Origin of the sequence: Mammaliicoccus sp. J-M41 (assembly GCF_022385935.1) — a bacterium.
Classification (GTDB): Bacteria; Bacillota; Bacilli; order Staphylococcales; family Staphylococcaceae; genus Mammaliicoccus; species Mammaliicoccus sciuri_A.
Genome location: NZ_JAJNIR010000021.1, coordinates 1 through 44,600 on the forward strand (window position 1 = coordinate 1; position 44,600 = coordinate 44,600).

Consider the following 44,600-nt stretch of genomic DNA (forward strand, 5'->3'; position numbering starts at 1 on the left):
AATGATAGAGTACATAGATCCTTTTACTGGGGAAGAAACTCGAAAGAAGAAAAAATAAAACAACCCTTTTAAGGGTTGCTGGGAAAGTAGTACATTTGGCTGATCTTCTCAGTGCCCTTTTAGGGCTGGTCAGTAATAGAGGCTTATAGCCGCAGAACAAACCACCCGTTAAACGGGTGGTTTTGATTTGGACGGGTGCATTGTGAACACTTCTGGTCGAACTTGTTTATAACGGGTGCGTTGTGAACACTTCTCGCCAAACTTGCTCATAACAGGTGCGTTGTGAACACTTCTCGCCAAACTTGTTCATAACGCGTTTGTTAGTTACAAAACTTAGACGAATTGTTAATAAGGACCGTCTTAGTTACAAAACTCGGCCGAAGTGTTAATATGGACCGACTTAGTTACAAAAATCAGCCAAACTGTTACTATGGACCGCCTTAATTACAAAACTCCTGAGATTTGTAACTAAGGAACACAGTATTTGCACTTCTTGCCAAAACTGCTTATAACAGCAGTCCATTATGACAATTTCAATACTCCACTCACACAGAAAAGACTCGAAACATTTGTCTCGAGTCTTCTTTATTACTATTTTTCTTCTTGTTTATCTAATTTTTCATCTAATGCTTTGATTGAAAGTGACTTATCTGTATCTTGGTACTTATATACGATATAGTACTTTCCTTCTGTTTTAAGTTCGTTATAGAAATCTGCTATTATACGTGCATTACTTTGTGCCCATTTGATATCTGTTGCGTATTGATGTACGCCAGGTTTCTCTGGGTTCCATCTCATACTATATAAGGTATTTTGTTCTGGGTTTGATAAATAATGATCATGTATAAATTTCGCGCCACCTGATATGGCTTTTTGAGGTGTATCCCAGCCTCTTTTTTTAGCGTAATTTGCGCCTGTTCCGATAGGATCACTGTCTAATGCGCCGACACCATAAAAGTTATAATACTTTTTACCATCAGATTCTTCTTTAGATTTCGTTACTTTCCCTTTGTCGGTTAACATGACACCATTTGCTAATTCACTTTTGTTATTACCTGTTTCTAATATGGCGTGAGATATTAAATACACTTCATTAACATGCTCTTTCTTAGCAGCATTTAAAAATTCTGTTGTATAATCTTCAAGTACTTCTTGTTTTCTTAACATATGATGAATTCGTTTTTCTTCAATTCCTTGATACTCTGATAAGTTCAAGAATTGATATACTTGTTTTTTATCATTTAAGATTTTTTCTACATCCATCACTTCATATATTTCGCTTCGTGTTGCATTTTTCCAATTGCCTGACTCTGTTGCTACTTGCATTTTCGTATCATTTTTATATTGTTTATTTACCGCTTTACTTAAAGTTAATGGAACTTCTACATTATCTTCTTGTTTATCTACTTCATAAAATTTCAAATGATCTGAAATCAAATAATAAAACAGGCCAACAATAACTAACAAGACTATTGATAATATGACTAAATTTTTAATGGTTTCTAGCCTGGCATTCTTCATCGTTTCACCTCTGTGTTTGTAAACCACCATCAATCATAATTTATTACCTATTTTTTACAATTGCATTAAAGTTTACTCTTTATATTCTATAGGATAAGGGCTTATTATTCAAAAATAAGAATGTTACGTTTTAATTACTATTATATTTCAACAAAAAAAGCAAACATGCTTTGAAAGTATGTTTGCTTATTTATAAGTTGAATAATTCATAAATATAAATGACATTGCCGCTGATCTATTCTTATAGTTATACTGGCTTAAATTGATTGTACCCTCTTCTTCGCCATTTCTATAATTCATAAATCTGTTTACGTTGTTAATCATTACAAAATCTGCGTTATCTCTTATCGTATTCAAGTCATTATTTCTTGCAAAAAAGTGTTCTAAATTTAGATGTTCGTAATCCATATGATGAGCCTCCTAATCTTTGCCCCAATAAAACATATGTCCATATATATAACCAAATATACACGTTTGAAGCGAAAATGTAAATCATTTCAATCTATGTTTTTATAAGATATTTTCGAGAAAAAGTCTTTATTTTTTCAAAATAATCTCATAAATTATGTTCTATTTTAAAGTTTGTCCGTTTTTTTAATATTTAACTGATTTTTAAAGTGTTTCTATATTATTTACAATGCGTTTATCCGGAAATAAACGTGTGCATGCTCACCAAAGAGGACAACATGAAACAACACAAATTTGAACATTATTATAAGCAATATAAAAATATGATTCATTATTTACTGCATCGATATCATATCCAATACGGTTACGAAGATTATTATCAACTGTTATTAATTAAACTATGGACTGAAATTGAGCGATACGATTTTTCAAAGACCGCTTCACTAGATAAATATTTATATACGAAATTAAAGTATTATCTCATTGACTGCATCAGAAAGCAAAGTAAAGATTCAAAACGTGTTTCACCCACTTCTAATCATGAAATGTTAGATCAAAGCTTCATTGAATCTCATCAATTTGAAACATTTAGTATGTTAGAGATTTTATCTCAAGATGAACTCATGTGGTTAACGCTAACATTACAAGGATTCTCAACCCAAGAAATTGCGATATATTTAAATAAAAGTGAATCGTCCATTAAGTATTATCGCAAAAATGCGCGTCGTAAATTGAAATCACATTTTTTATTTTAATTACAATTAAATCTTCAAAAATTACAATATTTTTCCCGAAATTTAAGTAACATGTTATATAGGGAGGTGTATCAAATGACTTTAATCAACCCTAATATGACATTACTGAAATACGCAGATGATTCAGCTTATAGATTCCAAATCGAATATTTAGATAAATCAACCATTTATACTAATCATTCAATCCCCTATCTTATTAATGACGCACTAAAAATTGAAGGTGCTAGTTTAAAATCAAGAGAACATTACGCCAAATACGTCTTAAATATTTCTAAACTGCTTCCCATTCTTATCTATGCCACTGAAGATTTCGTATTATTTCCAACAAGCGCTAAATCTAACTACAATTATATGTTGATTAACAGTAAACACATTGTTCATATCGACGCATACAAACATTACACTAAATTGTTATTAATTAATCAGCATACGAAAGTCATCTATCATGAATATCCTATAATCAGTATGAAACTCGGTGAATCATTAAGACTCATTCAGTTTCAAAAGCATCATCTTAACAGACAAAATCTACCCTCAAATATATAAAAGTCGTTACGCACTAATTGCGTAACGACTTTTTTGTTATTCTATATTAACTTACTACTTACGCCTGATAACAATGCTTGGTATGCACTATTAAAGAATGTCAGCAATACTTCATCTCTTCTAATAATACTTTCCAAATCTTCTTCATAAATTAAAAAGCTTCCATCTTTACCATTATATTCAGCATATGATGGTTCTACTTGTTTCAAGTTGATTTTATCTTGCTTAAACGGATTAATCTTAATAATATAATAAGGAGACTCTCTATATTTATCTCCAAAGTAATAACAAAGTGATACGGTATACTCATCATTACCTTCTACATAAAAAATAGATGTTACATCAAATTTATCCCAGAACAAACCTGTTTTGACATCTTTAATATTTCTTGAATGTAAAAATTGATAATGATCATATTGAGCTTGCTGCATTAATCTTAGTGCATGATATGCAGTCTTTGGATTAAAGATTCGTTCTTTGTCATCTTCATCTAGCGTTTTTTCATATGGAATATTATACGGTTTCGTATTGATAGTGATATCAATGCCGTTATCATGTAATGTATCAAATACAAAGTGATAATATTCTTGAATTGTAAGTCCAGATTTGACGATCATAGATTCTTCTTTTTCATCTATTTTAACGATTAATAACTGATCGATTAAATCTAAGTTAATTTCAAATGTATGATTGTCCTTTTTTAATACGCCTGTAGATAGCCCAACTTGATTGACAGTTAACATGACGTGCTTATATAACGGTTCAGGTGTATTCACAGCTAAACAACATTTCCCCATAATTTGAACAATATATCTTATTGTTGCACGTGTATCACGCCATTCATCAAAATATAACAAGCTCATCTACAACACCCCCTAGTTAGTAATCTATGAAAATTCTTTAAATCTTCTAGCGATTAATAAACGCCTTGTAAAGAATGCATTTACCCATTTGATACCTTTATAACCTATAAAAAATAACACAATACCAATGACAAGGTATAAGGCTTGTAATGTTAATGCTTCACCAATTGGTTTTGTGAAATATAAAGTAAATGTCCCTAATATCAACAAAGCAGCTGTTATTAAAATGCCCGCCATTAAGACATTTCCAAATAATAAACCACCTAACGTGATTACTTTATACAAACTACTTGGTGGTGTTGCTTTATCTATAATTTCATTTTCTACAAATTCATTCACAAATTTACTTGGTTTACCATATTCATCGATTAAATTTTTATCTGCATGATGGTTTAATTTCTCATCCACTATATGTTTTTCTTTTTTATTGATAAACCAAAGCTTTTTATAAACAATGGATTTATATTGTTCGTTATTCATTACACACCTCTAAAATTCATTAATATTTTAATTATAACATTAATCAAACTATACGTTGATTATTTTTCAAAATTGCTATTTTGAAGGAGTGAAAAGGATGTTTAAGTTTAATATCAACTTTATTTCACATGAAAATAAATGGATCTATCATAATGAAGACGCATCGATCATCTACGTCACAAATGGTAATATTAATATTTTTTATCATACATCGAACTACATGATGACATTGAATAAAGGATTTTTGTGCATTGTACCATTTGATGAATATAGCTTTATTTATGCAGTTAATGGTCAAATATGTATACTTAATATTAATAAATTAATGGTATATACATTGGCTTCAAATATTTATGAATACTTCTTACTCAAAAATTTTTACCCCATTATTCAGTCTTTCAAATTTGATAAAGTATGTGACCACTTAAATACGCTTAATATTCTTGCACCTTTTCATAAAGAACAATTAACAACGACCGTTTCTACGAGTATCATTGCGTTATTAGATGATATTAAACAGCCACCCTATTGTGAAATTCCTACTAACGATACCTATGTAAGTCATTCCCACCATAATTATTATAGAAATCGCCATTTGTTTGAAGCTACTGTTGCACTTATTTTCAATACAAATCAAACTATTTCAGATATAGCGTTAGAATATGGCTTTTATGACCAAGCTCATTTTACAAAAGTCTTTAAAAATCATAGAAACATGACGCCGCTTCATTTTAGAAAAAGATACAATGTATATTCACATTACAAATAGCGATTGATAATCTCTTCAGCCTCTATATTCTTTGCTAAAATATTTAATGAATCAAAATTCAAATCTTCTGTAATATCATGCGTTATAACGATTACGTCCATACCAGCATCTATTGCAGCTTGTGCACCATTTGTTGTGTCCTCAATTGCTAAACACTTTTCAGGTTCAACTTTAAGATCATGTGCTACTTGAATGTATAATTCTGGATTCGGTTTAACAAACGCAACATCTTCTCGCCCTTTAATAACATCGACATATTTATCTAATTCTAATCTTTGTACATTAGGCATAATATGCGCTTTATAACTACTAGTTGCGATACCCATTTTCTTTTGATTTTGAGTACCATATTCTATTAAATCTTTAACTACTGGTTTAATCGGTAAAGATTTCGTACCTTCATAATGATCTTCAAACATCTCTTCTAAAGCCTGTTTTGAACCTAAAGCATTTAATATTTTATCATTTAATGCTTCTGATACTGATCCGATAGAAGCTTTATATTCATCTAAACTTATCTTTTCATTATTCTTTTGTTCAATATGTTTATTTAAAGTGTTAAATAAATTAATTTCTGTATCTATTATCGTACCGTCAAAATCAAATATGATTGCATCGTACATGTTCATACACTCCATTCTAAAAAAATAAGAGACTAGGACTATTCTTAATCCCGATCTCTTATTATGATTATAAATCTTCTGATTTAAGTGTCAATTCTAAACGATCGATAATGTTCTCTAATTGAATTAAACTGAGTGATTTTTCCTGTGCAATACGTTCTCTATTTGTTGCTAAATATTGCACGATATCATGTAATGGGATAATTGAGCCTTTTTGTGTCCCATTCTCTTCAATGATAAATAAGCCATCTGACTCATTTAAGTTTAATTCATCTTGTTTAGCTTTAGATAAATCATTCTTAAAATATACTGAACCATGAGGAAAATCTTGATGCTTTCTTTCTTCTAAAGCAATGACTGCATCATGTATATTCACTTGATTTAATCCATTGTAAAATTGATTAATAATTTGAGTGCGATTATCGTGATCGTCGAATAATTTTAGGTTTGTTAACATAGTCATTCACCTCATCCCGTTGCTTATATTTTAACATCTTAAACTGAATATTTAGAGTATTTTATTATTACATTTTCAAGTCATTTATTACATATATTTTTCGGTCTTCACGAAAGCGTCAAAAATTGCGTCGTTTCCATATTGTAATTAATTTCAAAAAATAATAATGTTAAATAGAAGTTATACATTATTTGAAATAGAGGTTGAGTACATGAACAAAAGTTTTAATCCATTGAGACGGTTACATTTTTATGCGGCTTTCTTTATCACACCTTTATTATTGACACTCTCACTTACTGGTATTGGTTATTTATTTTATACAAATGTAGAAAATAATATTTACCACGATGAATTTTTTAAAGATAGCGCTACAAAGGGTCATCAATCACTAGATGATGCTATTCAAGAAATTAGAGATGTATATAAAGGATACGACATTCAAAAAATTAGTATTATGAATGAGCCATACAATAACAGAGTTACAATCGGGAATGAAGAGGGTGATTCACGCTATATTTTCTTGGATGAACATAACCAAAGAGTTGCAAATCAAAACGCTAAATATACATATTCCAACGTATTAAGAGAAGCACATAGTTCTTTATTTGTTGGTGGTAGTTTTGTAAATTATTTAGTTGAGCTAGCAGCATGTTGGACAATTTTTATGATTATATCAGGTATTTATTTAACTTTTAAATCAAAAGCATTGAAACCAACAAAAAAGAAATCATCATTCTTATTTAATAGACGATTACACGCGATTATAGGACTTGTTATTGCAATTCCTATATTTATAATCGTATTAACTGGTTTACCGTGGTCAGCACTTATGGGTAAACAAATTAACCAATTTGCTGAGGATCATCCAAAGCTTGGCTATACAGCATTACAAGCTAACCCACCAGAATCAGAAGATAATGAATTACCCTGGGCAACTCGTACTAAGGAGAAACCTTCATCTAAAAAAGATCCACATGCCGCACATCACGGTTCTATGAGTAATGTGATTGGTGCAGATGGACAACAAAGTTTAGAAAATATTATCGCAAATGCTGAAGAAAATGGCATTAAAAAGCCATTCTCTATCGTTTACCCTTCTGATGAAAAAGGTGTATTCACTGTTTCGAAAAGTAGTAATACAGGTGTTACAGGACTAGACGTTGCACCAAAAGAAGAAACAACAGCATATTTCGATCAATACTCAGGTAAACTATTAGATAAAGTAGATTATGATGATTATGGTATTATCGGTAAATGGTTCAGTTTCGGTATACCTTTACATGAAGGTCATCTATTTGGAACTGCAAATAAAATCATTAACCTATTAGTTTGTTTAGCCTTTATTGGTGGTATTACATTTGGTTTCTTATCATGGATGAAACGAAAGAAATCAAACTCATTTAGCGCACCAATAAGAACTAGTAATCAAATTCCAATTGGACTCATTGTATTCTTAGTTATACTAGGAATCGCAATGCCATTATTCGGATTATCACTTATTCCAGTTGCTATTATTGAATTCTTCTTATGGAGACGACATAATAGATTAAATACAGTGTAAATAAAAAGCATATCACGCATCTAAAATTAAATTCAGATGCGTGATATGCTTATTTCTATACAAATATTTAAATGCATTCATATATTCATTAAACTTAGCTATTAGCCTCATCATAATCATTACAAACTGCTTCAAGTAAGTGTCTTAAATCATGATCATCCATATCATCTGGAACTCTAACTTTTATAAGATGATTTTTATCAGTAATAACATGAAAATAATGATGGTCATTCTCATATCCTTTTCCTAGTATTTGCATGAATAACATCCCCTTAGATATATATCAAACACTCATATACTAATAGTATCATACTTATTTAATTTATTTTAATATTTGAATTTCATAATAAATTGTTTACAAGTTAGGCTCAGGATGTACATAAGATGAATAAGCGCCTGCTTCTTTTAATTGATGTTCAACTAAATCACATATATCATGTGCTTCATCTAATGTTAAATCTTTATCTACAATGATCGTTACATCAAGAAAGACACTATTACCATGATAACGCCCTTTTATAGATGGAACGTCTAATACGCCCTCTATATTTTCAATTTCTTCTATATAATTATTTAAATCTTTTTCATGAAAACCATCACTCAAAGTGAATATTGATTCTTTAAAAATCGTAAAACCAGTATAAACAATAATAAAGCCAAGAATAACAGCAAGAATAATATCAATTATAGGTAGACCAAACTGTGTAAATATAAGGCCAATACCAGTACCGATGCTGACTAACGCATCAGACAAATTATCTTTTGCTGCTGATTTAAGTGATGTACTTTTAGTCTTAATCGCTAACTTCCAATTAAATAAATATACTAAAATCATAATAATACCACTTATAAAACTAACCCATATTGTTAGTGTGCTAGGTTCACTATAATTACCTTGAACTAACTTAGGAATGTTGCTAGAAATAACTTCTATCCCGACAAACATAATGATAAAAGATACAATTAAAGTTGTAATATTTTCAGTCTTCATATGTCCATAAGGATGATTTTTATCTGCAGGTTTGACTGAAATCTTCAACCCTATCAGTACTGCCACAGAAACAAATATATCTGTTAAGTTGTTTAAACTATCCGCTTTTAATGCAGCTGAATTATAAGTTGTCCCTACTACATATTTCAAAATAGAAAGGATAATATAAGTAACCAAACTTATATATGCGCCACGTTGTGCAATTCTCAAATTATTTGCCATTTCCAACACTCCGATTTTTTCACTGAAATATGATTATATAACAAAATTTGAGACAAGTTAATGAATTAGTTATCGTAAAATAATATAAATTATTTCGCATATTTATGTTTTAGGCATGCCTATATTTCAAGTACATATTCTCTTATAATATAGTATTTATATATCTAAAAATTTTTAATATATGCTCTTATGATATTTGTTACTATAAGCTCTCTTAATTACACTTCCTCCTACTTTTGTTACTTCTAAAAATCATTTTATTTACAAAACTAAAAAACCCAACAAAGTTAACTAACTTTGTTGGGTTCGATGATCTTCATTCTTATAAAATACTTAATCCGCTAGCCTTAATATCTTTAGCAAATCCTTGAACTGTATCTACAGATAGTTCATTAATATCTCTTCCGATGTTTGGTACTTTTGCTACTACATCTTTTGGACATGTAATGATATCTACGCCAATTTCGTCTGCTTGAATAACATTAAATAATTCACGGCAACTTGCCCATAATAATTTAACGCCTTCTTTACTATGACAAACTTTTTCTGATTCTTTCATTAATGGTAGTGGATCTACACCTGTATCAGCAATTCTACCTGCGAATACTGAAACATAAGTTTCAACACCTGGTTTAATTGCTTCTACTATGTCTTTAACTTGTTCAATTGTATAAACAGCAGTGACGTTAACTTTAACATCACTTTCTGATAATTTTTTAATTAAAGGAATCATTGATTCACCTTGTGTATTTACAACAGGAATTTTAACAAATACGTTTTCACCGTATTGTTTTAAGATTTCTGCTTCTTTAGCCATTGTTTCTATATCATCTGCAAATACTTCAAATGAAATTGAAGCATCTGGTATTGCTTTAACGACATCTTCAGCAAATGTTTTATAATCCGTTACACCTGCTTTTTTCATTAAACTTGGATTTGTTGTAAAACCATCAACTTCTTTATTCTGATAGGCTTGTTTCATTTCTTCAATGTCTGCACCATCAGCAAAAACTTGTACTTTAAGATTACTCATGAATTTCATTCCTTTCTACATGTTGTGCATTTATCGTACCATAATTTGCAATCGCTTACTAAATTATTTGTTTAAAACGACAATATCCAAGTTATTTTAAATGTATTTTGAGGTGCTTTATGGCATAATAAGAATAAATATAAATCAAATAATATTTTTTAAGTAATATAAATATAAATTGCTTAGGTGGTGTATTTTGATGGCTGATAATATAGAAACAATAAAGCATTTCAAACTATATACGACCGGTTCGTTTTTAGGTGATGAAGCAGTCATCAATAATAGTCCTACGAGCCGAGTTGAACGGTACTATATTTTTTCCTACTATTTAGAAATTAATGATTTCAAAATACTCATAAATACAGGCTTTTCCGAACATGTGAAACCAAGCACTGATTTAAAAACTTTAAAATTATTTCGTAGACAAGACTATAAAGTGTACGAAACGTTGCCAAGTCAATTGTTGAAAGATCATATACATCCAGATGAGATCGATTATTGTATCATTACCAATTTTTCAAGTCATCATCTCGGTTATTTAAATGCGTTTAAAAATGCGACTATCATAACTTCAAGTGAAGCTTATCATGATTTTATTACACAACAAGTTTCCAACAACAATAACCTTCAATTAAGCTTTCATGTTATGCCAGATAACTTTAAAGAGCGCATTGAATTTGTAGAAGATTTTGTACAAACAGAACACCCTATTTTGGGTAAAGGATATAAAGTCTTCAATCAAGATGCCTTAGTTAGCTTTGATTTGCCAGGAGCCATGCCAGGTCAATTTGGCTTAATGATGACATTCTCTAATTTAAAGATTTTTATGTGTAGCGATGCCGCATGGTGCCGTTCAAATATTCAAAAGAATGACCTTCCTACTAAAAGATTGTTGCGCAAAGCATACAACGGCGAACTTTTCATTGAAACCCATTTAAAACTTATTGATTTAAAAGAAAATGCGAATACCTCTCTTTTCATCATTCCTAGTCATTGTAAAAAAATGGACGACTTTGAAGAAGTAATGGAATTATTAGATGCAATAAAATAATTTATATGATAACATAAACGATTATACGGAATTTTTGGAGGGCATCATGGATAAAGCTAAACGCTATTTTTATATATCAATTATACTTATTATTATTAGTTTATTTTTAAGTGCACAAAACCCACTTTTAGAAACGATGTTTGGATCTTTAGTGTCACTCGTACTAATAAGTAGTATATTAAACGGTATTTTATTATTAATCGCTGTCTTTACAACTGATAAGTCAATTAAATATCAAACTGATAAACACACAACTCTTTCAAAATTGAATAAACTATTACCAATCGTTTTATTCATCGTCATTTTATATCATATTGTCGTTATAATAAGATTTTTCGGAATAATTTAAGGGAAACATTATGTTTCCTTTTTTTAATGAGGAGGTTTATTAAATGGTATATTTAGCAATATTTTTAGGTGGTGCTATAGGTGGAGGGTTAAGATATTTAGTTTCCTTAATGATCACTAATGACGCATTCCCGTTCTCCACATTAACCGTTAACGTAATCGGAGCACTTTTAATGGGTATATTCTCTACATATTTCATTAACTATTTCAAATCACATCCAAATATTAAAAAATTAATAACAACAGGCTTCTTAGGTGCTTTAACAACATATTCATCTTTAAGTTTAGAAACAGTCGAGCTACTAGAACGTGGACATATATTCCTTGCAGGCACGTATTTACTCGTTAGTTTACTTCTCGGTTTCATATTTATTGCAATAGGTTATAGGAAAGGAACTGACCAAGCATGACGTTATTATATATTATGATAAGTTCAGGTATAGGTGCTCTTTGCAGAAATTTTGTGAATGAATTCTTCACTAAACTGTATACAAATCACTTCCCAGTAGCTACTTTAACTGTTAACGTAATCGGAAGCCTTATAATTGGATTTGCTGCACAATATTTAAATGATGATAGTTTTTCATATGCAATTATTGCAATAGGCTTTTGCGGAGGATTTACAACATTCTCTACTCACTTTTTAGAAATTTATGAACGATACTTGTTAAAATCATATAAAATGATGACTATTTATATCGTATCTACAGTCATACTATCAATCGGAGCATGTTATTTAGGTTATCACTTATAAAGCCTCTTACGTAAAAGGTTCATTTATATGTATGACAAAATAAAAAGGACTGATAAGAATAAATTTTTCTTATCAGTCCTTTTGTGTTTATTATTGACCAGTAAAGACTTCTGGGTCTGGTCCGATTCTTTCGTCTTTATTTAAAGCATTTAATCTTGAAAGTTGATCTTCTGATAACTCAAAATCAAATACGTTTAAGTTTTCTTCGATTCTTGATGGTGTTACTGATTTAGGAATAACAACAATATTTTCATCAATATTCCATCTTATAATAACTTGAGCTGGTGTTTTACCTAACTCATTTGCAACTTCTTTTACAACTTCGTCTTCTAATATTTGTCCATTCATTAAAGGAGACCATGATTGTGCAACAATTTTTTGTGCTTCTAAATAAGTTCTTAATTCTTTTTGAGTTAAGTATGGATGACATTCTATTTGATTAATAACTGGTTTAATAGAAGCTTCTTGTAATAATGATTCTAAATGATGTACGTGGAAGTTACTTACACCAATATTTTTAATTTTGCCTTCATTGTATAAGTCTTCCATAGCTTTCCATGTTTCTGTGATAAGGTCTTTATCTTGGCCAGGCCAATGAATTAAATATAGATCTACATAATCTAAACCTAATCTTTCTAAAGATGCTTCATATGCTGATTGAACATTCTCTCTACCATAATCTGTCATCCAAAGTTTAGTTGTAATAAATAGATCTTCTCTATTTAATCCTGTTTCTTCTAATCCTTCTTTGATACCTTGTCCAACTTTTTCTTCGTTGTGATAAGTTTGAGCTGTATCTATATGTCTATAACCACTTATAATAGCATGTTTAACTGCTTCTCTACATTCATCATTATTTTCTACTCTGAATGTTCCTAACCCTAAAGCTGGTATAGAATTGCCATTGTAAAACTCAATTATTTTCTGTGTCATTTTACTGCCTCCTAATTTTAGACGATACTTAAATTAAAATTGAAACAACTTTAGTTTCTAAATATGGTTCAATACCTTCTGAACCACCTTCTCTACCAAATCCACTTTCCTTCATTCCACCAAATGGAATATGAGCTGCACTTGGTCCGCCATCGTTCCAACCAATTACACCATAATCTAAGTTCTCATACAACTTTATACCATTACTATAGTTTTCAGTAAAGAAATATGCTGCCAAACCAAATGGTGTATCGTTTGCTTTTATAATAACTTCATCTAAATCTTTATAAGTTTGAATTGGTGCTACCGGTCCAAACGTTTCTTCTACCATGATTTTCATATCGTCTGAAACGTCAGATAGAACAGTTGGTGTAATAAAATAACCACCATCTTTATAACTATCTCCTCCAGTAATCACACGAGCACCTTTACTCGTTGCATCTTCAATATGAGATTTAACTTTTTCAAAACCATCTGCATTAATAACAGGACCTATATCTGTTGATTCATCCTGACCATCGCCTACTTTTAATTTACTAACTTCTGCTCTAAGTGCATCTTCAAATGCGTCTTTAATAGATTCGTGTACGTATATTCTATTTGCACATACACATGTTTGTCCTGCATTTCTAAATTTAGAAGCAATTGTTCCTTGAACTGCTTTATCTAAATCTGCATCCTCATGAACAATCAATGGTGCATGGCCGCCTAATTCAAGTGTTACTTTCTTCAATGTCGAACTAGATTGTTCCATTAACTGTTTACCTACAGGTGTTGAACCTGTATAAGTAATTTTTGAAATTAAAGGATGTTTTGTAAAAATTGCACCGACGTCTTTTCCTGAACCATTTACATATTGGATAACACTTTGATCAAATCCTGCTTCATGTGCAAGATCAACTAATTTCATAGTTGTAAGAGGTGTATCTTGTGCTGGCTTACATATAAACGTACATCCTGCTGCTAATGCTGGTGCTGCTTTTCTAGTCATCATAGCTGCTGGGAAGTTCCATGGTGTTATACTCGCTACAACGCCTACAGGTGCACGTGTAACGATAAGTCGTTTGTTATCAACATGTTCTGGAATGGTTCTTCCATAAGTACGTTTTGCTTCTTCAGCAAACCATAATATATAATCTGTCGCATATTTAACTTCACCTAAAGCTTCTTTTAATGGTTTTCCACTTTCTTTTGTCATAATTAAAGCAATTTCTTCTTTATTTTCAAGAATCAATTCATACCATTTATATAACAATGCACTACGTTCATGAGCTGGTTTCTTTTTGTATGTTTGAAAAGCATCATGTGCCTGTTCAATCTTGTTGTTAATATCTTCTTCCGTATTGTTCTTAATCGTTTCGATTACTTCACCAGTTGCAGGATTTTTAACTTCAAAATTTTCTTTTACCATACTTATAACCACCTTTTTTAGTATAAAAATAGCGCTACATAAAATGCAGCGCTTAGTTATTACGGGTTAAACTTTTCAATTTCATCCATAATTCTCTCAAGGTCTTCCACACTATATTGGAATCTACCATGGAATACAAATTTATTAAAGAAATGTTGAAGTTGTTTTTCACCAACTAACACTTTAATGTTAGGGTCTTGTGAATAATTACTGATAGTTGCTTCACTTACTTCATTTGGATGGAAGTAAATAATTGGTGTCGGTGTATATTTAAGTTCTAACTGTCTTTGTAATTCTTCAGTTGTATTATCAACTTCTTTAACTTCATCAGTATATGAATGGAATGCTGCAGTTTTATTATTTGATTGTTTTTCAAGTAATAACGTTTGTTCTTTGTTTGGGTTTAAATCCAATGTTTCAAAGACTTGTCCTAATACTGGAAAATCACTAAACTGCTGTTCAGTAATACCGTGATAGATATGACCACTTACTAAATTAGAGTCAATTACGTATATACCCGTTCTTGTTAAGACTAAATGATCAATTTGTCGAACTTTACCTAATGGATCTTTAGGTAAGAAGATATTTGCCATAATATGCATATCTTCAGGTCTAATTCTACGTTCATTAACAAGTTGGTCTCTCAACTCTAACAAATGTCTATCAGTTATATATTCCCCTTCATTCTTAGAAAATAACTTTAATGAGTCAATTTCTCTTTCTTTTTGTGAAATTGCTTCTTGATGAGTTTCTTCTTGTTTCGTTAGAACCTTTTTATTTTCAACTCTTTCATGATCTAACTTTTCTTTATGTTCAGATTTAAGCGTCTCATTTTCTTTTTTATGAGCTTCTTGAATCTTATTCAAAGATTTTTGTTTCTGCTTTAATGAAACAAAGAATAATATAATAAATAGTATCGCAATAACGATCGCTGCGATTAATCCATAATGAATCGGTTCTAATTGACTCATAATTGTAGATCGCTCCCTTTCATATGTATTAATTCCATTATAGTAAAAATTACAAATAAATTCAGTATATATCATGAAATATATTGATTATATAACGTAATTTCTTATACTTCATACATTTGAGTAGTTAAACCACACTTTAATAGTAAATATTTTATAAAAATTCAGTTCATTATGAACAACTTGACTTAAATTTGTTTGTAACGGGTGCGTTGTGAACACTTTCGCCCAAACTTGTTCATAACGAGTGCCTTAATTACAAAAGTCAGCTCAAGTGTTACTAAGTATAGCCTTAGCTACAAAACTCGCCTGAAATGTTACTATGGGCAGCCTTAGTTACAAAACTCGCCTGAAGTGTTACTATGGACCTCCTTAATTACAAAAGTCGGCTGAAATGTTACTATGGACGCCCTTAATTACAAAACTACTCAGAAGTGTAATTATCGGTACCAGTATTTGCACTTCTAACCAAAACTGCTAATAACGACCCCAGTATTTGCACTTTCACCCTAAACTGCTAATAACAACCTCAGTATTTGCACTTCTAGCCTAAACTGCAAATAACACCCCCAGTATTTGCACTTCTTACCAAAACTGCTAATAACGACCCAACTTCCACCTAACCTAAAATAAAAACTCTGCATAAATCCCGTAAGATTATATACAGAGCTTCATCATTTATTTTAATAAGTCTTTTAGTAAATCTACTTTATCTAATTGTTCCCATGGTAATTGAACATCTGTTCTACCGAAGTGACCGTATGCTGCTGTTTTTTTGTAGATTGGTTGTCTTAAGTTTAACATTTGAATAATACCTGCTGGTCTTAAATCAAATACTTCTCTTATTTTTTCTACTAATACAGTTTCTTCTACTTTACCTGTACCAAAAGTATCTATTGAAATGGATACTGGTTGTGCTACACCGATTGCATATGCTAATTGGACTTCACATTTATCTGCTAATCCACTTGCTACTATATTCTTAGCAACATATCTTGCAGCGTATGCTCCTGATCTATCTACTTTAGTAGGATCTTTACCACTGAAACATCCTCCGCCATGTCTTGCATAACCACCGTAAGTATCTACGATGATTTTTCTACCTGTTAATCCAGCATCTCCTTGTGGTCCGCCAATTACAAATCTACCTGTTGGATTAATAAAGAATTTAGTTTCTTCATCTAATAATTCTTTAGGTACGATTGGATAAATAACATGATCTTTAATATCTTGTTGAATTTTTTCTAATTCAATTTTTTCATGATGTTGTGAAGAAATAACGATTGTATCTACTCTTACTGGTTTATCATTTTCGTCATATTCAACTGTTACTTGTGTCTTACCATCTGGACGTAAATATTCTAAAGTACCGTCTTTACGTACATCTGTTAATCTCTTCGCAAGTTGATGAGCTAAATAACCTGGTAAAGGCATGTATGTTTCAGTTTCATTTGTAGCAAAACCAAACATAAGACCTTGGTCACCTGCACCAATTGATTCTATTTCTCTATCTGATAAATCATCTCTATCTTCTAATGCGCAATCTACACCTTGTGCGATATCTGGTGATTGTTCATCAATAGCAGTTAAAATCGCCATCGTTTGGAAATCATAACCGTACTTCGCTCTTGTGTATCCTATATCTTTTACTGTTTGTCTAACTACTTTAGGGATATCTACATAAGTTGAAGTAGAAATTTCACCTGCAATTAAAGCCATACCAGTTGTTACTGTTGTTTCACAAGCGACTCTTGCTTTAGGATCCCCTTTTAATAATTCATCCAAAATAGCATCGGAAATTTGGTCCGCAATTTTATCTGGATGCCCTTCTGTTACTGATTCTGATGTGAAGAGTCTTCTATTCTTTGACATAAAAAATCTCCTTTAAATAAAGTTGTACGGTCTCTTCCTCAGCGCAAATAAAAAGTGCCTTCTCTCAATAAAGATATAGAGAGAAGGCACACTCGTCCATTCGCTCTTATCGTTCAGACAATATTGGTCTGCAAACGGTTTGGCACCTTTCTTTCATTAGAAAGAGGTTGCTGGGTTTCATTGGGTCCATGTCCCTCCACCACTCAGGATAAGAGAATCCGTCAGAAATGATAATACTAAAGTTTTCATAATATGTCAATGGAACGAAACACATTCAAATTTCTAAAAAAATTTTATAACAAATTTACTCATTAGTATAGACTATATATTTTAATGTGTTATACTAATTCCATGAAAATGCTTACAACATTAATATTAGACATGGGGGTCGTCATTTATGGCAATACAGTCAATTACCGAATCAATCGAACTTTCAAACCTTTTAAAGAAGGACACTACACTACAACAACTTTCTAGAACTGAATTGTACAATCACATTCTAGAAGCAGGAGAAGGCGTATTAACAGAATCTGGTGCAATCAGAATGGAAACTGGTAAATACACAGGTCGCTCTCCTAAAGACAAATTTATCGTTAAAGAGGAAGATACTGAACAAGATATTGATTGGGGAACAATCAACCAACCTATCTCAGAAAGTAACTTTTTAAATTTATATGATCAAGTTATTGACTACTTAAACCAAAAATCACAACTTTATGTCTTTAATGGATATGCAGGTGCAGATGAATCATCACGTTTAGATTTACGTGTTATTAATGAGTTACCTTGGCACAACTTATTTGCACAGAATATGTTTATCCGCCCAGAAACTAAAGAAGAAGCACTTAATATCAGCCCTAATTTCACTGTTATTAGTGCACCAGGATTTAAAGCTGATCCAGAAAAAGACGGCACAAATTCTGAAACATTCATTATTACTTCGTTCAAACACCGTGTCATATTAATTGGTGGTACTGAATACGCTGGTGAAATGAAAAAAGGTATATTCTCAGTCATGAACTATTTATTACCTAAAAAAGGCATTATGAGTATGCACTGTTCAGCAAACGTAGGTTATAACAAAGATGTAGCTTTATTCTTTGGTCTATCTGGTACAGGTAAAACAACTTTATCTGCAGATCCTAATAGAAAATTAATCGGTGACGATGAACATGGTTGGAACGAAAATGGTGTCTTCAATATTGAAGGTGGTTGCTACGCTAAAACAGTAAGTCTTAGCCGTGAAAAAGAACCACAAATTTACGATGCTATCCGTTATGGAACAGTTTTAGAAAATGTTACCGTAAATCCTAATGGATCAGTTGATTATGACGACACTTCATTAACTGAAAATACAAGAGCTGCATACCCAATTGATTTTATCGATAATATTATTACACCATCAATAGCTGGTCACCCAAATACTATTATCTTCTTAACTGCAGATGCATTTGGCGTATTACCACCTATTTCTAAATTAGATAAATCACAAGCTATGTACCATTTCTTAAGTGGATTCACTTCTAAGTTAGCAGGTACAGAAAGAGGCGTAACAAGTCCTCAACCAGTATTCTCAACATGTTTCGGTTCACCTTTCTTACCATTACATGCAACTGAATACGCTGAATTACTTGGTAAACTAATCGATGAACACAATGTAGATGTTTATCTTGTAAACACTGGTTGGACTGGTGGCGAATACGGTGTAGGTTCAAGAATGGACTTGAAGCATACACGTTCAATGATTCGTCGTGCAATTAGTGGAGAAATTAAGAATTCAGAATTTGTTAAAGATGAAATCTTTGGTCTTAATATTCCGAAACATGTACCAGGTGTACCTTCAGAAATATTATATCCACGTAATACTTGGGTATCTTCTGACGCATATGACGAAAAAGCAAAATTACTTGCTATGAACTTTAAAGAAAACTTCAGTAAATTCGGTGAGTCTTCTGAGCATATTCAAGAAGAAGGCGGATTTACGTATAATCGCTTATAAAATATTAAAAGAGCTAGGGCCTTATTGGTCCAAGCTCTTTTCACATTTATACATCCATTCTTTAATTTGTAACAATGTTTGCTTTTCTATTTCTGGTCTTAAAACATGGCCTTCTCCACTTAAATAGATTGTTTGATGATCTACCGCTTCTTGCTTTAAATGTTCTTCTAGATGATATGCCATATTAATATTAACTTGCTTATCTTCATCACCATGAACGATTAATATAGGCGGACTATCTTTATGAATAGATTGCAATGCATTTCTACGTGCATATGCTTCAAATTGTTTTTTAGGATGTCCGACCATTCTTTTTAACATCCCTCTTAGATCAATTCGTTCTTCATACATCATCAATAAATCTGAAACGCCACCCCATATAATGTAACTCGTCGCTTTCACTTTTTGATACGTAAGTAAGCCTTGAATACCACCTCTAGAGAATCCAATCATATGAACAGGAACGTTTGGGTAATGTGACTTTAATATTTCGATACCTTTTATAACATCATGTAGGTCATCACCACAAAATTCATCTCTACCTTCACTACCGTTACTACCTCTGTAATAAGGTGCAAAGACAAGTGTATGCTTATCTTTAAATTGCGCCATACGACCTGGTCTCACTCTACCTACTTGTCCTTTTCCACCACGTAAATATACAACGATGCGATTAACACGTTCATTTGGTGTCATCAACATGCCTCTAACTTTCAATTCATCCACTTCATATATCACTTCTTCAGTTAGATGATGATTAAAGAAAACTGGCATTTTTTTCTTACTGTAGAAATCCAAGTTTATACATCCTTTCAACGCACTTTAATATTGCTGTATCTTTTAATAGAAAACTCTTCTCTTCTTCAGGTATATCATTGATTTCTTTAGCAATAACGGGTCCATAAGTTTCGAAATACGCTTTATTGCTATCCATTGACTCAACTTCAATAAAATAGACATCTTTATTAAATGGGATTGTATCATGTACAGTATACGAAGCAATAAACGTTATATTTTTAGCGACCGCACCCGTTTCTTCATATAATTCACGCTGAACAGCCTCTTTATTCGTTTCATTTGGTTCAACTTTCCCACCAGGAAATTCAATACCTCTTATCTTATGATGCGTTAACACATATTCATTATTAAAAATAGGAATACCTAGAACATGTTTCGCATTTTGTTGATCTGTTGGACATTTATAAGCTAAATCAACATCCAATCCATTTGGATCTTTGTAGCGCATGATACACGACCTCTTTCTTCAATTATGATAAACTGTATATACATATTATTAGGAAGGTAGAAGATATTGAAAAAGTTAACCTTAACGACCTTAGTATTAACAATTACTCTTATTCTAGCAAGTTGTAGTCCAGAAGGTCAAAATAAATTTGATGATAGTAGCGATGCTATCGAAGCTTTTCAAAAAAATATTAAAAAAGTAGATTCACATTCGATTAAATCTAGTAACGAAACAACAGTTGATTTTCAAGATAAAAAAACAACGCTTAAACAACTGTCACATGGCCGAACAAACCACCATGATAAACTTGCATTTAATGTCGAACAAGAAAGTAATACAAAACAATTTCCAGTGCATAATAAAAGTGTTTGGATTGATTCAAACGAAATCAAATCCTCACCTAAATCTAAGTATTTAAATTATCATGCAAAGAATGCCGAAATAGATTATTATCAAAAAATTGGACAAGATTGGTTCGATTTAACGACTTTTAATCAAAGTTTACTTAAACCTATTGAAGACGATGTCACTTTAGAAAACGATACCCTTTCATATGAAGGTACAGGTAAAGTTATGGAATATCTCTATCAACTAGGATTTAGCCAATCACCTCTGGCAGATCAAGCGTCATTAAGCAATATTAACGACTTAAAAATTAAAAGTGGTAAGTTTAAGCTTACATTCCAAAAAGACAAAACATTACCAAAAACGCTAACCTTTAACATTAAAGCAACTGGAAAAATTAAAAATGAAACGATTAACATTCATATGAAACAGACAACAGATTTCTATAAATTCAATTCTACTGATGTTAAACCATACCAGAACTTAACGAAAAACAATTATAAATAGGAGCATTGCTATGAAAAAAGTATTTATTAAATTAATACGCCTTTATCAACGATATATATCGCCACTGACACCACCAACATGCAGGTTCCAACCAACATGTTCTAACTATGCTGTTGAAGCTATTTCAGAGTATGGGGTTATAAAAGGGACTTGGTTAGGTACGAAACGCATCTTAAAATGCCACCCATTTCATCCAGGTGGCTACGATCCTGTTCCACCTAAAAAAGATAAATTAACAAAATAAAAGGCATATGCGCTAAAAATTTAGCACATATGCCTTTTATTTTGTTAATTTATCTTTATCAACTATCGGTCGTACATATTTAATTTGATGACCATTAGTCTTTGCGCTATCAACAACGAAATCTTCCGTGAAGTAATAATCACTTGGCGTCACATCACTCGGATATGAACTGTGCTGTGCCAAGTAAGCTGTAAAGTAACTACTAAGTCCAAATTCATACATTCCACCTATGACATATTTAAGTCGATGTTCGTGACAATATTCAATAATTTCAAGTGCTTTATCTATCCCTCCAACACGTGAAGTTTTAATCACAACACCATCGATAAGATGTTGCTGATTAAATTGAATAATTCCCTCTAAATTTAGAGCACTTTCATCAATAAATACTGGTAACTCGAGCGTATTAACATGCTCAATATAGTCCTCATATTTAGAAAATGGCTGCTCAATATATATAAATTGTTCATCTTTAAATGTATTTAATAAAGAAACATGTTCATGATTTAACACGCCATTTGCATCAATCGCTCTTTGTATTTGCGGATAATATTCTGTTAAAAATTCTATATCTTGATTAACTTCGTCATGCCATTTTAATTTAATTCTCGTTGGTAATTCACCTTTATATTGCTTGAAATATTGTTCAATATTTTGATTAATTGTTGCACCATATGCTACTTCAATCGGCTTTAACTCATGGAATTTCTGAAAGAATATCATAGACATAACGCTACGTGCATTCGGATATTCATTGAGTTCATCTATTAATTCACAACATAATGGATAGCTATTAAAATCAACAAATTCATGTTTTTCGAACCATTTTATTAAAGTTTCTTCAACTTTATTTATTGTCTCGAAATGATACCAGTCACTATTAAACGCATTGCATTCACCATAATATGTAGACCCATTCATGTCTTGCCATTCTACAATTAATGCTTCTCGTTCATTTAATTCTACTAAAGGTGTTCGTATTGGTACTCTGAAAGGTGCTTTGAATCTATAGTAATGCAAACTATTTTTTCTCATTCATGACCCACGCCTTTACTTTATATCTTGAAAGTTTACCTGTTGAAGTTCTTGGAATTTCATTTATTTTATAAAAGTATTTTGGGTGTTTATACTTTGCTAATTTTGTAGCGAGTATATTTTTAAATACATCATCTTGGATAGTCTGTTCCGCTTCATACACTAATGCTGGTACTTGCCCCCACTTTTCATCATCAACTGGTACAACAACACAATTTTGAACGTCAGGATGATTTAATATCACATGTTCAATTTCAAATGGATAAATATTTTCTCCACCACTAATGATTAAATCTTTTCTTCTATCATAAATATATACATAACCTGAATTATCTATTGATCCCACATCACCTGTTTTAAAATAACCATCTTCAAATGTATCTGAATTCTGACTACCTGTTAAATAACCATTCATCACATTTCCACCATATACAGCGACTTCCCCATGTCCTTCTTTATTTTGATTTAAAATTTTAAGTCGAACATTTGAAGGTACTTTCCCTACTGTACTTGGTTCTTCACGTAACATCTCTGGACTTGCTGTCACAAACTGCGAGCATGTTTCAGTCATTCCAAACGAATTATAAATCGGTAATTGATTGTCTAACGCTTTATTAATCATCGTTTCGGATAACTTTGCGCCGCCTAATAATATTTTTTCTAATTGATATGGTTGTGTTAACTCATCTTGCATCAACCATTGTAATGTTTGAGGCACTAATGAAATATGTGTGATGTTATCATTTTTAATTAAATGCATTACGCGATTTACATCAAATTTCGGTTCTAAAATAAGTGTAAAACCTTCTATTAAACTACGTATTAACACACTTAAACCTGAAATATGGTAAATCGGCAAGACGGACAACCATCTCGTTGATTCATCATAGCCGAGACTTTCTTTGCAACCCATTGCACTAAAATAATGATTTGAAAAAGTTTGTGGTACAGCTTTTGCAGGACCAGTTGTACCAGAAGTAAACATAATCGTCGCAATATCATCCATATCAAACGTAAAATCATAATTCTCATGTTTACTGTCTTCCAAATAAATATCCTCAATATCAATACAATTTTGCTTGATATTTAAAGGTTTATACGTAAAGACCGTTTGAACGCCAATACTTTCTAATTGTTGTTCAATTTCAACTGGTGTTAACTTCGTATTAATCATAACCACTTCTACATTTGCTAACCAAGCTGCAATGATAAGTGATGCATGTTTAATATCATTCTTGATATATAATCCAACTCTTTTCAATTGAAGTTGTTTAATGTAATGTGCTTTATTTTTAGAATCGTTAAATAGTTGTTCATACGTTAATTCAACATCACCTTGTTGAATTGCAATTTTATGCGGTGCACGTAACACCTGTTGTTCAATCCAATGTTTCATCGTTTGGACCTCCTTATACCATTATTCATTATAACGATATTTTTGAATTTAAACATAAAAAATGCTTTATAATATCAAAAAACCTAGGCGATTAATTCACCTAGGTTTCCATCATATTAGATTGCTTCTTTTTCTCTTCTTTGCGTAACGAATCGTTCAAGTAATAAGAAGACAAGTCCTATAATTGTTAAGAATGGCGCGACTAACGCTAAATCCTTAACTTCTAATTGACTAACTACGATACCGCCGATGAACGCACCAAGCGCATTACCGATGTTAAATGCAGATTGGTTCATCGTACTAGCAAGCATTGGTGCATCTTGTGAAATGACCATACTTTTAAATTGTAATGATGGGCTCATACTAAAGCCAATCAAACCAAATACAAAAATACCGACAACCATTAGCAAGCTATAGTTTTGAATAAAGTACATCATAAAGATATATATTGGGAAGACGATAAATATCGTATTCAGTGCTTTATTTAAATTCCAGTCTGCTAATTTTCCACCAATAATATTACCAAATGTTACACCAACACCGAATATAATAAGGACAAATGAAATCCAGCGTTCTTCTATATGCGAAACATTGATTAATATTTGAGAAATATACGTGAAATAAGCAAATACACTACTGAATCCGAATAGTGTTACACCTAGTGTCAGCCAAAGTTTAACATCTTTTAATACACTCAATTCATTTTTAATTGAAAACGGCTGTGTATCTTTTTGGTTAGGTACAAATCGAATAATACCTATTAATGTTAATAGTCCTAGAACACTAATAATAATAAATGTCATTTTCCAGCCAAATATTTGCCCTACAAATGTTCCGAATGGTACACCAATGATGTTGCTCATTGTTAATCCCATAAACATTAACGCCATTGCACTTGCTCTTTTATGAGGCGGTACCATACTTGCTGCTAGTATTGATCCAATACCAAAGAATGAACCGTGTGCTAAAGCGGCAATAATTCTACTTAACATAAGCGAACCATAATTAGGTGCAATACCACCTATCCCGTTACCTACTATAAAAATAGCCATTAATAAGACGAGTAAATTTTTTCGAGGTAATTTATAAGTCGCTAACACTATAATCGGTCCGCCAATTGCAACACTCAATGCATAACCTGTAATTAATTGACCCGCATCAGATACAGTTACATCAAGATCTCTTGCAATATTAGGTAACAAACCCATGATTACAAATTCAGTCATACCTATCGCAAAAGCACCAAGGCTTAGTATCCAAATCGCTAAAGGATATTTTTTCATGTCTCAACGCTCCTTTAATCTTATTATTTTAATCAGATTTAACCATATTAGTACTTTTGCTATGCAATTACAAGAGTTTTTTTGAATTTTGTATATAAAAAAACCTGAGAAATTAAATTCTCAGATTTTTAAACGTTTTCATTATTGAGTTTGTATCCAACCTATTCCAATTGTGCCATACCCCGTATGAACAGATGCTACTGGAACTAACGGTTCGACATATACATTAACATCTTTATTTAAAGTTAAAATGCGCTCTCTCCATACATGTGCTTCTTGCTCATTTCCTGCATGTAACACACCAATGTTTGTAACACCTTTATCAATAATTTCTTTAATATGTGTGATTAAATAAGCTTCTATTTTCTTATTGCCTCTAGACTTAAGTTCTAAGTCGATTGTACTATTCTCTAATTTCAATAGTAATTTAATATGAAGTAAGCTACTTAATAAATATTTGCTATTCGAAACCCTTCCACTATTCTTTAATTGTTGTAAGTTTCGTGGCAACAAATATAATTCACTTGTATGTTTAACTTCTTCTAACTTATTAACGATTTCTTCAAATGAATAGTCCTCGTCATAAAGTTTTCTACCATACTCGACTAATTCTTTTTGAGGAAAGCTTCCTGTTCCACTATCAATTACACGAATTTCCATAGGGAAAGATTGTGCAGTTGATAACGATGATGCATATGTTCCTGATAAACTACTAGAAGGATGAACCGCAATAACATGCGTATAACCTTCTTCTTGAATTTGCTCATACGTCTCAATAAAATCTTGAGGTGTAGGTTGAGCCGTTTTAGCACCATTACCATTTTCTTTTAACATATCAAAAAATAACTTTGAACTTTCAAATTCTGAATCTTTATAAGGTTTGTCATTAATAATTGTAGATAAAGAAACGACAAATAAATCTTTATCATCCATATTTTGATCAATATAAGTTGTTGTATCAATTAACCACGCTAATTTCATTACTTCCTCCATTGTATATACAATAAATGCATTCACTTTATAAATAAGTATTTTTAACCTAACTTAATTAATAACATATAATCACTATTGAAACAATTAAAAACAGAACTGATAAGTTAAAGCAATCATATAATAAATACCGCAAATATCATTCTAGTATAATAAATTGATAAATACATAGAAAACACAATACCTTTACACCAATGAATCAAATTTTAACGTTAGAATATTCCTATAAATTTATTATTAAAATATAGCATTTATAAGATTGTAACTTTATAAAAAAATGACAATACGCTATACGCATTTAACCTACATATGCTATCATTTTAATATTGATAACGAGTTAGGAGTCATAACAATGTGCTTAGTAAAAACAGAACTACAAGAGAAAGATTATCCACTTGCATTAAAAATTTGGGAACGTTCCGTACTCGCAACACATCACTTTTAAAAGAGGAAGACAGAATTGCATTAAAAAAAGAAATACCCACCTACTTAAAATATGTAGATGCAAACTTATGGCTATACGATGGAGCAGCTGTTGGTTTCTCAGGTATCAATAAAGGTAACTTAGAAATGTTATTTATAGATCCAGAACATTTCAGAAAAGGATTTGGAACTGAAATACTTCAACACTTGTTAACTGAAGATCATATCCAAAAAGTTGATGTAAACAAAGATAACGAGCAAGCCTTGAACTTTTATATTAAAAATGGATTTAAATCATATAAAGAATCTTCACATGATGAACAAGGCAGAGATTATCCAATCATACATCTAAAATTATAATTTAAATTGGGGTTTTGCTTATGAATAAACAGACTAATATGTTATTACTTATTTCAATTATTGCAATTTCACTAGCTGCCATATTAGTAAAGCTATCAAACGCCCCTTCTAGCGTAATAAGCATGAACAGAATGTTTATAGCAGTCATCTTGCTAGTACCCTTTGCATATCGATATAAAAAAGAAATCTTCAAATTAAACCTTAAAGATTTTCTATATCTTGTATTAGCTGGTCTATTTTTAGCTCTTCATTTCGGATTATGGTTTGGTTCATTAAAATTAACAACCGTTGCTAGTTCAACAGTCATATTATCTTTACAACCCATTATTGCGGTTTATGATACAAATAAATCTAATCCAGACAATTCATTAAATCATTATTATAAGCTAATTTATTTCTGTAATAGAGTTAGTGGAGAATTAACAACAAGTGTTGAAACCAGTTCAGTTAAATACTTTGGAATCAATAATTTACCTGAACTATCGACTAAAAGAAATACAACAAAACAAATTAAAGAATGCTTTGAAAATAGAACAAATCATACTATTATTGAATAATTAAGTAATAAAAAAGAGCAAGTGTCAAAAAGTAAGAGAAATTTTCTCTAGACACTTTTTTGACACTTGCTCAAACGGATCAACTTACCAAATGCAAGAAAATCCAGCAATATCAACGTCTTGGATTAGTTGATTATTAAGGTACAAACGGAGAGTGAGGGATTCGAACCCTCGAGACGCTTGTGGCGCCTACACACTTTCCAGGCGTGCTCCTTCGGCCAACTCGGACAACTCTCCACAAACAAAAAAATCAGAAGCGATATTTCACCTCTGATTATATGACCCCTACGGGATTCGAACCCGTGTTACCGCCGTGAAAGGGCGGTGTCTTAACCGCTTGACCAAGGGGCCTTATGGCTCCACAGGTAGGACTCGAACCTACGACCGATCGGTTAACAGCCGATAGCTCTACCACTGAGCTACTGTGGAATAATAATGGAGCGGGTGATCGGAATCGAACCGACAACATCAGCTTGGAAGGCTGAGGTTTTACCACTAAACTACACCCGCTTAAGTAAATAATATATATATGGGGCGACTGATGGGAATCGAACCCACGAATGTCGGAACCACAATCCGATGCGTTAACCACTTCGCCACAATCGCCATACTTGTTTAAAAAAGTATGGCTCAGGACGGAATCGAACCGCCGACACAAGGATTTTCAGTCCTTTGCTCTACCGACTGAGCTACTGAGCCAAAATATAAATGGCGGTCCCGACGGGAATCGAACCCGCGATCTCCTGCGTGACAGGCAGGCATGTTAACCGCTACACCACGGGACCATCATTAAAAAGTATTGCGGGAGGCGGATTTGAACCACCGACCTTCGGGTTATGAGCCCGACGAGCTACCGAACTGCTCCATCCCGCGCTAATAATAAGTAATTTGGCTACCTTATTAATATAACACATTCATTAATATTATGTCAATAAAATTTTAATAAATTTTTATTAAAAATGGTGACCCCTACGGGATTCGAACCCGTGTTACCGCCGTGAAAGGGCGGTGTCTTAACCGCTTGACCAAGGGGCCTCTAATTGAGAACTACTTAAGTATATATAGAAATATAAAGAACGTCAATGCTATTTCTTTACTTTTCTTAATAAAAATTTGAACTTTTAACATCTATGTGACAATTGTCACTAAAGGGAGAAATAATCATTCAAAACACACTCTTTTTTATCTTCTAAAGTGTCATTTTTTCATGACTTTTACAGAAAAAAATGATCATAAAGTAGTTTTTTTGAAGTCATTGTGAAAAAGATGAATTAAAATTCCACATTTTTAATAAAGTATACATTAAGTTATATAGACATCTCTATGTTGCTTGTTTGGCCTGTCTTGCAACTTACAACGACTCTATGTTTCATGTTTGGCCTGTCTTGCAATTTACAGCTGCTCTATGTTGCTTGCCACCCTCCACTTGCACTATTCAACCTCTCAACATTGCTTGTCACACCCCACTTGCAATATTCAACCTCTCAACATTGCTTGTCACTCTCCACTAGCAATATTCAGACTCCCAATATTGCTTGTCACCCTCCACTAGCAACATTCAGTCCTCCAACATTGCTTGTCACCCTCCACTAGCAATATTCAGTCCTCCAACATTGCTTGTCACTCTCCACTAGCAATATTCACCCTCCCCCTCCAACAAAAAAACAGAAATTCTAATATTAAATTAGAATTTCTGTTCCTTTTCCCTGCACTTCCATACGCTTTCTTCCACTTCCGCACACTATCTACTTACTACTTTCTACTATCTACTTCAAATACTCTATCATCTTGTCACTTGCGTTCTTAGCCATTTGTACACAGTCTGGTAATCCGACTGCATCAAATGAAGCGCCTGTTATGATAAGGTTATGATAATTCTGATCGATATGTTCTTGTATATCTCTAATACGATCAATATGACCGACTTCATATTGAGGCATGCTGTGTGGTAATTTCGTTACGATAAAGAATTCTGGTTCTCCTTTAATCGCCATGATTTTATTCAAATCATTTAGAGCGACTTGTTTCAATTGTTCTTCGTCTTTGTGATGAATAATATTTGAGCCTGGTTTACCTACATATGCTCTTAATAAGACTTTTCCTTCTGGTGTTGTATGTGGCCATTTTTTGTTTGTCCAAGTACATGCTGTTATGGCTGTATCACTTGTTCTTGCGATTACAAATCCAGTTCCATCTTTATCATTCACGACTTGGTCTTTATCAAATGCCATAACGACTGTTGCCACACTTGTTGAAGGCATATAGTTAAAGTAATCTAATTTAAGGTCATCTTCAAACCATTTAACGAAATGTTGGTGTGGTATTGTAACAATTACACCATCATATTCATGCTCTTCATTATTTATCGTCAAAATTGTTTTGTTATCTTTTTCTACTAAATTTTGAACTGGAGCGTTTAAATGTATTTGAACTCCTTTATCTTCAAGACTATCACGTAAAGTTTGAATGAATGATTCAAGGCCATGTCTAAATTGTTTAAATTGACCTTTTGGTTTAACTGTTACTTTTTTATCAGCATTATTTTTTGCTTTTTGAGCTATCATGCCTTTTATTAAGCCGCCCTCTTTTTCTTCTTGTTCTTTAAAATGAGGAAATGTTGTTTTTAAGCTTAATTTATCAATATTTGCACCATAAATACCTGCCATTAAAGGTTCGATTAAGTTTTCTAATACTTCATCACCTAATCTTTGTCTAAAGAAATGGCCGATTGATATATCTGTATGCATCGGTTTAACAGGTAAGAAATAATCTAATCCTGCTCTTAATTTAGCTGCTGGCGAAATCAATTGTGTCTTAAGAAATGGTTTGATTTCTGTAGGTATACCCATAATTGAACCGCCTGGTATTGGATATAACTTATTATGGCTGTAAATATATGATTGCCCTGTTTTATTTGTTACTAAATCATCAGCAATCCCAATTTCTTCAGCCAATTCTGTCATAATTGTCTTTCTACCTAAGTAAGATTCTGGCCCTAGTTCAATTGTATAACCATCTTTACGATACGTTTTGATTTTGCCGCCTACTCTGTCTGATTGTTCATATACATCAATTTCTGCATTTGGATAATCTCTTCTTAAATAATGGGCAGCAGATAACCCAGTTATCCCTGCCCCTATTATTGCAATTCGTTTTGACATTCTTAACACTTCTTTCTTAATCGAATATCGAATTAGAATTTTTTCTTAATTGCTGATACCATTGCTTCTATAAATTTAGGATCAATATTTGGCATTGGTGGTCTGTGATATTTCACGCCTAATTCATCACAAACAACTTTACATTCATAGTCGTTATCATATAATACTTCTAAATGTTCACATACAAATCCTACTGGTGTATAAATAAAGTGTTTATAGCCATGTTCATTATATAAGTCTCTTGTTAAATCTTGAACATCTGGTCCTAACCAAGGTTCTCCAGTTTGACCTTCTGATTGCCAACCTACTGATACATGTTTAATGTTAGATTCTTCACTTAAAATTTTAGCAGTTTCTTCTAATTGATCAGGGTATGGATCATTTGCTTTTTTAATTTTTTCAGGCAAACTATGCGCAGAAACGATTAATACTGTTTCATCATGACTTTCTTCTGGAATCGTTTGTAATGTTTCATCAATCATGTTTGTCCAGTAAGAAATAAATGCTGGTTCATTGTAAAATTGCTCAACGTGATGCATTGAAATGCCGTATTTATCTGCTTCTTCTTGAGCACGTTTATTATAACTTCCAACTGAGAAATTAGAATAATGAGGTGCTAATACAATCGTAACCGCTTCTTCAATACCATCATTATGCATTTGTTCTACTGCATCTTCAATAAATGGATGAATATGTTTTAAACCAATGTACAACTTAAATTCAACATCTTCATATGCTTCATTTAAAGCGCCAAGTAAACTTTCTGCTTGTTTCTCTGTTGTACCTGCTAATGGTGAAATACCACCAATCGCTTTATAACGTCCTTTTAAGTCTTCAATTTGCTCATCAGATGGCTTACGACCATGTCTAATGTGTGTATAATAAGGTACAATGTCACTTTCTTTATAAGGTGTACCATATGCCATAACTAAAAGTCCCACTTTTTTATTCATCTTCTATACTCCCTTTAATAAAATTAAGCTGTTTAATAACCTATCTTTGTTGTGATTTATATTTTGCTGAATAATCATGCACAAACTGAGCAACTCTTCTCAATGTATCAGGTTGTACTTCTGGAAAGACACCATGTCCAAGATTAAAGATATAATTATGGTCTACTAAACCTTGATCCAATATTTGAACGAGTCTTTGTTCAATAACTTCCCATGGTGCTAGTAAAATAGCTGGATCTAAGTTTCCTTGTAACGTCTTAGTAATACCTTTTTCCCTAGCTTCTTTGATTTGTAAGCGCCAATCTAGCCCGATTACATCAACCGGTAATTGATTCCATTCTTCTATTAAATGGCTTGCTCCAACACCAAATGTTGTAACAGGTACGTTCTTTTCTTTAATTGCTGCAAAAATTTTATTCATAGATGGTCTAATGAAATAATGATAATCTTCAGCATTTAACGCACCTACCCATGAATCGAATACTTGAATCATCTTACATCCAGCATCAATTTGAGCATGTGTATAGCGAATTGCCATATCTGCTAATGTATCCATTAATTTAAACCAAGCTTCTGGCTGTTTATACATAAACGCTTTAGTCTTATTATAATTTTTAGAAGGTCCACCTTCAATCATATAGCTCGCTAGCGTGAACGGTGCGCCAGTAAATCCTATTAATGGTACGTTTAGTTGTTCTTCTGTTAAAAGTTTAATCGTATCTAAGACATATTTCACGTCTTCTTCAGGATTGATTTGACCTAATCGATTAATATCAGAAATGTCTTTAATAGGGTTATGTATAACAGGTCCTATTCCAGATTTAATTTCTACATCTACACCAATTCCAGTTAAAGGTGTCATAATATCTTTATATAAAATTGCAGCATCAGTATTATATTGATCTACTGGTAATTTTGTAACATATGCACAAAGTTCTGGTTGATGTGTAATTTCAAATAATGAATACTTTTCTTTAATTTTTCTATATTCAGGCTGTGATCTACCTGCTTGCCTCATAAACCAAACTGGTGTATGAGTTGTTTTTTCTCCCTTTGCTGCTTTTAAAATTGTATCGTTAAACGGTACACTCATTTATTTCACCTCATTATAATCATTACAATCTATTTTAACATATTCTATTATAAAGACATCTATGTGTACAAAAATTCATAAATTATACAAAAGATTTCATGTATTGGTTGATTTTAGCGCTTACATGTTTATAATCTAATTAAAGAGATATAGGAGGTATATCATTATGAAATGTTATATAACAACAGGTACGTATCATTTTCTGCATAGTATAATGAAGAAACATCCAGATGAAGATATTCATCATTATACGAGACAAGATACGACAGTACTTATTCATGAAACAAATGGTGATACAGTATTTGCACAACCAAGAGAATATCGAATATTAGAATCAAAAGGTGTTTTTATCAATCATGAATTTATAGCAGCAAGCTACATTCCTGTATCTGATGAAATGCAACATCGATTCGAAAATCATTATGTAGATATCGACAGTCAATTTGATAATTTCGAAGGGTTCGAATCATTTAGATTACTTAAACCTCGAAAAGGCGATACTTATATGATATTAGTAGGTTTCGATTCAAACGAATTATATGAAGATTTCACAAAATCATCTTTCTATGCGGAATATTTCTCAAGAGAGGCTACTCGTAAATTCTCTGGCGCTGAACAATATTCAACAGCAAATTATACAAAGTATTGGTATAGACCTGAAGAAGATGAAGAAACAGAAAACGAAGAAGCATAATTATAAAATAAAAAAGAAGAAATGATTCTCACTGAGTCATTTCTTCTTTTTTATTTGTTATTAATCTCTAAGTAGCTCTTGATGTTTTTTAATTTTCTTAATGGACGAATCTATTGTTAACCAACCAACAACGAAGAATAATATAACGAAATAAATCGCTGTAACAAATTTCAAGATATATATGATTGATAAAATAATACCTAATACAAGCATGATATTAATTAAAAACTGATGATAGCCTTTAACAACTTGTCCTTCACTAACCGGCCATACTTGTGGCCACAACCCGTATGCTTGTTGTTTATAAAATTGAGATAATTGTAATATCAACAAGTACATGATTAAAGCACCTAATATGGCTGATATGAATGGCTGATCAATCCACCAAATTAATACAAGTCCGATAATCAATAATCTTAATACGATAAAGAATGCATCTTTCCCTCTCGCAAAACTTCTTACAAATAAGAATTTATACATATAATTTTGATTAAATTTCTTAGGACTCGGAACTTTTAAGAAGACATCTAAATATCTTCTGCGAACTGTTCGTTCATTTAATACTTTTACATCTGTAAACATATTAACGAATTTATAATAATTCATCTTATGATTATGTTCGATAGTGATTAATGTTTCCCACTGATAAAAAGTACCTCTATTGATATTTTCTAATAAAATAATTAAAGCAATCAATACGACAATAGATAATAGACCTGATAAAGCCCCTACTTTTAAAGTTGTGTAATAACCACTCGCATATACGATAAAGAGTAATACATTAATTCCCCATATTTCTAAACCATATTTTAACCAGAACCATTCCATCATCAGTCCTAGAATTGGAAAGATGAAACTCAAAACCATTACCGTGATATATAAATAAAATTTACCACCCATTAATTGATAGAATAATGGTAAACCGATCACTAATATTACGACTGGTAAATATAGTCGATTAAAATAACTATAAGTCAGTGCTTTTCTAATATAGAGCGTTAAGTGTTTTTCAAATGGTAACAAATATAACTTATCTGCTTCTCTAAAGAAAGTCCTCATTGGAAATATCGAACAAATAGATAATATAACTGAAAAGATTAAACGATAGTTAATATTTTGTGGAATATCTTTTAACCAATTACTATAGCCCAACGCAAAAGCGCCAATCATAATGGTTATAAATATCAAGAAATGACCATTAAAGATGAATTTATTGTAATTCATTTTCTCTAATACTTCTTCTCTTTGTCTAACCTTATATAAAGTATTTACATCATTCATACGCTTCACCTTGTGTTAAATGTATATAAATATCATCTAGTGTTGCATTAGTAAGTCCAGTTTTTTCTCTCAATTCTTCTAAATTGCCCATCGCTACTAAACGACCTTGATGTAATATAATAAATCGGTCGCAATATCTTTCAGCAGTTGCAAGTATATGTGTAGACATTAATACTGAAGAGCCTTGATTACGTCTTTCTACTATTAAATCTAACATTGTTTGTATACCTAATGGATCTAACCCTAAGAATGGTTCATCTATGATATATTGTGTCGGTTCAACTAAGAATGCACAAACAATCATAACTTTTTGTTTCATACCTTTTGAAAAATGTATCGGAAAGACTTTTAATTCATTTTCAAGTCTTAGTCTTTTCAATAACGGCATTGCCTTTTCAAGCGCTGTATCTTTATCAATACCATATGCCATTGCAGTCATGTAAATATGTTCTTCTAAAGTTAATTCATCATATAAAACTGGACTTTCTGGTATATATGTAAGATTTCTTCTATAAGATTCTATATCTGCTTTAATATCTATATTATTAATGGACATCTCACCTTGTTGTGGTGTTAATAAGCCAAGTATATGTTTAATTGTTGTACTTTTCCCTGCACCATTTAATCCAATAAGTCCTACGACTTCACTTGGTTTACATTCAAATGAGATATCATGGATAACAGCTTTTTTACCGTATCCACCTGTTAAATTATTCACTTTAATTGTCACGTGAACACACCTCCAAAATATATTGTAGCATGTTCTCAATGTTACATTCATTAAATATTATCTTTATCAGTGAGATGATATTACGAGCATGATATAATAAAACTAATATTTACATAGGAGATGATAGTATGTCAGAAACAATATTCAGCAAAATTATCGATGGTGAAATCCCATCATTCAAAGTTTACGAAAATGATTATGTATATGCATTCTTAGATATTTCTCAAGTAAGTAAAGGACACACATTACTTATACCAAAGAAAGCTTCACCAAATATTTATGAAACAGACCCAGAAACAATGAAACACATAGCTGAAGCTTTACCAATCGTTGCAAATGCCATCAAAAAAGCTTTCAATCCTGATGGTTTAAATATTATTCAAAATAATGGTGAGTATGCTTCACAATCTGTATTCCATATCCACTTCCACTTAATCCCTAGATATAAAGAAGATATTGATGGATTCGGTTATATTTGGAATACAAATGAAGACCAATTAGATGATGAGAAAAAAGCAGAAATCGCACAAACAATTCAACAGCATTTTTAATACACTGCATGTTTATAAAAATTCAGGGTATATATTTAAATAAGAGATATCAAGGAGGATAATTATGAAATTTTCAAGACTCGCAATTGGTGTTGGTGTAGGATTTGTTACAGGTTTTACAACAGCCATTTTAAATACAGACCGTTCTGGTGATGCTTTAAAGACAGATTTAAAATCAACTGCTGACGGATCTAAAATTCAATTAAGTGAAATTAAAGACAATGCTATTGAAATAAAAGATTATGTATTAAAGACTAAAGACGAAAGCCAAATTGCCATTCAATCATTAAGTGAAGAAATTAAAACGATGATTAATGAATTTAAAGCTGATATTAACCCTAATATTGAACAAATACAGAAAAATATTGAAAATATTAGCAATCGTGGCAATGAAATTCAAAAAGAAATTCAAAATACTAAGCTTCCATTTCTAAAAAATTAGAAAACGTGTTAAAATTATTATATTATTAAAGTGTTATAACTAAGCATGATACATTAGTATCATGCTTTTATTATACAAACAAAGGGGGATTTAACTATGTCGAATGAATTGGACATGATTGAAAAAATGTTATTTACTCATAAGGTTTCACAGTTATCTAAAGCTTTATGGAAGACAATCGAGAAAGATTGGCAGCAATGGATTAAGCCTTTCGACTTAAATATTAATGAACATCATATTTTAATTATTATTAGAAGCTTAAATGAAGCTACAATATCTGAAGTGAGTAAATATGGCGTTATGCATGTATCTACTGTTTTCAATTTCGCTAAAAATTTAGAAAAACGTGGCTATTTAACAATGCCTAAAAGTCAGCACGATAAGCGTACGACTTATTTAGAATTAACAGATAAAGGTCTTGCAGTGTTAAGAAAGACATATTTAAACTATTCAAATGATACGAACAGATTATATGAAATTGCTGCAGATTATGAGAAAGTCATGTACAATATGCCAGAATTTACAGATGTGAAATATATCGTTGGTCAAATATATGGTAGCGACTTTATTCATCACATTGAACAAAACCATGAGCAATTAAGAAAATATCTACTTGACGAACAGTCTGAGGATGATGCATAATATCAAGATAAATCATATCTTAGAAGGTGACATTAACCATGTTTTTGTGTTCTAAATCAATTAATATACAGTCTCGTTATGGATTGCAGAGAATTGTATTAATTAGTGCTTTAGTTTCATTCTTAACATTTATCGTCACTTACGAAATATTCAATTATATACAAACAGAACCTTTAAAGGACGATAAGTTTATACTATTCTTATTCGTCCTTTGCTTAATTTATCCAATTCATAAATTGTTGCATTTGATTGTATTAATGTATTATCGTAAGTCATTTAAAATGAACAAAACGACTAAAGCTAAACGTGCTTTACCTTTATATAATATTAGAGTAGATCAACCAGTTAATAAGATTGTATTTTGTTTTGCACTTATTTGCCCACTCGTTACGATAACTACCCTATCTATTGCACTCGTAAATATAATTCCACAATATGGACATTACATTTTATTTATCATGTCTATCAATATTGGCATATCAATTATCGATTTACTTTATTTGAAGATTATTTTATTTACAAAAAAAGGTACTTATATTGAAGAAAGAAAAAATGGTATCGAATTGTTAACAAAACGTTCACTGGATGCCGAACATTTATAGTTTATTTTTTGTATTTAAAATAGTATATATGCTATATTTATCATTGTATTCTTACAAAAGGAGTTCTATTTATGAAATCAATTAAAAAAATAGTGTTACCTGTAACACTTTCAGCATCAGTATTAACTTTAGGCGCTTGTGGTAATGGTTCAGATAATTCTGGAGAAACTTTAGTAGAAACTAAAGCCGGAAACGTAACTTCACAAGACGTACTAGACAAAATGGGTAGTAACGAAGTCGCACAAAATGCATTTCAAATTGTACTTAACAAAGTCTTAAAAGATAAATACGAAGACAAAGTTGATACGAAGAAATTAGACAAACAAGTTGATAAACAAATCGAGCAATACGGTGGTAAGAAGAAATTTGAAGAAGCACTACAACAAGAAAAACCAGGTGCTACTATAAAAGACTTTAAAGAATCTCAAAAAACTTCTAAATATCAAGAAGAATTTATCAACGATGCCGTAAAAGTTTCTGACAAAGAAATCGATGAAAATACTAAAAAGGCTTCACATATCTTAATCAAAGTTAAATCAGATGATTCTGATGAAGGTTTAAGTGATAAAGCAGCTAAGAAAAAAGCTGAAAAATTACTAGCTCAAATTAAGAAAAACCCAGACGACTTTGAAAAAATTGCTAAGAAAGAATCACAAGATGAAGGTACTAAATCTAAAGGCGGCGCTCTAGGATTTGTATTGAAAGGTCAAATGGATGAGTCATTTGAAAAAGCATTATTCAAACTTAAAAAAGATGACGAAATTTCAGATGTTGTTAAATCTCAATATGGTTACCATATTATAAAAGCAGATAAAGGCGAACCATCTAAGAAAGAAAAAGCGAGCCTTAAAGAACAATATCGTCAACTAAAAATCCAAAAAGAACCTAAGATCATCATCAATGCTTACAAGAAATTATTAGATGAATACAAAGTTGACTACAAAGATAAAGATATTAAAAAAGCAATCGAAGATAATATCTTAAACGAAAAAGCATTACAACAACAACAAATGCAAGCAGCACAACAATCATCAGCAAGCTAAAATTAAAAAGCTATGAAGAAACGTTAAACGTTACTTCATAGCTTTTTTTGATTAATCTAAAGTTTCAGGTTTATAAAATTGTCTATTTTCTAAAGCAAAGATGCGCTCTGTAAATTGACCTTTATCTACTTTTTTAAGATGTTTTTCAAACATCATCATTCTTGCATCAATATTATCAATAAAATGAAGAATTTCTGCTTCTTTAACCATAGGTAATTTTGGTGAACCATACTCTAATTTACCGTGGTGACTTAAAACTAAATGTCTCAATAAGAGGACTTCTTCCCCTTCTATATTGTGCTCTTTTGCAACTTGTGCAATTTCATCACTAACGATTGAAATATGACCTAATAAGTTCCCTTCAACTGTGTATGATGTAGCGACTGGTCCTGATAACTCTTTTACTTTACCTAAGTCATGCAAGATAATACCACTATATAATAAGCTTCTATTTAATATTGGATAAATATCACACAATGCCTTCGCTTGTCTTAACATTGTTACAACATGATAGCTTAAGCCAGAAACAAAATTATGATGATGTGAACTAGCTGCTGGGAATGTAAAATACTCTTTTTGATATTTTTTAAGTAATATACGTGTAATTCTTTGTAATTTAGCATTTTCAATATCTAGTATATACGTCATAATTTCTTCTGACATATCATCGATTGATAATGGCGCCGCTTCTAAGAAGTTTTCCAATTTCACATTATCTTCATCTACAGCCACTCTAAATTGATTAACTTTCATTTGTTTTCTTCCACGATAATCAATAACGTCACCTTTCACACGAATAATCGTTTCAGGTACGAGTAGTTGAATATCTTCATTTGTTACCGTCCATACTTTTGCTTCTATATCACCACTTTTATCTTTAAGATAAAGTGTCATATATGGTTTACCTTGAGCTGTAACACCTTGAGTTGCTCGATGAATCAAAAAGTAATGATCTACTGAGTCTCCTGGTTTCAATGTCTCTATAGTTCTCATTTGCTCTTAGCTCCTTCTATTTTTGTCAGCGTAATTGTTTGTTTCTGAGGTACATTTTGATCTTTATTACAAGTGAAATAAAGTATTTGAATATCATCTTTCATACTCATTAAATATTTAATCATAATTTCTTTACGATGTTTATCAAAATGCACAAATGCATCATCAACGATAATTGGAAATGGATAATATTTTTGTAATGATTTAATTAAACTAAATCTTAACGCGATATATAATAATTCTTTCGTTGATTGACTTAATTCAGTAGGATGGAATATTTGTCCATTTTCATGTCTAACTTGTACATTTTGTTCTTCATAAATAACTTGATTATATCTGCCTTCTGTTAATGCTTTTAAAATATCTGTAGCATCTTTTACAACATAAGGTAGTCGTTTATCTTTAATTTGTTTAATATGTGCTTCAACTAAGTTTTGTAAATAACTCAATGCAGCCCAATCATTTGCAGTTTCATTCACTTTATCTTTAAGTAAATGGTATTCATGTCTTAAAGCTGAAAGTGTTTCATCCGTTTCCATATGATTGATTTGAGCATTCAAATCACTTAATTCTGCTTGAACATTTAAATAACGATCATTATATTCATCAACTTGACCTTCTAACTGAGTACGTTCATTTTCTAGGTCTGTTTTTGTCATATAACTTAGTTGTGTATTTTTATCGTAATCGTAATTTTGATTGTTCAATAAATCTGTTAAATAATTAAATCGTTTTAAATCCTCATGATAAGACACATATGCTTTATGATGACGATAATAAGCTTCTTCATTATCTACACTAATGAAGTCAAATAATGATTGAATCACATTGTTATTTTCTTCTAAACGTTCATTCAATGCATTTATTTCATTGGTTAATAATGCTTGTTGGTCGTTATTGCGTGATTGAATATTAAATTCTTTTTGATGTTCGTCTAAAGCTTGTTTGACATCATGAAATAGTGAAATCTCTTGATAATGTAATCCAGCATGACTCACAATGCTATCAGCTTCTCTATAAAATGCTTCTAAAGCTGCTTGTTTCTCATCTCTTATTTTAGTAATGCGTGTAATTTCTAATCTATTTTGTTTAATTTTTCTAATTGTCGACAATGCATCATTTAATAATTGTGAAGATATTTGATTAGATACATGTAAACTTACTTTAGTTTCTTTAAGTGCTCTTTCTTTAGTCTCAATAATTTCTTCTACTTGTTCAAGTTCTTTATTTAATTCAGATTGCTTAGTAGATAGTATCTCTTGAGACTGATAATAACTTTCTAATTCTTGTCTAATTTTCGTTTGTTCATCAAGATTAAAGTCTAAATCATAAAATTGCTTTAAGTGTTGAACTTTCTCTTCTAATTCATCTATTTCTTTAGAAAATGCTTGATCATGATTTAACTCTTTAGATTTAATCATAAAGGCTAATCCAACTAATACAACACCTACAACAGCGAATATAGCACTAAATACAATTTGTGATGCAATAAACGCATAAATGGCAATTGCGATTAATAATATGCCACCAATGCCAGAAGCAAGTCTATATTGTTTACTTCTCTTTTCACTTTCTTCTTTTTGCTTATTAAAGCTTTCTTCCATTTTTTTGTATAGTGATTTCTTTTCGCCAAGCTCTAGCGCTTTTTGATTATATACTTTCTTTTGTTCATAGTTTTCATCAGATACGAGATCATTATGCAATTTATCAACATTGTTAGAGTAACGCTCTTGTTCAATTGATAATTGGTTGAGCGAACGTTTTATTTGTTCGCGTTCTGCAACGTTTTCTTCTCTAATGCGATTGACTTCAGCTATATGTGTCTTCATCGCGTCAGACGTATCTACATCTAAAAATTCTTCATTCCAGCCGATATCTTGTCTAAGTAATTCATTATCACGTTCAGCATTATCGATTTGCTGGTTTAATTGTTTTAATTCTTGATGTTTCTCTTTAATATCTGATTCTCTTTGTCTAATACTATTGAGCGCTTTTTCATCTCGTTCAGACATAACTTTAACATTTTCTAAAGTATGTACGACTTGTCCAAGCTTTTCATTTCTTAGCGTTAAATCGCGTTTAATACTTTCATTAGAACGTACAGCTGATTCATAGCGCTCTATCCCTTGTTCAGGGAATTCATATGGTTCTATATTTAAATTGCTTTCTAACTTCTTCCATTCAACCACTTCGTTATGTAGTGAAATTTCTTTTTCTTTACTTGTTAACCTATCAGTAAGTTTACCGAGATTCTCTTTTAATTGATTTAATCTTCGAGATGTTTTATCACGTTCATCTTGAAGTCTTTCATATTCTGAAAGTTTCTTTTCTTCGTTTTTAATCTTAATTTCTAAATCATTCAACTGCTCTAATTGAACATTTAGCACTGGATTTTTACCATTCTTCTTATATAATGCATCTTTCTCAACTTGCATTAAATCACTCATACCTGTGAACTCAGTTGAACCGAGTGCACCTGCTTGAAGTAAATACATTTGAAGTTGGTCTTCAGTTAAGTTCTTATGAATATCTTGTAATCCTAATACATTAAAAGAGAAGATACCTTGATAAGTTCGTTTATTAATGAAATTTAACTTTTGTTTCAGCCATTCTTCATCTTTAACTTTACCGTTAGAAAGATATACTTTAACGTCACCTGTTACGCGACCTTTAACTCTTTCAACTTCAACAATTTGACCATCGAAATCTAACACTAACTTACCGCCGTATTGGTTCCCTAGTCTTGGTTCCAATCTTGGTTCATTTTCTTTTTTAGTTGGAAAGCCAAATAATATAGAATGAATAAATGCTTGTATCGTTGATTTTCCTGCTTCATTCTCACCATATATTTGCATAAAACTTTGATCAAATTTTATTTTTCTAGACATGAGTTGGCCATAGCCATAAATTTCTAAAGATTTAATTTTCATCGCTTTAACCTCTCATTCTTCTTTTTAAAATTGCTTCCCCACGCTCAATAAGTGCTTGTTTATCAACATCACTAAATGGCTCTAAAAATCGATTTGCTTTTGGATTCATATACAAATCACTGAGTGCTTCTTCAAGAATGTTCTCGTCTTGTAGGATATCATCATTGAACTCATTCGCTAAAGCTACTTCTGAATCTTGATCAAAGAATACATTCAACTGTTCAACAAAGATAAAGTTTGTTTGATTCTCTTCATACTCTTGTATCAATTGAATAACTTGGTTAATTTCATCTTGTTTTAAAATTTCATCATGTTTAACATAAACATCTAATTGATAAAAAGCCTTACCTTCAGTTCTCACACTATCTTTGAATTTTTGTATCGCTTCGTATAATGCATGCTTACCTTTAGCTTGAGTTTCAATGACCGCTTTTTCAAACCTAATATATTGAGTTGGTTTGAATGATGCTTGTAATTTAGACTCATCACCTTCAACTAATAAATAACCCTTTTCACCTTTTTCTTTAAAATGACGGGCTTGTATATTACCAGGATAATGGACTTGAGATAACTCACTAATCATTGCTCTTTCGTGAATATGCCCCAATGCCCAGTAATGATATAATTTGCTATTTAAATCTTCAATATTGAATTCAGTATATCTTTGCTTCACTCCTGAAGCTTGTGAATATGTACCATGTAATACACCAATATGTATCCCTTTATTACCTGTAGATTCAGGATATTCATCAATTTTATTCTCATAACTTTGATCTTTTTGATAACTAAAACCATGTAAATAAACAACTTGTCCATTTTTCGTAATAAGTTGATAAGTAGAAACTTTATCAGAGAAAACTGTAACATTCTCTGGCCAAACTGTATGGACACCAACAGATAAAGGATCGTGGTTACCATGTATAATATAAACAAAAATTTGTTCATCTTGTAGTCTAAGAAATTGCTCTCTTAAAAACACTTCCGCACGCAAAGTTCTATTATTTTGATCAAATAAATCCCCTGCAATGACGATGAAGTCAACTTGCTCTTTAATTGCGTCGTCAACAATTTTTCTAAAACTATTATATGCACTTTGTTTTACATCGCTTAAAATAGAAGGGCTTAAATAATGTCTAGACTTAAATGGACTATCAAGGTGTAAATCCGCACAATGTATAAATTTAATCATATACCTAACCTCTTTCAATATTAGCTCATTTCTTAATTATTATATTCAAGCTCAACCAATAGAATAATCAGATTTATAAAGATTTTTAATGCTTTAATTTTACCATATTCCGCGCGTATACGATACATCGCACATATAAGATTAAACAACAAAAAAGCGACATATGAATTGTTAATTCGTGAGATTGTAATGGATACGTTATGAACACTTTCGCCCAAACTTGTTTATAACGGGGCTCTTGATTACAAAACTCAGTCAAGTCCATATGTTTGTGTAATATCTTTAGTATGTAATCAACCTTTGGTTTTTAATGAATCGAACAACTATATTTGTTTTGAAGTT

The 44,600-nt window shown here is 31.5% G+C and carries 45 protein-coding genes, 9 tRNA genes, 1 pseudogene and 1 riboswitch; of the genes and pseudogenes, 19 read left to right on the forward strand and 36 right to left on the reverse strand.

Features of this window, described 5'->3' with window-relative positions:
• Positions 1-591 precede the first annotated feature (591 nt).
• Together sagB and LQ686_RS08740 are read right to left on the reverse strand one after the other, a co-directional pair.
• On the reverse strand, positions 592-1,521 hold the full coding sequence (gene sagB / locus LQ686_RS08735) for a peptidoglycan release complex glucosaminidase SagB (RefSeq protein WP_107566135.1): 930 nt from the start codon (positions 1,519-1,521) through the stop codon (positions 592-594).
• A gap of 186 nt (positions 1,522-1,707) precedes the next feature.
• Positions 1,708-1,929 carry a hypothetical protein gene (locus tag LQ686_RS08740; protein ID WP_107566136.1) on the reverse strand — a complete coding sequence of 74 codons (222 nt, stop codon included), beginning with the start codon at positions 1,927-1,929 and terminating at the stop codon, positions 1,708-1,710.
• A 278-nt stretch (positions 1,930-2,207) separates the two neighbouring features.
• Between LQ686_RS08740 and LQ686_RS08745 the strand changes: the two genes are divergently transcribed.
• Complete coding sequence (locus tag LQ686_RS08745; RefSeq protein WP_107566137.1) at positions 2,208-2,684, forward strand: sigma-70 family RNA polymerase sigma factor; 477 nt, start codon at positions 2,208-2,210, stop codon at positions 2,682-2,684.
• 75 nt (positions 2,685-2,759) lie between these two features.
• Complete coding sequence (locus tag LQ686_RS08750; RefSeq protein ID WP_232151596.1) at positions 2,760-3,230, forward strand: competence protein ComK; 471 nt, start codon at positions 2,760-2,762, stop codon at positions 3,228-3,230.
• A gap of 41 nt (positions 3,231-3,271) precedes the next feature.
• Here the strand turns inward: LQ686_RS08750 and LQ686_RS08755 are convergent, their stop codons facing one another.
• Together LQ686_RS08755 and LQ686_RS08760 are read right to left on the reverse strand one after the other, a co-directional pair.
• Entirely contained in the window at positions 3,272-4,093 is an 822-nt protein-coding gene (locus LQ686_RS08755) for a DUF5996 family protein (RefSeq protein ID WP_107566138.1), read from the reverse strand.
• A gap of 24 nt (positions 4,094-4,117) precedes the next feature.
• Positions 4,118-4,573, reverse strand: a complete 456-nt coding sequence (locus LQ686_RS08760) for a hypothetical protein (RefSeq protein ID WP_107566139.1) — start codon at positions 4,571-4,573, stop codon at positions 4,118-4,120.
• A 97-nt stretch (positions 4,574-4,670) separates the two neighbouring features.
• On the opposite strand from LQ686_RS08760, the gene LQ686_RS08765 reads away from it, so the two are divergent.
• On the forward strand, positions 4,671-5,342 hold the full coding sequence (locus tag LQ686_RS08765) for a helix-turn-helix domain-containing protein (protein ID WP_107565777.1): 672 nt from the start codon (positions 4,671-4,673) through the stop codon (positions 5,340-5,342).
• Here LQ686_RS08765 and LQ686_RS08770 read toward each other — a convergent pair.
• Positions 5,333-5,965: an HAD family hydrolase gene (locus LQ686_RS08770; RefSeq protein ID WP_107565778.1), complete on the reverse strand. Its 633-nt coding sequence runs from the start codon at positions 5,963-5,965 to the stop codon at positions 5,333-5,335. The two genes, LQ686_RS08765 and LQ686_RS08770, sit on opposite strands and share 10 nt — an antisense overlap.
• Positions 5,966-6,032: 67 nt before the next feature.
• The gene (locus LQ686_RS08775) at positions 6,033-6,428 is read right to left on the reverse strand and encodes a hypothetical protein (RefSeq protein ID WP_233695170.1); all 396 of its coding nucleotides are present in this window, start codon (positions 6,426-6,428) and stop codon (positions 6,033-6,035) included.
• A 205-nt stretch (positions 6,429-6,633) separates the two neighbouring features.
• On the opposite strand from LQ686_RS08775, the gene LQ686_RS08780 reads away from it, so the two are divergent.
• Positions 6,634-7,983, forward strand: a complete 1,350-nt coding sequence (locus LQ686_RS08780; RefSeq protein ID WP_107565779.1) for a PepSY-associated TM helix domain-containing protein — start codon at positions 6,634-6,636, stop codon at positions 7,981-7,983.
• A gap of 94 nt (positions 7,984-8,077) precedes the next feature.
• On the opposite strand, the gene LQ686_RS08785 is transcribed toward LQ686_RS08780, so the two are convergent.
• From LQ686_RS08785 to LQ686_RS08795, 3 genes are all read right to left on the reverse strand, one after another.
• Positions 8,078-8,242: a hypothetical protein gene (locus LQ686_RS08785; protein ID WP_162841912.1), complete on the reverse strand. Its 165-nt coding sequence runs from the start codon at positions 8,240-8,242 to the stop codon at positions 8,078-8,080.
• 96 nt (positions 8,243-8,338) lie between these two features.
• Complete coding sequence (locus tag LQ686_RS08790) at positions 8,339-9,202, reverse strand: cation diffusion facilitator family transporter (protein WP_374229777.1); 864 nt, start codon at positions 9,200-9,202, stop codon at positions 8,339-8,341.
• Between the two features lie 316 nt (positions 9,203-9,518).
• The gene (locus tag LQ686_RS08795) at positions 9,519-10,229 is read right to left on the reverse strand and encodes a transaldolase (RefSeq protein WP_103361843.1); all 711 of its coding nucleotides are present in this window, start codon (positions 10,227-10,229) and stop codon (positions 9,519-9,521) included.
• 199 nt (positions 10,230-10,428) lie between these two features.
• Between LQ686_RS08795 and LQ686_RS08800 the strand changes: the two genes are divergently transcribed.
• From LQ686_RS08800 to LQ686_RS08815, 4 genes are read left to right on the forward strand one after another with little or no spacing between them, the layout of a single operon-like run.
• Complete coding sequence (locus LQ686_RS08800) at positions 10,429-11,280, forward strand: MBL fold metallo-hydrolase (protein ID WP_107565780.1); 852 nt, start codon at positions 10,429-10,431, stop codon at positions 11,278-11,280.
• Positions 11,281-11,326: 46 nt separating this feature from the next.
• Positions 11,327-11,629, forward strand: coding sequence for a hypothetical protein (locus LQ686_RS08805; RefSeq protein WP_025905535.1), 303 nt, complete (start codon positions 11,327-11,329; stop codon positions 11,627-11,629).
• Between the two features lie 43 nt (positions 11,630-11,672).
• Positions 11,673-12,038, forward strand: coding sequence for a fluoride efflux transporter CrcB (gene crcB, locus LQ686_RS08810; protein WP_103361845.1), 366 nt, complete (start codon positions 11,673-11,675; stop codon positions 12,036-12,038).
• Positions 12,035-12,382 carry a fluoride efflux transporter FluC gene (locus LQ686_RS08815; protein WP_107565782.1) on the forward strand — a complete coding sequence of 116 codons (348 nt, stop codon included), beginning with the start codon at positions 12,035-12,037 and terminating at the stop codon, positions 12,380-12,382. The genes crcB and LQ686_RS08815 overlap by 4 nt, the downstream gene beginning before the upstream one ends.
• Positions 12,383-12,472: 90 nt before the next feature.
• On the opposite strand, the gene LQ686_RS08820 is transcribed toward LQ686_RS08815, so the two are convergent.
• The 4 genes from LQ686_RS08820 to metK all read right to left on the reverse strand — a co-directional run bounded on the left by LQ686_RS08820 (position 12,473) and on the right by metK (position 17,569).
• Positions 12,473-13,315: an aldo/keto reductase gene (locus LQ686_RS08820; protein WP_025905538.1), complete on the reverse strand. Its 843-nt coding sequence runs from the start codon at positions 13,313-13,315 to the stop codon at positions 12,473-12,475.
• A 28-nt stretch (positions 13,316-13,343) separates the two neighbouring features.
• The gene (locus LQ686_RS08825; RefSeq protein WP_025905539.1) at positions 13,344-14,726 is read right to left on the reverse strand and encodes an NAD-dependent succinate-semialdehyde dehydrogenase; all 1,383 of its coding nucleotides are present in this window, start codon (positions 14,724-14,726) and stop codon (positions 13,344-13,346) included.
• A 59-nt stretch (positions 14,727-14,785) separates the two neighbouring features.
• Positions 14,786-15,697 carry a nuclease-related domain-containing protein gene (locus LQ686_RS08830; RefSeq protein ID WP_037589699.1) on the reverse strand — a complete coding sequence of 304 codons (912 nt, stop codon included), beginning with the start codon at positions 15,695-15,697 and terminating at the stop codon, positions 14,786-14,788.
• Positions 15,698-16,375: 678 nt separating this feature from the next.
• Positions 16,376-17,569, reverse strand: coding sequence for a methionine adenosyltransferase (gene metK, locus LQ686_RS08835; protein WP_025905541.1), 1,194 nt, complete (start codon positions 17,567-17,569; stop codon positions 16,376-16,378).
• A gap of 103 nt (positions 17,570-17,672) precedes the next feature.
• Positions 17,673-17,784, reverse strand: a riboswitch (SAM riboswitch).
• A gap of 182 nt (positions 17,785-17,966) precedes the next feature.
• Between metK and pckA the strand changes: the two genes are divergently transcribed.
• Positions 17,967-19,568, forward strand: coding sequence for a phosphoenolpyruvate carboxykinase (ATP) (pckA, locus tag LQ686_RS08840; protein WP_107565783.1), 1,602 nt, complete (start codon positions 17,967-17,969; stop codon positions 19,566-19,568).
• 21 nt (positions 19,569-19,589) lie between these two features.
• Here pckA and LQ686_RS08845 read toward each other — a convergent pair whose 3' ends face one another.
• Positions 19,590-20,366 (reverse strand): alpha/beta hydrolase family protein, encoded by a 777-nt coding sequence (locus LQ686_RS08845; RefSeq protein WP_025905543.1) that lies wholly within the window; start codon positions 20,364-20,366, stop codon positions 19,590-19,592.
• Positions 20,350-20,814 carry an RNA deprotection pyrophosphohydrolase gene (gene ytkD, locus LQ686_RS08850; protein WP_239733279.1) on the reverse strand — a complete coding sequence of 155 codons (465 nt, stop codon included), beginning with the start codon at positions 20,812-20,814 and terminating at the stop codon, positions 20,350-20,352. The genes LQ686_RS08845 and ytkD overlap by 17 nt, the downstream gene beginning before the upstream one ends.
• Positions 20,815-20,880: 66 nt before the next feature.
• Here ytkD and LQ686_RS08855 point away from each other — a divergent pair, with 66 nt between their 5' ends.
• Both LQ686_RS08855 and yidD read left to right on the forward strand, forming a co-directional pair.
• Positions 20,881-21,666 carry a hypothetical protein gene (locus LQ686_RS08855; protein ID WP_025905545.1) on the forward strand — a complete coding sequence of 262 codons (786 nt, stop codon included), beginning with the start codon at positions 20,881-20,883 and terminating at the stop codon, positions 21,664-21,666.
• 10 nt (positions 21,667-21,676) lie between these two features.
• Entirely contained in the window at positions 21,677-21,910 is a 234-nt protein-coding gene (gene yidD / locus LQ686_RS08860) for a membrane protein insertion efficiency factor YidD (protein ID WP_239733280.1), read from the forward strand.
• Between the two features lie 36 nt (positions 21,911-21,946).
• On the opposite strand, the gene menC is transcribed toward yidD, so the two are convergent.
• The 4 genes from menC to LQ686_RS08880 form a co-directional block, all read right to left on the reverse strand.
• Positions 21,947-22,945 (reverse strand): o-succinylbenzoate synthase, encoded by a 999-nt coding sequence (gene menC / locus LQ686_RS08865; protein WP_025905547.1) that lies wholly within the window; start codon positions 22,943-22,945, stop codon positions 21,947-21,949.
• Complete coding sequence (menE, locus tag LQ686_RS08870) at positions 22,932-24,341, reverse strand: o-succinylbenzoate--CoA ligase (RefSeq protein WP_107565785.1); 1,410 nt, start codon at positions 24,339-24,341, stop codon at positions 22,932-22,934. Before menE ends, menC begins: the two co-directional genes overlap by 14 nt.
• Before the next feature lie 116 nt (positions 24,342-24,457).
• Entirely contained in the window at positions 24,458-25,624 is a 1,167-nt protein-coding gene (locus LQ686_RS08875) for an MFS transporter (protein ID WP_239733281.1), read from the reverse strand.
• Between the two features lie 141 nt (positions 25,625-25,765).
• Complete coding sequence (locus LQ686_RS08880; protein ID WP_103361856.1) at positions 25,766-26,605, reverse strand: DegV family protein; 840 nt, start codon at positions 26,603-26,605, stop codon at positions 25,766-25,768.
• 363 nt (positions 26,606-26,968) lie between these two features.
• Here LQ686_RS08880 and LQ686_RS08885 point away from each other — a divergent pair, with 363 nt between their 5' ends.
• Positions 26,969-27,397 (forward strand): GNAT family N-acetyltransferase, encoded by a 429-nt coding sequence (locus LQ686_RS08885; protein WP_239733282.1) that lies wholly within the window; start codon positions 26,969-26,971, stop codon positions 27,395-27,397.
• 20 nt (positions 27,398-27,417) lie between these two features.
• Positions 27,418-27,732: pseudogene (locus LQ686_RS14360) on the forward strand (EamA family transporter); the annotation flags it as partial.
• A 370-nt stretch (positions 27,733-28,102) separates the two neighbouring features.
• Here the strand turns inward: LQ686_RS14360 and LQ686_RS08895 are convergent.
• The 12 genes from LQ686_RS08895 to hemE all read right to left on the reverse strand — a co-directional run bounded on the left by LQ686_RS08895 (position 28,103) and on the right by hemE (position 33,161).
• Positions 28,103-28,191 (reverse strand) — tRNA-Ser (locus tag LQ686_RS08895).
• 42 nt (positions 28,192-28,233) lie between these two features.
• A tRNA-Glu gene (locus LQ686_RS08900) sits at positions 28,234-28,305 on the reverse strand.
• Positions 28,306-28,308: 3 nt separating this feature from the next.
• A tRNA-Asn gene (locus tag LQ686_RS08905) sits at positions 28,309-28,383 on the reverse strand.
• 7 nt (positions 28,384-28,390) lie between these two features.
• Positions 28,391-28,464: transfer RNA gene (locus tag LQ686_RS08910), tRNA-Gly, on the reverse strand.
• Between the two features lie 20 nt (positions 28,465-28,484).
• Positions 28,485-28,560 (reverse strand) — tRNA-His (locus LQ686_RS08915).
• A 20-nt stretch (positions 28,561-28,580) separates the two neighbouring features.
• A tRNA-Phe gene (locus tag LQ686_RS08920) sits at positions 28,581-28,653 on the reverse strand.
• A 10-nt stretch (positions 28,654-28,663) separates the two neighbouring features.
• Positions 28,664-28,739, reverse strand: a tRNA-Asp gene (locus tag LQ686_RS08925).
• A gap of 14 nt (positions 28,740-28,753) precedes the next feature.
• A tRNA-Met gene (locus LQ686_RS08930) sits at positions 28,754-28,827 on the reverse strand.
• 87 nt (positions 28,828-28,914) lie between these two features.
• A tRNA-Glu gene (locus tag LQ686_RS08935) sits at positions 28,915-28,989 on the reverse strand.
• Between the two features lie 731 nt (positions 28,990-29,720).
• Entirely contained in the window at positions 29,721-31,115 is a 1,395-nt protein-coding gene (hemY, locus tag LQ686_RS08940; RefSeq protein ID WP_239733283.1) for a protoporphyrinogen oxidase, read from the reverse strand.
• Positions 31,116-31,147: 32 nt separating this feature from the next.
• Positions 31,148-32,068, reverse strand: a complete 921-nt coding sequence (hemH, locus tag LQ686_RS08945; protein ID WP_025904824.1) for a ferrochelatase — start codon at positions 32,066-32,068, stop codon at positions 31,148-31,150.
• A gap of 40 nt (positions 32,069-32,108) precedes the next feature.
• On the reverse strand, positions 32,109-33,161 hold the full coding sequence (gene hemE, locus LQ686_RS08950; RefSeq protein WP_025904823.1) for a uroporphyrinogen decarboxylase: 1,053 nt from the start codon (positions 33,159-33,161) through the stop codon (positions 32,109-32,111).
• Positions 33,162-33,327: 166 nt separating this feature from the next.
• Between hemE and LQ686_RS08955 the strand changes: the two genes are divergently transcribed.
• Positions 33,328-33,855 (forward strand): antibiotic biosynthesis monooxygenase family protein, encoded by a 528-nt coding sequence (locus LQ686_RS08955; protein ID WP_025904822.1) that lies wholly within the window; start codon positions 33,328-33,330, stop codon positions 33,853-33,855.
• 60 nt (positions 33,856-33,915) lie between these two features.
• Here the strand turns inward: LQ686_RS08955 and ecsB are convergent, their stop codons facing one another.
• Both ecsB and LQ686_RS08965 read right to left on the reverse strand, forming a co-directional pair.
• Positions 33,916-35,136, reverse strand: coding sequence for an ABC transporter permease EcsB (gene ecsB, locus LQ686_RS08960; protein WP_107565465.1), 1,221 nt, complete (start codon positions 35,134-35,136; stop codon positions 33,916-33,918).
• Entirely contained in the window at positions 35,129-35,866 is a 738-nt protein-coding gene (locus tag LQ686_RS08965) for an ABC transporter ATP-binding protein (protein ID WP_037589715.1), read from the reverse strand. The genes ecsB and LQ686_RS08965 overlap by 8 nt, the downstream gene beginning before the upstream one ends.
• Positions 35,867-35,994: 128 nt before the next feature.
• Here LQ686_RS08965 and LQ686_RS08970 point away from each other — a divergent pair, with 128 nt between their 5' ends.
• From LQ686_RS08970 to LQ686_RS08990, 5 genes are all read left to right on the forward strand, one after another.
• A complete protein-coding gene (locus LQ686_RS08970; protein WP_025904819.1) occupies positions 35,995-36,417 on the forward strand; it encodes an HIT family protein in 423 nt (140 codons plus the stop codon).
• 64 nt (positions 36,418-36,481) lie between these two features.
• The gene (locus tag LQ686_RS08975; protein ID WP_025904818.1) at positions 36,482-36,859 is read left to right on the forward strand and encodes a YtxH domain-containing protein; all 378 of its coding nucleotides are present in this window, start codon (positions 36,482-36,484) and stop codon (positions 36,857-36,859) included.
• 96 nt (positions 36,860-36,955) lie between these two features.
• Positions 36,956-37,501 (forward strand): HTH-type transcriptional regulator Hpr, encoded by a 546-nt coding sequence (locus tag LQ686_RS08980; protein WP_025904817.1) that lies wholly within the window; start codon positions 36,956-36,958, stop codon positions 37,499-37,501.
• Positions 37,502-37,539: 38 nt separating this feature from the next.
• Entirely contained in the window at positions 37,540-38,103 is a 564-nt protein-coding gene (locus LQ686_RS08985) for a DUF3267 domain-containing protein (protein WP_025904816.1), read from the forward strand.
• Positions 38,104-38,174: 71 nt separating this feature from the next.
• Positions 38,175-39,146 (forward strand): peptidylprolyl isomerase, encoded by a 972-nt coding sequence (locus tag LQ686_RS08990; RefSeq protein ID WP_025904815.1) that lies wholly within the window; start codon positions 38,175-38,177, stop codon positions 39,144-39,146.
• Positions 39,147-39,197: 51 nt separating this feature from the next.
• Here the strand turns inward: LQ686_RS08990 and yhaM are convergent, their stop codons facing one another.
• The 3 genes from yhaM to LQ686_RS09005 are packed head-to-tail and all read right to left on the reverse strand — an operon-like array spanning position 39,198 to position 44,258.
• Complete coding sequence (gene yhaM, locus LQ686_RS08995) at positions 39,198-40,139, reverse strand: 3'-5' exoribonuclease YhaM (RefSeq protein ID WP_025904814.1); 942 nt, start codon at positions 40,137-40,139, stop codon at positions 39,198-39,200.
• Entirely contained in the window at positions 40,136-43,069 is a 2,934-nt protein-coding gene (locus LQ686_RS09000; protein WP_025904813.1) for an ATP-binding protein, read from the reverse strand. The genes yhaM and LQ686_RS09000 overlap by 4 nt, the downstream gene beginning before the upstream one ends.
• Positions 43,070-43,073: 4 nt before the next feature.
• Complete coding sequence (locus LQ686_RS09005) at positions 43,074-44,258, reverse strand: metallophosphoesterase family protein (RefSeq protein WP_025904812.1); 1,185 nt, start codon at positions 44,256-44,258, stop codon at positions 43,074-43,076.
• Between the last annotated feature and the right edge of the window lie 342 nt (positions 44,259-44,600).

Excerpts from the sequence above, each read along its gene's own strand:
- sagB (WP_107566135.1), bottom strand. The coding sequence starts at position 1,521 with ATGAAGAATGCCAGGCTAGAAACCATTAAAAATTTAGTCATATTATCA.
- LQ686_RS08740 (WP_107566136.1), bottom strand. The coding sequence starts at position 1,929 with ATGGATTACGAACATCTAAATTTAGAACACTTTTTTGCAAGAAATAAT.
- LQ686_RS08745 (WP_107566137.1), top strand. The coding sequence starts at position 2,208 with ATGAAACAACACAAATTTGAACATTATTATAAGCAATATAAAAATATG.
- LQ686_RS08750 (WP_232151596.1), top strand. The coding sequence starts at position 2,760 with ATGACTTTAATCAACCCTAATATGACATTACTGAAATACGCAGATGAT.
- LQ686_RS08755 (WP_107566138.1), bottom strand. The coding sequence starts at position 4,093 with ATGAGCTTGTTATATTTTGATGAATGGCGTGATACACGTGCAACAATA.
- LQ686_RS08760 (WP_107566139.1), bottom strand. The coding sequence starts at position 4,573 with ATGAATAACGAACAATATAAATCCATTGTTTATAAAAAGCTTTGGTTT.
- LQ686_RS08765 (WP_107565777.1), top strand. The coding sequence starts at position 4,671 with ATGTTTAAGTTTAATATCAACTTTATTTCACATGAAAATAAATGGATC.
- LQ686_RS08770 (WP_107565778.1), bottom strand. The coding sequence starts at position 5,965 with ATGTACGATGCAATCATATTTGATTTTGACGGTACGATAATAGATACA.
- LQ686_RS08775 (WP_233695170.1), bottom strand. The coding sequence starts at position 6,428 with ATGACTATGTTAACAAACCTAAAATTATTCGACGATCACGATAATCGC.
- LQ686_RS08780 (WP_107565779.1), top strand. The coding sequence starts at position 6,634 with ATGAACAAAAGTTTTAATCCATTGAGACGGTTACATTTTTATGCGGCT.
- LQ686_RS08785 (WP_162841912.1), bottom strand. The coding sequence starts at position 8,242 with ATGCAAATACTAGGAAAAGGATATGAGAATGACCATCATTATTTTCAT.
- LQ686_RS08795 (WP_103361843.1), bottom strand. The coding sequence starts at position 10,229 with ATGAGTAATCTTAAAGTACAAGTTTTTGCTGATGGTGCAGACATTGAA.
- LQ686_RS08800 (WP_107565780.1), top strand. The coding sequence starts at position 10,429 with ATGGCTGATAATATAGAAACAATAAAGCATTTCAAACTATATACGACC.
- LQ686_RS08805 (WP_025905535.1), top strand. The coding sequence starts at position 11,327 with ATGGATAAAGCTAAACGCTATTTTTATATATCAATTATACTTATTATT.
- crcB (WP_103361845.1), top strand. The coding sequence starts at position 11,673 with ATGGTATATTTAGCAATATTTTTAGGTGGTGCTATAGGTGGAGGGTTA.
- LQ686_RS08815 (WP_107565782.1), top strand. The coding sequence starts at position 12,035 with ATGACGTTATTATATATTATGATAAGTTCAGGTATAGGTGCTCTTTGC.
- LQ686_RS08820 (WP_025905538.1), bottom strand. The coding sequence starts at position 13,315 with ATGACACAGAAAATAATTGAGTTTTACAATGGCAATTCTATACCAGCT.
- LQ686_RS08825 (WP_025905539.1), bottom strand. The coding sequence starts at position 14,726 with ATGGTAAAAGAAAATTTTGAAGTTAAAAATCCTGCAACTGGTGAAGTA.
- LQ686_RS08830 (WP_037589699.1), bottom strand. The coding sequence starts at position 15,697 with ATGAGTCAATTAGAACCGATTCATTATGGATTAATCGCAGCGATCGTT.
- metK (WP_025905541.1), bottom strand. The coding sequence starts at position 17,569 with ATGTCAAAGAATAGAAGACTCTTCACATCAGAATCAGTAACAGAAGGG.
- pckA (WP_107565783.1), top strand. The coding sequence starts at position 17,967 with ATGGCAATACAGTCAATTACCGAATCAATCGAACTTTCAAACCTTTTA.
- ytkD (WP_239733279.1), bottom strand. The coding sequence starts at position 20,814 with ATGCGCTACAAAGATCCAAATGGATTGGATGTTGATTTAGCTTATAAA.
- yidD (WP_239733280.1), top strand. The coding sequence starts at position 21,677 with ATGAAAAAAGTATTTATTAAATTAATACGCCTTTATCAACGATATATA.
- menC (WP_025905547.1), bottom strand. The coding sequence starts at position 22,945 with ATGAGAAAAAATAGTTTGCATTACTATAGATTCAAAGCACCTTTCAGA.
- menE (WP_107565785.1), bottom strand. The coding sequence starts at position 24,341 with ATGAAACATTGGATTGAACAACAGGTGTTACGTGCACCGCATAAAATT.
- LQ686_RS08875 (WP_239733281.1), bottom strand. The coding sequence starts at position 25,624 with ATGAAAAAATATCCTTTAGCGATTTGGATACTAAGCCTTGGTGCTTTT.
- LQ686_RS08880 (WP_103361856.1), bottom strand. The coding sequence starts at position 26,605 with ATGAAATTAGCGTGGTTAATTGATACAACAACTTATATTGATCAAAAT.
- hemY (WP_239733283.1), bottom strand. The coding sequence starts at position 31,115 with ATGTCAAAACGAATTGCAATAATAGGGGCAGGGATAACTGGGTTATCT.
- hemH (WP_025904824.1), bottom strand. The coding sequence starts at position 32,068 with ATGAATAAAAAAGTGGGACTTTTAGTTATGGCATATGGTACACCTTAT.
- hemE (WP_025904823.1), bottom strand. The coding sequence starts at position 33,161 with ATGAGTGTACCGTTTAACGATACAATTTTAAAAGCAGCAAAGGGAGAA.
- LQ686_RS08955 (WP_025904822.1), top strand. The coding sequence starts at position 33,328 with ATGAAATGTTATATAACAACAGGTACGTATCATTTTCTGCATAGTATA.
- ecsB (WP_107565465.1), bottom strand. The coding sequence starts at position 35,136 with ATGAATGATGTAAATACTTTATATAAGGTTAGACAAAGAGAAGAAGTA.
- LQ686_RS08970 (WP_025904819.1), top strand. The coding sequence starts at position 35,995 with ATGTCAGAAACAATATTCAGCAAAATTATCGATGGTGAAATCCCATCA.
- LQ686_RS08975 (WP_025904818.1), top strand. The coding sequence starts at position 36,482 with ATGAAATTTTCAAGACTCGCAATTGGTGTTGGTGTAGGATTTGTTACA.
- LQ686_RS08980 (WP_025904817.1), top strand. The coding sequence starts at position 36,956 with ATGTCGAATGAATTGGACATGATTGAAAAAATGTTATTTACTCATAAG.
- LQ686_RS08985 (WP_025904816.1), top strand. The coding sequence starts at position 37,540 with ATGTTTTTGTGTTCTAAATCAATTAATATACAGTCTCGTTATGGATTG.
- LQ686_RS08990 (WP_025904815.1), top strand. The coding sequence starts at position 38,175 with ATGAAATCAATTAAAAAAATAGTGTTACCTGTAACACTTTCAGCATCA.
- yhaM (WP_025904814.1), bottom strand. The coding sequence starts at position 40,139 with ATGAGAACTATAGAGACATTGAAACCAGGAGACTCAGTAGATCATTAC.
- LQ686_RS09000 (WP_025904813.1), bottom strand. The coding sequence starts at position 43,069 with ATGAAAATTAAATCTTTAGAAATTTATGGCTATGGCCAACTCATGTCT.
- LQ686_RS09005 (WP_025904812.1), bottom strand. The coding sequence starts at position 44,258 with ATGATTAAATTTATACATTGTGCGGATTTACACCTTGATAGTCCATTT.